At 63.0% G+C, this 57,671-nt stretch carries 48 protein-coding genes (1 of these 48 running past the window's edge); 19 read left to right on the top strand and 29 right to left on the bottom strand.

Translation table 11 applies throughout. The features are described from left to right. On the top strand, positions 1 to 1,064 hold the 3' portion of the coding sequence (gene purF, locus GNZ12_RS00830) for an amidophosphoribosyltransferase (protein ID WP_172308572.1). 484 nt of this gene lie to the left of the window's left edge; 1,064 of the gene's 1,548 nt are visible here — the last part of the coding sequence; the start codon falls outside the window, past its left edge; its stop codon occupies positions 1,062 to 1,064. Positions 1,065 to 1,367: 303 nt separating this feature from the next. Then, positions 1,368 to 2,558 carry an O-succinylhomoserine sulfhydrylase gene (locus GNZ12_RS00825; RefSeq protein ID WP_172308571.1) on the top strand — a complete coding sequence of 397 codons (1,191 nt, stop codon included), beginning with the start codon at positions 1,368 to 1,370 and terminating at the stop codon, positions 2,556 to 2,558. A gap of 71 nt (positions 2,559 to 2,629) precedes the next feature. Here GNZ12_RS00825 and GNZ12_RS00820 read toward each other — a convergent pair whose 3' ends face one another. Together GNZ12_RS00820 and GNZ12_RS00815 are read right to left on the bottom strand one after the other, a co-directional pair. Next, complete coding sequence (locus GNZ12_RS00820; protein ID WP_172308570.1) at positions 2,630 to 3,403, bottom strand: AraC family transcriptional regulator; 774 nt, start codon at positions 3,401 to 3,403, stop codon at positions 2,630 to 2,632. Between the two features lie 44 nt (positions 3,404 to 3,447). Beyond that, positions 3,448 to 3,789: an FKBP-type peptidyl-prolyl cis-trans isomerase gene (locus GNZ12_RS00815; RefSeq protein WP_027803023.1), complete on the bottom strand. Its 342-nt coding sequence runs from the start codon at positions 3,787 to 3,789 to the stop codon at positions 3,448 to 3,450. A gap of 187 nt (positions 3,790 to 3,976) precedes the next feature. On the opposite strand from GNZ12_RS00815, the gene GNZ12_RS00810 reads away from it, so the two are divergent. The 3 genes from GNZ12_RS00810 to GNZ12_RS00800 all read left to right on the top strand — a co-directional run bounded on the left by GNZ12_RS00810 (position 3,977) and on the right by GNZ12_RS00800 (position 7,034). Beyond that, complete coding sequence (locus tag GNZ12_RS00810) at positions 3,977 to 4,783, top strand: sensor histidine kinase (RefSeq protein ID WP_172308569.1); 807 nt, start codon at positions 3,977 to 3,979, stop codon at positions 4,781 to 4,783. Between the two features lie 94 nt (positions 4,784 to 4,877). Next, on the top strand, positions 4,878 to 6,221 hold the full coding sequence (locus GNZ12_RS00805; RefSeq protein WP_172308568.1) for a hemolysin family protein: 1,344 nt from the start codon (positions 4,878 to 4,880) through the stop codon (positions 6,219 to 6,221). Positions 6,222 to 6,311: 90 nt separating this feature from the next. Continuing rightward, the gene (locus GNZ12_RS00800; RefSeq protein WP_172308567.1) at positions 6,312 to 7,034 is read left to right on the top strand and encodes a sulfite exporter TauE/SafE family protein; all 723 of its coding nucleotides are present in this window, start codon (positions 6,312 to 6,314) and stop codon (positions 7,032 to 7,034) included. 27 nt (positions 7,035 to 7,061) lie between these two features. Here GNZ12_RS00800 and GNZ12_RS00795 read toward each other — a convergent pair whose 3' ends face one another. Further along, complete coding sequence (locus GNZ12_RS00795) at positions 7,062 to 8,540, bottom strand: dipeptidase (protein WP_172308566.1); 1,479 nt, start codon at positions 8,538 to 8,540, stop codon at positions 7,062 to 7,064. A gap of 21 nt (positions 8,541 to 8,561) precedes the next feature. Further along, on the bottom strand, positions 8,562 to 9,191 hold the full coding sequence (locus GNZ12_RS00790; protein WP_172308565.1) for a TetR/AcrR family transcriptional regulator: 630 nt from the start codon (positions 9,189 to 9,191) through the stop codon (positions 8,562 to 8,564). Positions 9,192 to 9,351: 160 nt separating this feature from the next. Here GNZ12_RS00790 and GNZ12_RS00785 point away from each other — a divergent pair, with 160 nt between their 5' ends. After that, on the top strand, positions 9,352 to 9,801 hold the full coding sequence (locus tag GNZ12_RS00785; protein WP_172308564.1) for a nuclear transport factor 2 family protein: 450 nt from the start codon (positions 9,352 to 9,354) through the stop codon (positions 9,799 to 9,801). An 82-nt stretch (positions 9,802 to 9,883) separates the two neighbouring features. On the opposite strand, the gene treY is transcribed toward GNZ12_RS00785, so the two are convergent. The 8 genes from treY to GNZ12_RS00745 form a co-directional block, all read right to left on the bottom strand. Beyond that, positions 9,884 to 12,745 (bottom strand): malto-oligosyltrehalose synthase, encoded by a 2,862-nt coding sequence (gene treY / locus GNZ12_RS00780; RefSeq protein ID WP_172308563.1) that lies wholly within the window; start codon positions 12,743 to 12,745, stop codon positions 9,884 to 9,886. Continuing rightward, on the bottom strand, positions 12,742 to 14,943 hold the full coding sequence (gene malQ / locus GNZ12_RS00775) for a 4-alpha-glucanotransferase (protein WP_172308562.1): 2,202 nt from the start codon (positions 14,941 to 14,943) through the stop codon (positions 12,742 to 12,744). Before malQ ends, treY begins: the two co-directional genes overlap by 4 nt. Then, entirely contained in the window at positions 14,940 to 16,859 is a 1,920-nt protein-coding gene (treZ, locus tag GNZ12_RS00770; RefSeq protein WP_172308561.1) for a malto-oligosyltrehalose trehalohydrolase, read from the bottom strand. The genes malQ and treZ overlap by 4 nt, the downstream gene beginning before the upstream one ends. 30 nt (positions 16,860 to 16,889) lie before the next feature. Beyond that, the gene (gene glgX / locus GNZ12_RS00765; RefSeq protein ID WP_172308560.1) at positions 16,890 to 19,109 is read right to left on the bottom strand and encodes a glycogen debranching protein GlgX; all 2,220 of its coding nucleotides are present in this window, start codon (positions 19,107 to 19,109) and stop codon (positions 16,890 to 16,892) included. Positions 19,110 to 19,207: 98 nt separating this feature from the next. Further along, positions 19,208 to 21,418, bottom strand: a complete 2,211-nt coding sequence (gene glgB, locus GNZ12_RS00760) for a 1,4-alpha-glucan branching protein GlgB (protein WP_172308559.1) — start codon at positions 21,416 to 21,418, stop codon at positions 19,208 to 19,210. Next, complete coding sequence (treS, locus tag GNZ12_RS00755; RefSeq protein ID WP_172308558.1) at positions 21,411 to 24,869, bottom strand: maltose alpha-D-glucosyltransferase; 3,459 nt, start codon at positions 24,867 to 24,869, stop codon at positions 21,411 to 21,413. The genes glgB and treS overlap by 8 nt, the downstream gene beginning before the upstream one ends. Continuing rightward, positions 24,866 to 28,309 (bottom strand): alpha-1,4-glucan--maltose-1-phosphate maltosyltransferase, encoded by a 3,444-nt coding sequence (locus tag GNZ12_RS00750; protein ID WP_172308557.1) that lies wholly within the window; start codon positions 28,307 to 28,309, stop codon positions 24,866 to 24,868. Before GNZ12_RS00750 ends, treS begins: the two co-directional genes overlap by 4 nt. Positions 28,310 to 28,776: 467 nt before the next feature. Further along, positions 28,777 to 29,439, bottom strand: coding sequence for a DUF1345 domain-containing protein (locus tag GNZ12_RS00745; protein ID WP_172308556.1), 663 nt, complete (start codon positions 29,437 to 29,439; stop codon positions 28,777 to 28,779). 366 nt (positions 29,440 to 29,805) lie between these two features. Here GNZ12_RS00745 and GNZ12_RS00740 point away from each other — a divergent pair, with 366 nt between their 5' ends. The 4 genes from GNZ12_RS00740 to GNZ12_RS00725 all read left to right on the top strand — a co-directional run bounded on the left by GNZ12_RS00740 (position 29,806) and on the right by GNZ12_RS00725 (position 34,574). Further along, positions 29,806 to 30,453 carry a sugar dehydrogenase complex small subunit gene (locus tag GNZ12_RS00740; protein ID WP_172308555.1) on the top strand — a complete coding sequence of 216 codons (648 nt, stop codon included), beginning with the start codon at positions 29,806 to 29,808 and terminating at the stop codon, positions 30,451 to 30,453. Positions 30,454 to 30,641: 188 nt separating this feature from the next. Next, complete coding sequence (locus GNZ12_RS00735) at positions 30,642 to 32,243, top strand: GMC family oxidoreductase (RefSeq protein ID WP_172308554.1); 1,602 nt, start codon at positions 30,642 to 30,644, stop codon at positions 32,241 to 32,243. A gap of 20 nt (positions 32,244 to 32,263) precedes the next feature. Further along, positions 32,264 to 33,688: a cytochrome c gene (locus GNZ12_RS00730; protein WP_172308553.1), complete on the top strand. Its 1,425-nt coding sequence runs from the start codon at positions 32,264 to 32,266 to the stop codon at positions 33,686 to 33,688. Positions 33,689 to 33,836: 148 nt separating this feature from the next. Further along, entirely contained in the window at positions 33,837 to 34,574 is a 738-nt protein-coding gene (locus GNZ12_RS00725) for a metallophosphoesterase (protein WP_172308552.1), read from the top strand. A gap of 14 nt (positions 34,575 to 34,588) precedes the next feature. Here the strand turns inward: GNZ12_RS00725 and GNZ12_RS00720 are convergent, their stop codons facing one another. Together GNZ12_RS00720 and GNZ12_RS00715 are read right to left on the bottom strand one after the other, a co-directional pair. Then, on the bottom strand, positions 34,589 to 35,290 hold the full coding sequence (locus GNZ12_RS00720) for an RES family NAD+ phosphorylase (RefSeq protein ID WP_172308551.1): 702 nt from the start codon (positions 35,288 to 35,290) through the stop codon (positions 34,589 to 34,591). Beyond that, the gene (locus GNZ12_RS00715) at positions 35,287 to 35,724 is read right to left on the bottom strand and encodes an MbcA/ParS/Xre antitoxin family protein (RefSeq protein WP_172308550.1); all 438 of its coding nucleotides are present in this window, start codon (positions 35,722 to 35,724) and stop codon (positions 35,287 to 35,289) included. Before GNZ12_RS00715 ends, GNZ12_RS00720 begins: the two co-directional genes overlap by 4 nt. 169 nt (positions 35,725 to 35,893) lie before the next feature. Here GNZ12_RS00715 and GNZ12_RS00710 point away from each other — a divergent pair, with 169 nt between their 5' ends. After that, positions 35,894 to 36,445, top strand: a complete 552-nt coding sequence (locus tag GNZ12_RS00710) for a hypothetical protein (protein ID WP_235993500.1) — start codon at positions 35,894 to 35,896, stop codon at positions 36,443 to 36,445. Between the two features lie 8 nt (positions 36,446 to 36,453). Here GNZ12_RS00710 and GNZ12_RS00705 read toward each other — a convergent pair whose 3' ends face one another. Together GNZ12_RS00705 and GNZ12_RS00700 are read right to left on the bottom strand one after the other, a co-directional pair. Continuing rightward, entirely contained in the window at positions 36,454 to 37,377 is a 924-nt protein-coding gene (locus GNZ12_RS00705) for an HTH-type transcriptional regulator ArgP (protein WP_172308548.1), read from the bottom strand. Positions 37,378 to 37,466: 89 nt separating this feature from the next. Then, positions 37,467 to 38,318 (bottom strand): LysR family transcriptional regulator, encoded by an 852-nt coding sequence (locus GNZ12_RS00700; protein WP_172308547.1) that lies wholly within the window; start codon positions 38,316 to 38,318, stop codon positions 37,467 to 37,469. 100 nt (positions 38,319 to 38,418) lie between these two features. Between GNZ12_RS00700 and GNZ12_RS00695 the strand changes: the two genes are divergently transcribed. Together GNZ12_RS00695 and GNZ12_RS00690 are read left to right on the top strand one after the other, a co-directional pair. Next, positions 38,419 to 38,802, top strand: coding sequence for a tautomerase family protein (locus GNZ12_RS00695; RefSeq protein ID WP_074288990.1), 384 nt, complete (start codon positions 38,419 to 38,421; stop codon positions 38,800 to 38,802). Between the two features lie 170 nt (positions 38,803 to 38,972). Next, entirely contained in the window at positions 38,973 to 39,809 is an 837-nt protein-coding gene (locus tag GNZ12_RS00690; RefSeq protein WP_172308546.1) for a TOBE domain-containing protein, read from the top strand. A gap of 116 nt (positions 39,810 to 39,925) precedes the next feature. On the opposite strand, the gene GNZ12_RS00685 is transcribed toward GNZ12_RS00690, so the two are convergent. From GNZ12_RS00685 to GNZ12_RS00670, 4 genes are all read right to left on the bottom strand, one after another. Further along, a complete protein-coding gene (locus tag GNZ12_RS00685; RefSeq protein ID WP_172308545.1) occupies positions 39,926 to 40,627 on the bottom strand; it encodes a sulfate/molybdate ABC transporter ATP-binding protein in 702 nt (233 codons plus the stop codon). A gap of 1 nt (position 40,628) precedes the next feature. Continuing rightward, a complete protein-coding gene (gene modB, locus GNZ12_RS00680; protein WP_172308544.1) occupies positions 40,629 to 41,303 on the bottom strand; it encodes a molybdate ABC transporter permease subunit in 675 nt (224 codons plus the stop codon). Between the two features lie 18 nt (positions 41,304 to 41,321). Further along, a complete protein-coding gene (gene modA / locus GNZ12_RS00675) occupies positions 41,322 to 42,095 on the bottom strand; it encodes a molybdate ABC transporter substrate-binding protein (RefSeq protein WP_172308543.1) in 774 nt (257 codons plus the stop codon). 164 nt (positions 42,096 to 42,259) lie between these two features. After that, positions 42,260 to 42,961, bottom strand: a complete 702-nt coding sequence (locus GNZ12_RS00670) for a phosphatase PAP2 family protein (RefSeq protein WP_172308542.1) — start codon at positions 42,959 to 42,961, stop codon at positions 42,260 to 42,262. Positions 42,962 to 43,317: 356 nt separating this feature from the next. Between GNZ12_RS00670 and GNZ12_RS00665 the strand changes: the two genes are divergently transcribed. Both GNZ12_RS00665 and GNZ12_RS00660 read left to right on the top strand, forming a co-directional pair. Beyond that, the gene (locus GNZ12_RS00665; RefSeq protein ID WP_172308541.1) at positions 43,318 to 44,514 is read left to right on the top strand and encodes an extracellular catalytic domain type 1 short-chain-length polyhydroxyalkanoate depolymerase; all 1,197 of its coding nucleotides are present in this window, start codon (positions 43,318 to 43,320) and stop codon (positions 44,512 to 44,514) included. Positions 44,515 to 44,621: 107 nt separating this feature from the next. After that, positions 44,622 to 44,798, top strand: coding sequence for a DUF3563 family protein (locus GNZ12_RS00660; protein ID WP_120306126.1), 177 nt, complete (start codon positions 44,622 to 44,624; stop codon positions 44,796 to 44,798). A gap of 126 nt (positions 44,799 to 44,924) precedes the next feature. Here GNZ12_RS00660 and GNZ12_RS45460 read toward each other — a convergent pair whose 3' ends face one another. The 6 genes from GNZ12_RS45460 to GNZ12_RS00630 form a co-directional block, all read right to left on the bottom strand. Next, positions 44,925 to 45,020, bottom strand: a complete 96-nt coding sequence (locus tag GNZ12_RS45460; RefSeq protein ID WP_407947671.1) for a TspO/MBR family protein — start codon at positions 45,018 to 45,020, stop codon at positions 44,925 to 44,927. A gap of 416 nt (positions 45,021 to 45,436) precedes the next feature. Beyond that, entirely contained in the window at positions 45,437 to 45,856 is a 420-nt protein-coding gene (locus tag GNZ12_RS00650; protein WP_172308540.1) for an organic hydroperoxide resistance protein, read from the bottom strand. Positions 45,857 to 46,025: 169 nt separating this feature from the next. Continuing rightward, positions 46,026 to 46,478, bottom strand: coding sequence for a MarR family winged helix-turn-helix transcriptional regulator (locus tag GNZ12_RS00645; protein WP_172308539.1), 453 nt, complete (start codon positions 46,476 to 46,478; stop codon positions 46,026 to 46,028). A 228-nt stretch (positions 46,479 to 46,706) separates the two neighbouring features. Beyond that, positions 46,707 to 47,513 carry a BPSS1780 family membrane protein gene (locus GNZ12_RS00640; protein WP_172308538.1) on the bottom strand — a complete coding sequence of 269 codons (807 nt, stop codon included), beginning with the start codon at positions 47,511 to 47,513 and terminating at the stop codon, positions 46,707 to 46,709. Next, positions 47,504 to 48,499, bottom strand: a complete 996-nt coding sequence (locus tag GNZ12_RS00635) for a homoserine kinase (RefSeq protein WP_172308537.1) — start codon at positions 48,497 to 48,499, stop codon at positions 47,504 to 47,506. The genes GNZ12_RS00640 and GNZ12_RS00635 overlap by 10 nt, the downstream gene beginning before the upstream one ends. 278 nt (positions 48,500 to 48,777) lie before the next feature. After that, on the bottom strand, positions 48,778 to 49,173 hold the full coding sequence (locus GNZ12_RS00630) for a hypothetical protein (RefSeq protein ID WP_172308536.1): 396 nt from the start codon (positions 49,171 to 49,173) through the stop codon (positions 48,778 to 48,780). Between the two features lie 200 nt (positions 49,174 to 49,373). Between GNZ12_RS00630 and GNZ12_RS00625 the strand changes: the two genes are divergently transcribed. Next, on the top strand, positions 49,374 to 50,900 hold the full coding sequence (locus GNZ12_RS00625; RefSeq protein WP_074290130.1) for an AMP nucleosidase: 1,527 nt from the start codon (positions 49,374 to 49,376) through the stop codon (positions 50,898 to 50,900). A 57-nt stretch (positions 50,901 to 50,957) separates the two neighbouring features. Here GNZ12_RS00625 and GNZ12_RS00620 read toward each other — a convergent pair whose 3' ends face one another. Both GNZ12_RS00620 and GNZ12_RS00615 read right to left on the bottom strand, forming a co-directional pair. Next, positions 50,958 to 51,488 (bottom strand): chromate transporter, encoded by a 531-nt coding sequence (locus tag GNZ12_RS00620; protein WP_159004483.1) that lies wholly within the window; start codon positions 51,486 to 51,488, stop codon positions 50,958 to 50,960. After that, positions 51,485 to 52,054, bottom strand: a complete 570-nt coding sequence (locus GNZ12_RS00615) for a chromate transporter (protein WP_172308580.1) — start codon at positions 52,052 to 52,054, stop codon at positions 51,485 to 51,487. Before GNZ12_RS00615 ends, GNZ12_RS00620 begins: the two co-directional genes overlap by 4 nt. A gap of 97 nt (positions 52,055 to 52,151) precedes the next feature. Between GNZ12_RS00615 and GNZ12_RS00610 the strand changes: the two genes are divergently transcribed. After that, complete coding sequence (locus GNZ12_RS00610) at positions 52,152 to 53,069, top strand: transcriptional regulator GcvA (RefSeq protein WP_172308535.1); 918 nt, start codon at positions 52,152 to 52,154, stop codon at positions 53,067 to 53,069. An 85-nt stretch (positions 53,070 to 53,154) separates the two neighbouring features. Here GNZ12_RS00610 and GNZ12_RS00605 read toward each other — a convergent pair whose 3' ends face one another. Continuing rightward, complete coding sequence (locus GNZ12_RS00605; RefSeq protein ID WP_074288973.1) at positions 53,155 to 53,898, bottom strand: LOG family protein; 744 nt, start codon at positions 53,896 to 53,898, stop codon at positions 53,155 to 53,157. Position 53,899: 1 nt separating this feature from the next. On the opposite strand from GNZ12_RS00605, the gene polA reads away from it, so the two are divergent. Both polA and GNZ12_RS00595 read left to right on the top strand, forming a co-directional pair. Further along, positions 53,900 to 56,641, top strand: a complete 2,742-nt coding sequence (gene polA, locus GNZ12_RS00600) for a DNA polymerase I (RefSeq protein WP_172308534.1) — start codon at positions 53,900 to 53,902, stop codon at positions 56,639 to 56,641. A gap of 177 nt (positions 56,642 to 56,818) precedes the next feature. After that, a partial coding sequence (locus GNZ12_RS00595) for an NAD(P)/FAD-dependent oxidoreductase (protein WP_172308533.1) occupies positions 56,819 to 57,671 on the top strand: 853 nt, incomplete at its 3' end.

The raw sequence follows: 57,671 nt of genomic DNA, 5'->3' as shown, positions 1-57,671 counted from the left end.
ATCGCCGGGTGCGGGGTTCGTACGCGATCGTTTCGTTGATCGCCGGCTACGGTCTGCTTGCTTTCCGCGACCCGTTCGGCATTCGCCCGTTGTGCCTCGGCAAGCAGGAAACGGCGGAAGGCGTCGAGTGGATCCTGGCATCGGAATCGGTCGCGATCGAAGGTATCGGTTTCGAGTTCGTGCGTGACGTGGCGCCGGGCGAAGCGATTTTCATCGACCTCGAAGGCAATTTGCACGCGCAGCAATGTGCGACGAATCCGAGCCTGAACCCGTGCATTTTCGAACTCGTGTATCTCGCGCGTCCGGACTCGGTGCTCGACGGCGTGCCGGTCTACAACGTGCGTCTGCGCATGGGTGATTACCTCGCTGAGAAGATCAAGCGCGAATTGCCCGACGTTCCGATCGACGTTGTGATGCCGATTCCCGATTCGTCCCGTCCGGCCGCGATGCAGGTCGCGAAGAAGCTGGGCGTTGAGTATCGCGAAGGCTTCTTCAAGAACCGTTACGTAGGCCGCACCTTCATCATGCCGGGCCAGGCGATGCGCAAGAAGTCGGTGCGCCAGAAGCTGAACGCCATGGGCATCGAGTTCAAGGGCAAGAACGTGCTGATCGTCGACGATTCGATCGTGCGCGGCACCACCTCGCACGAAATCGTGCAGATGGCACGCGATGCCGGCGCGAACAAGGTGATCTTCGCTTCGGCGGCGCCGCCGGTGAAGTACCCGAACGTCTACGGTATCGATATGCCCACGCGCGGTGAACTCGTCGCACATGGCCGCACGGACGATGAAGTCGCGCGCATGATCGGCGCGGATTATCTCGTTTATCAGGACGTCGACGCCCTGAAGCAGGCAGTGCGCGATATCAACCCGGCGCTGAAGGAATTCGAAGCCTCGTGCTTCGATGGCAACTACGTCACCGGCGATGTCACCACCGAATACCTCGACCGCATCGAAACCGCGCGTCTCGCACCGTCCTCGCAATCGGACCGCGACGCCGCGAGCGACGCGGCCGAGGGTGGTCCGGCGCGTTCGCAACTGCATCTGCAATTGTCGGTCGGTTGAACGATCCCGCGTGCGGTGTGCCATGTCAGTGGTCCGCTGCACGCCACGCCGCGAGCGTGTTAGCATGATGGCTTGCGTCGATTTGATCTCAGCTTGCGGACGCGGGGCAACCCAAAACAGCTAAAGCGAATGGTGGAAAAGCCGCAGTCATCCGCCTCCGCTCCAGCTTTCCCCGCACATGAAGCCCGCTTATGCCGACGCAAAAGCGGGCTTTTTTGTTACTGCCGTTTGGCCTTATGCGCGCTTTTCACGTGAGCGGTAGATGCCAAACCCAGTCACGGAACATTGGAAACCAGAACTAACATGGACGACTCCCTGAACTTCGATACGCTGGCAGTCCGCTCGGGCACGGTGCGCAGCGACTTCAACGAACATTCGGAAGCGATTTTCCTGACCTCGAGCTTCGTCTTCGCGAGTGCCGCGGACGCCGCCGAAAAATTCAAGAATTCCGAAGACAACTACACTTATTCGCGCTTCACGAACCCGACCGTCTCGATGTTCCAGGACCGTCTGGCCGCGCTCGAAGGCGGCGAAGCGTGCATGGCCACGGCTTCGGGGATGGCCGCGATCATGTCGGTGGTGATGTCCGTGCTGCAGGCCGGCGACCATCTGGTCAGCTCGCAAGCGCTGTTCGGTTCGACGCTCGGCATGTTCTCGCAGATCTTCAGCAAGTTCGGCATCACGACGACCTTCGTCGATCCGACCGACCTGGACGCGTGGAAAAACGCCGTGCGTCCAGAGACGAAGATGTTTTTCCTCGAAACGCCTTCGAACCCGCTGACCGAAGTCGCCGATATCGAAGCGATCAGCAAGATCGCCAAGGCGGCCAATGCGATATTCGTGGTCGACAACTGCTTCTGTAGCCCGGCCCTGCAACAGCCGCTGAAGCTCGGTGCGGACGTCGTGATGCATTCGGCTACCAAGTTCCTCGACGGCCAAGGCCGTGTGCTCGGCGGCGCGCTGGTCGGCTCGAAGAAGTTCATCATGGAAAAGGTGTTCCCGTTCGTGCGTAGCGCCGGGCCGACCTTGTCCGCGTTCAACGCGTGGGTGCTGCTCAAGGGTATGGAAACGCTGTCACTGCGCGTTGAAAAGCAGTCGGCGAACGCACTCGAAATCGCGCGCTGGCTCGAAACGCATCCGGCCGTGAACCGCGTGTTCTACCCGGGGCTCGAATCGCATCCGCAGCACGCGCTGGCCATGCGTCAGCAGAAGGCGGGCGGCGCGATCCTGTCGTTCGAACTGAAGGGCGAAACGCCTGAGCAGATGCGCGCGAACGCCTGGCGTGTGATCGACAGCACGAAGATCTGCTCGATCACCGGTAACCTCGGCGATACGCGTACCACCATCACGCATCCGGCTACGACTACGCATGGTCGCGTGACGCCGGAGGCGCGTGCGGCGGCGGGCATTACGGAAGGGCTGATCCGTCTCGCAGTGGGTCTGGAAAACGCCGGCGATATTCGCGGCGATCTGGAGCGCGGTTTGGCGGGTTAATAACGCCACGCTGTGCACTCGCTGCAGGAAACGCGGGCTGCCTTTTCAGGTGGCTCGCGGATTGCACGAACTCAATGGCGCAACGCGCGCCATTGACCGGGCGCCAGCCCGAAACGCCGCGTGAATGCGTGGGTGTAAGCGCTTTGATCGCCGAAGCCGATTTCCAGAGCGATATCGCTCAGCGACAGGCGCGGATCAGACAATAAGCCAAGAGACGTATCGAGCCGCAGACGCTGTAGATAGCGATGGGGCGTTTCGCCGAAGGCGTCGATAAAAAGCTGATGAAAGCGCCGCATGCCGAAGCCGCAGTGCGTGGCCAAGTCGGTGATGCGCAGTGGCTCAGACAGATGCGCACGCAGCCAACGGTCGATGCGCGCGAAGTCGAGGCCAAGCGCGTGTGCCCCGATCGTTGTGCCGGCGTCCGCCACTAACGCAGCGCCCAATCGTGCGGCTGCGTCCCATTGAAAACGCCGGGTATCCAACTCGTCGGCTTGTGCGCCGCCTGTAGCGTGCGCCGCAATCCGATGCACGAGTTGCGTGAGCGAGGCATCCACCGTCACGGCCCGCGCGCGGTCGAACAGACGTTCCGGCACGGCCAGCGAGGCGGCCGGCAGATCCAGCACCAACTGCCGGTTCTCGCCGATGCCCGCGTAATCGTGCCGCGCTCCGGCTGGAATGAGCCAGGCAGAACCGGCGTCGATCTGTTGGGCGACGCCGTCTACCGCCATCACCATCGCGCCGTCGAACCCGAGCACGACTTGGTGAAAGTCATGCACGTCCGACGCTTCGACCGCGCCGTAACGGCGCAGCGAAACGCTAGGTGCGGTGACGGCGGCGTGACTCATTGGCGAAGCCCGATTACAAAATACGAAACAGCGCAGCGAAAAACTTAGACGCCGAGCAGTTCGACTTCGAACACGAGCGTTGCATTCGGCGGAATCACGCCGCCTGCGCCACGCACGCCGTAGCCGAGTTGCGGCGGAATCGTCAGCTTGCGGGTGCCGCCGACCTTCATGCCTTGCACGCCCTCATCCCAGCCCTTGATGACCATGCCGCCGCCCAGCACGAACGCGAACGGGTCGTTGCGGTCCTTGCTCGAGTCGAACTTCTGGCCGTCGGTCAGCCAGCCCGTGTAGTGCACGCTGACGGTCTTGCCGGCAACCGCTTCGGCGCCGGTGCCTTCAACGATGTCTTCATATTTCAGGCCGGATTCGGTAGTCACAGTCGACATGTGTCGCTCCTTAGTCAAATCGTAAAAACCGACATTGTAGGCGTGTTGGCGTCGCATCGCCGAGGATTGCGGCGTGGCATGCGGTTTGCGTCCACGTTGGCCGTCCGGCCACGCTGGTTGCGCGCGGCGGCATGCCTATAATGGGACTTCTTTTAACATTTCATGTACCGCCTGAGAGGGCTCAATCGTGACAACGTCATCCACCGAGGCCGCCGGTGCCAAGCCGGTTCTGTCCGGCTTCGCCGTCTCCGAACGCACCGCACACCTGCGCGCGGAGACCGCGCTGTTCATGCGCGATCACGTGCTGTCGCTGGTGTCGCACGACTTGCGTGGTCCGCTGAACGCCATCCATAGCTGGGCGTACGTGCTCGAGCGCAAGCTCGATGCGAACGACCCCAACTCGCAGCGCGCCGTCACAGGGATTCGTAGCGGCGTGGACCAGCAGGTGAAGTTGCTGGAGACGATCATCGACGCCACGCGCGCCGGCACCAAATCGCTGGCGCTAGCGTATACGACGTTTCCGCTGCATCCGTTACTCGATGAAACCGTTGCAGAAGTTCGCTCTGGATTGGCGCGCGCGCGTGGCGTCGAGGTTGCTGTCGAGTCGCAACTCACTACCGAGCAGGCCAGCGGCGACCGAGAGCGCCTCGCCGCCGCGCTGTGGGTGATGCTCATGTTTGGCGTCGAGGCGAGCACGGAGGGCGCGGCGGTCACGCTGGCCGCACGCGCGGACGCCACCCGGTGGTACGCCACCGTCACCTTCAAGCCGAGCGCCGCTGCACTGGACGATCCCGTGCTGCCTCATTTGCTGGAAACCTTTGCCCGCAAGCAGGCGCGCGAACCGCGCGAAGCCAAACGCATCGCGTGGGTGTTCGCGCTGTGCAAGCGCGTCGCGGAAGCGCATGGCGGCAGTTTCGAGCAAAGCGACATGCAAGAGAGCGAAACTGCTACGCTCGCGCTGCATGTGCCGCTGAGTGCGACGACCGCAGCGTGAGTGCCGGTTGTCGCCGTGCATTCCTCTGCGTGATTGACTTTCATCCAGCTTTCGCCCTCTATACTGACAACTTTTGTTGCCGGAGCCCTTCGCTTTGATCCAGGTTGTCGCCCTTATCGGTGCTTTGTTTCTCGTTGCCCTTAACGGTTTTTTCGTCGCCGCCGAATTCGGTCTGGTGAAGCTGCGGCAGACCCGTGTGCAGAGCCTTGCCGCCAAACACGGCATGCGTGGGCGTTTGCTGGCGAAGGTGCACGGGCGGCTCGACGCCTATCTGTCCGCCTGTCAGCTCGGCATCACGCTGGCGTCGCTCGGACTCGGCTGGATCGGGGAGCCGGCGTTCGCGCAACTGCTCACGCCTGTCCTCAGTCTGCTTGGTGTGGAATCGGAGAAGCTGATCCACGGCATCTCGCTGTTCTTCGCGTTCTCGTGTATTTCGTTCCTGCACATCGTGGTGGGCGAGCTGGCCCCGAAATCCCTGGCGATTCGCGAGTCGGAGAAGGTTTCGCTGTGGGCCGCCACGCCGCTCTACGGCTTTTACTGGGCGATGTATCCGGCGATCTGGGTGCTCAATTCCAGCGCCAACGCGGTGTTGAAACTCGCGGGCCTGGCTGCGGACCACGGCCACGATTCGCATTACTCGACCGACGAACTCAAGCTGATCCTGCGTGGCCGCCACGCCAACGTCGCGACTGAGCTCGGCTCGCCGGATGGCGCCTATAGCCAGGACGAATGGAACACGATTGCGCATTCGCTGGATTTTTCGCGCATGACCGTTTCGGATCTGATGCGCCCGTCTCATGAAATGGTCGGCCTGCGGCGCGATGTGCCGTTGCGCGACAACATGCAGGTGGTGGCGCGGCACCGCTTCAGCCGCTATCCGCTGTTCGAAGACGCGTTCGGCGAGCGCGTGGCCGGCATGATCCACTTGAAGGATCTGCTGCTCGCACGGCACGCGGGCAGCACGCTCGACGACCTCTCCCAATATGCGCGGCCCGTGCAGTATGTGAAGCCGGACATGCCGGCGCTCGAACTGTTTCGCCGCTTCCGCAAGGGCGCGCCGCACTTCGCGCTGGTTGGCCACAAGAACGCGAAGCCGATCGGTTTTCTGACGCTGGACAATCTGCTCGGCGCACTGGTTGGGCAGATCCACGACGAATTCCGCCAGGGCGACGCCGATTGGACGCGCATGGACGACGGCACGTTGATGGGCAAGGGGAGTTTGCCGGTGGTGTCGCTGGAACGCGCGCTCGGGATCGACATTGACGAGGGCAAGGCCGAATCGGTCGGCGGCCTCGTGATTCAGGCGCTCAACGATCTGCCTACTGAAGGGCAGCGCATTGAGTTCGACCGCTTCGACGTGGTGGTCAAGAAGATGAAGGGGCCGCGGATTGTGCTCGTGCGCGTGTATCCGAAGACCTTCGACGATGAAGGTGGCTAAAGGGCTTTAATCGGCTTCTGTGCTGAGCCCGTCCGAGGTCCACTGAAACATGGCTCGAGTAAAATCGTCGCCCATACCACTGGGGGCGACATGGGATATTTGCTGGTGCTGTGCGTCGGTTTGCTGGCTGGCACGTTGAGTGGCGTGATCGGCACGGGCTCGTCGATGATGCTGATGCCCGTTCTCGTGATGCTGTTCGGTCCGCAGCAGGCCGTGCCGATCATGGCGATCGCCGCGATCATGGGCAACTTCGGCAAGATCCTGGCGTGGTGGCGCGAGATCGACTGGCGGGCCTGCGGTGCCTATTGCGTGACTGCGGTTCCAGGCGCGGCGTTGGGTGTGCGGACGCTTCTTGCGTTGCCACCCCATGCGGTTGAACTCGCACTGGGGCTGTTTTTTGTCGCGATGGTGCCGACGCGGCGCTGGCTGGCGCGGCGAGCGATCAAGTTCTCTTTGTGGCAGCTTTCGCTGATCGGCGGCGTGGTGGGTTTTCTCACCGGCATCGTCGTTTCTACCGGGCCGATCACGGTGCCCGTGTTTATGTCGTATGGCCTTGTTAAAGGCGCTTTTCTTGCGACCGAAGCGGCCGGATCACTGGCTGTCTACGGCACCAAAGTCGCGGTTTTCAAGCATTTCGGCGCATTGCCATTGTATGTGGTGATCGATGGTTTGATTACCGGCACGGCACTCATGATTGGGTCCTTTTCCGCGCGGCTGATTGTGGTCCGAATGAGTCCTGCGGTTTTCAAACTTGTCGTCGATGGGTTGATGTTGTCTTCGGGGGTTTCGTTGCTGTGGGCGGCAGGGCGGTAGGGCCTTTTTGCGAAAAGGCATGGAACATCACCCCACCGACGCCTGAAACACCCTCAGGTAGTTTCCCCCAAGAATCGCCCCGACTTCCGCTTGCGAGAATCCCGCCAGTAACAGCGCACTGGCCAGATCGGGTAACTGCTTGTAGCTCGTGAACACGGGGGGTGAAATAAACCCGAGCATGTCTGTCCCGAGGCCGACATGGTCCACCCCGACGACATCCGCCATGCGCTTGACGCCCTCGGCCATCGCATGCAAATCGCGAAACGTTCCTGAGCTCGGCCAAACGCCAATCACGCCACCCGTACCCGCGATCACTCGCGCATGGTCAGGCGTGATGAGCCGGCTTCGCGCACTCGGATGCGTGGCCAATGCCGAATGCGAGAGCACCAGCGGCTTGGTCGACGTATCGGCCGCGCGCTTCACCAGATCATAGGTGCCGTGTGCAACGTCCACGACGATTCCCAATGCATTGCAGCGCTGCACCACCTGTACGCCGACGTCCGTGAGGCCGCCATGCACCGGCGGCTCGGTCTGAATATCGCCCAGTTCATTCACGCGATAGTGCGTCAGTTGCAGATGCCGCAATTGATGCTTCGTGTACGCCTCATCGACACGATCCACCTGGCCTTCGAGAAAATCCGACCCTTCAGCGGCGATGATTGCGCACTGACCCTGCGGACCAAATTCCATCAGCGAAGCAGTGTTCGTCACCACGCGAATCTGCTCACGTTCGACCAATTGATGTGCGCGCTGGAATTCGGTCTGGCCGAGCGCATACAGTTCGCCCGACTGTGGCTCGCGCCATGCTTCAAACCGCTTGCGGTTATCCGCCACGCGCGTGACGGTCGTATCGGTGACGATCGCAAGGCAGATGACATTCATGCCGCCGGCGCGCATCGGCGCGGCCAGCGGGATAAACGGACGGTTTGCGCCGATCACCGGATTGCGTGACACAATCACGCGACCGCCGTGGCTGTGCATATCGATAGTGAGCGTACCGGGAGGCGCTTGCCAAACCGGTGCGGTTTCGGACTGCGCGGATTGTGCCGGTTGCGCTGCCTGTGTCGTCTGTGTCGTTTCGGCGTGGGCCTCGGTATAACCGGCAAAGCGCCCGGGCGCACAAGCTGTCAACCCAAGCGCGGCGCCCGATGCCAGAAACGCGCGCCGGCTAAATCGACGCTGTGGCGCGCGCGGAGGATCGATCGGTACCGCATCGACTAACCGATACCGCCAGCCCGCGGGATCGTCGATCAGACGAACCAGCCGGCCGCGCAAAGCCAGCACCTCGGCCTGTGGCTCGAGCGGCGCGGCCGCGTGTACCTCGATCGATGTCAGCGGATTGCGCGGCACGCAGCCCCCGCAGCACGGCTCGTCGGCGCTCAGCAGGAAGTAATCGACCGTGTCGGCTTGCGGGTCCAGCGGAATCATCCAGCCGGATATGTCGATGGTCATGCCGTGCAGCCTGTCGGCATCTCCACTTCTGATAGTCGGCCAGTCAATTTGCATCGCTGCTCCTCTCGGGTGCGTTTATTTGCGCGTCGATGTTACCCGGCTTTTATCTGGCGTCAGCGCGCCAACCATGCTTTCAACGAGCTTCAACGCTTCGGCTTTCAGGGCGACGGGGTCGTCTGCTCCATCGAGCAATTGCGCCGCTTCGCACACCATGCTGCCGATCATGCGGGCGGCGAGGTACGCCTTTGCTTTTTCCTTGCCGGTGGTCTGGTTCGTCAGCGCGCCGATGAGCAGACCGTAGACGTGCGCTTCTTCGATCTCGCGGCATCGCGCCGGGCCGAGCACGGCGGGCGCGGTTTCAATGACGAGTTGCCGGTAGGCAGGTTCGGTGCAGACCTCGAGGAATTCGCGAATGCCCGCGCTCATTCGCTTGGCTGCCGGCGCGGCCGCGGCGGCGGAGCTGACTTTAGATGCAGCGTCCGTCTGGAGAGACTCGACCAGGGCGTCGAACAGTTCGGCCTTGTCAGCGAAGTGATGATAGAAGGCGCCGCGGGTCACGCGTGCGTTGCGTGCGATGGCTTCTATCCCGACTTGCTGGTAGCCCTCCGAGGTGAATAACTCTCCCGCCGCGGTGATGAGCGCCTGACGGGTGGCGTCGGCGTATTCCTCGCGACGGGATTTGGGGGTTGGACCTGCGGTCGGCATAGGGTGCGTTTTTATCCCTTGATTTTTCACATTCTGATTGTAGTATACATACACGTTGTATGTGAAAATCGTGTTGTATGTTTAGATTGCCCTTGGCAAGGGGTTGGACGTAGGGGCAAACAACACCGTAGGTAAGCAACCCATTCAGGAGCAAACCCACATGACGTCAGCAGAAAAATACCTTCCCCCGACCGCGGAGCAGTTAGCCAATGCCCGGATAGCCGTGCAACGCTTCGCCTCGGAGTGGCAAAACCCCGTGGCCGATAACCTCGAAGATCTCATGCATGAAGACACACAAAACCTGATCCCACCCATGACGGAACCGGCCAACAGGGCTGGCGTAATCGAACACTTCCGTCAGGTCCTAACCCAACTCCCGGACTTGAAGGTAGATGTCCTTCAATGGGCGCCTACTGGCGACGCCGTCATGATCGAATGGCAGGCATCAGCCACCGTAGCCGGGCAGGCGTTGACGTGGCAGGGTGTCGACCGCTTCAACCTGCGCGGTGACCGGATGTACAAAGGGCAGGTGTATTGGGACACGCGGCGAGTGGCGGAGCAGGTGGCCGAGGCCGTCAAGGGCGCACAGCAAGGCGGTTCAGCGGGATGACGCATCGCCTTGAATGAGCCGACAAAAAAGGCGGCTAAAGCGTGTGTGCTTGAGCCGCCTTCAACCTTCGACAAATCGCCGATCAACTGCGTGGCACACCATCCTCCACCAACACCGCAATGGGCATTGCTCCCAACGCATCGCGCAGATAAAGCAAACCGTTTTCGTCGACCTTAGGCGCCGCCGGACTCAACCAGTCGAACAGCGCCCGCGCCGCCAGATCCGCAGGCATTTCGATCGCCGTATCGCCCCATTTGGCCGGATCGACCATCGGCAAATCGCCGTCTTCGCCGAGCAACCCGGCAGCAAGCCGGCTTGCCACCACCACAGCCCATGCATTCCCATGCCGCCGTGCAAACGCGATGACATTCGACGCATGCGCACCGCGCACTGCAAGCGGCAGATACGCACTTTGACTCAACAACTCCGGCAAGTGCGCGCGCAACGCCAGCACGCGCTGCACGACCGCGAGCTTTACCCGGCCATCGTGCCAGGTCGCCAAAAACTCAGAAGGCGGTGTTTGTGCGAGCCATGCCTCGCGCCTGGCAAAATCGACTGGCCGGCGATTGTCAGGATCGACCAGACTGAAGTCCCACAACTCAGTGCCCTGATAAAGATCGGGAATCCCAGGCGATGTCAGCCGCAACACCGTCTGCTGCAAACTATTGAGCGCACCAGCGCGCCCAATCCGCGCGACGAACGCGGACAACTCGCGCAGGAATCCATCGCGCCGTTGCGGCGCCAGAATATCGAACAGGAAGTCGCGGCAGCCGGCTTCGTACGCTTCGTCGGGTGCGAGCCAGTTGGTCTGCAGCTTCGCTTCCCGCAGCGCCTTCAACTGCCATTGCGCGACGCGCTCGGCCAGTTCCTTGACGCCCGCTTCATCGTCCGGTTTCAAATCAGGTGGCCAGCAGCCCACCAGGGTCTGATACAGCATCGCTTCGGCGGCGGGACCCGGCGCCCAATCGTAGCTTGTGTCGTCGCCGACGCTGCTGATCGCCGCACCGTCGACGCCGCGGCGAAGCGGTGCGTTCAATGTTGACCACGCGTGCAACGTGGCGCTCCATTCATCCGGGATTTCGCTCAACACCGCAAGCCGCGCGCGCACGTCTTCGCCACGCTTGTGGTCGTGCGTCGCCGTGGCGAGCATCGCGTGAGGAAAGCGCTGCGAACGCCCGAGATTTGCCGCATGAAATTGCTCGACCGACACAGCAAACTCGCCGGGATCCGAGCCGACTTCGTTGCGCGACAGCAAACGGCCATAGCGATAGCACGCGGTATCTTCAATCGCCTTCGCGGCGACCGGCGCGGTCAATTGCGAAAACAACGTCTGCGCGGTGCGGCGCGCAGAACCTGCATGACTCGGCGGTGCGCCGTTCGGACCCTGCTGCTGCGATTGCGCATTGCCGCGTGCATTCGGTACTTCTTCGGCGCTGCCGCCGAGCCACGCATTCACGCGGTCGAGCACTCCATAGTCCGCGCGCGAAAGCGTCTGTCTCGCGCCTGCCAGCGCCTGCTCGAAATACACGTTATCGGCGGCGCTGCGCAGTCCGTTCTGTGGAGAGATCCGATACACCGGAAAATGCACGACCAGTTCGGCCAGCACGCGCCGTAACGCCGTGAAGGTGAAATCGCGCGTCGCCAGCGAATCGCGGGCAATGCGATGCAACGCACGCGCAGCGCGATCCAGTTCCGCCGAGAGGTTCTCCGTGAGAATCTTGCGGCGCGCGGCCAAGGCTTCGTCGGCGAATCGCGGGCTACGGCCGGTGAGTTCGGTCCACGTGTGCGCAAGCGGCTCGGCGCCAGCTGGATCGTGCAGTAGCGCGCCCACGTCGTTCATGAAGTCGTAGCCGGTCGTGCCGTCCACGGGCCAATCGTCGCGCAGCGGCTCGCCGCGGCCGAGAATTTTTTCCACGATCACATACGGCGCGGTGTCGCGCAATTCGGTGAGGCGTTGCCGCAGACGCTGACAGTACTCACGCGGTTCAGCAAGACCGTCCACGTGGTCGATCCGCAAACCCTCCACCACGCCTTCCTGATACAGACGGAAAATCAGCGCATGCACGGCCTCGAACACCTCGGGCCGCTCCACGCGCACGCCGGCCAGCGTCGAGATGTCGAAGAAACGCCGCCAGTTCAGGTCGTCCGACGCGGTGCGCCACCACGCGAGGCGGAAGTGCTGCCGTTCGATCAATCGATGCAAACGGTCACGCGTCACCGGATCCGCGGGCGCATACGCTTCCAGCACCAACTCGATCGCCGAGGTGCCGGTTTGCGCGACGAACTCGCGCAGCATGTCACGCCCTTCGGCGGCGCGCGGTTGATCGGCCGGCTGCGTCGTCAGCCCTTGGAAACGTTCGGCGAGTGCGCTGAGATCGGCCCGGTCGGCGCTTTGCAGAATCGTCGCGTAGTCGGCCGGACACACCGGAAACACGTGCGGCCCGTAGCCGATATAAAAGCGCCCACTGTCGGCCGCAAAACGCAGTTCAATCCGGCCAGCCGCGAGTTCCTCGCCGTACGGTGCGCCGAGGGTCGGCGCCAGTACTTTGCCGCGCAAGGCCGGGTCGGGCGAATGCCAGTCGACATCGAAATGGCGTGCGTACGCGCTGTGCCGGCCCCATTCGAGGATGTCGAGCCACCACGCATTGCTCGAACCGCCGACACCCATGTGGTTCGGCACCATGTCGACGATCAGCCCCATGTTGTGCGCGCGCAGCTTGTCGACGAGGCGTTTCAAGCCCGCCTCGCCGCCGCATTCGGCGCTGACCTGGGTGTAGTCGACGGTATCGTAGCCGTGCATCGAGCCCGGCTCGGCGGTGGTGATGGGCGACGCGTACAGGTGGCTGATGCCGAGCGCGGCGAAGTAGTCGACATGCTTCGCGGCATCGTCGAAGGTAAAGCCTCGATGGAACTGGAGGCGAAGCGTGGAGCGCGGGACGGTCATGGCGTATCAGGCTCCGAAGAAGCATTGGAAGAAGCAGGAACCGTTGCGCCGCGGCGCGCGCGGTCGACGGCCAGCAGACGATCGCTGAAGGTGTCGTCCTCGAACAATTCGTCGATGGGCAACGCCACGCGGCGGCGCCAGTTCGGATGCTCGTCGATCGAGCCGGGCAGATTCGGCTGCTCGACCAGTGCGAGCAAATCTTCGAGCGGGAAAGTGACGAGCGGCCCGGGCGTCGCGGCGACGAAGGCGAGCGCTTCATCCACGGGCGCCTTGTCGCGCGGCGGCGCTTGCACGTCCGGGGCGGCGACACCGGCTTGCTGGAACGCGCGCCATAACAGAGCGCGGTCGGCGGCGCGTTCTGCCTGTGCCACTTCTTCCGCGTCGCGCCCATCGGCGCGCGCCATCGTCTGGCCGATCCGGTTGCGCCATGTGATGTCGCTGCCGCGCCACCAGCCCGCCACGGTCGGCAGATCGTGGGTGGTCGTGGTGCCGACAGCGTTGCGGTCCCACGCGTGCGGTGGCTTGAAACCCTTGCCGCCTTCCGCGTTTTCAAACCACAGTACGCGAATGCCGGCGAGACCGTGCTCGTCGAGCCGCTCGCGAAAACCGGGCGGTACGGTGCCGAGATCTTCGCCGATCACGATCGCGCGATGCCGCCACGATTCGAGCGCGATCAGCCGCAGCAGGTCTTCGAGCGGATAGCGCAGATAGGCGCCGTTACGCGCGCTCTCGCCTTCGGGCACGAGCCACAGGCGCCGCAAACCGAGAATGTGGTCGATGCGGATGCCGCCCGCATGCGCGAACGCCGCGCGCAGCATGTCGATGAACGCGGAGAAGCCCTGCGTGCGCATCGCGCGTGGCGAGAAGGTGGTAAGACCCCATGCCTGTCCAGCCTGGTTAAACAGATCGGGCGGCGCGCCCACTGAAATACCTTGCAGCATGTCGTCACGGTACGACCATGCATGGCTGCCGGCACTATCGCATCCTACGGCCAGGTCGGCGATCAGGCCGACGGCCATCCCGGCATCGGTCGCGGCATGCTGCGCGTGCGACAAACCCTTGGCGGCGAGCCATTGCAGAAACAGATGAAAATCGACTTCATGCCGATGCGCTTCGGCAAAGGCCTCAACTTCCGGGCTGCGCGGATCGCGCATTGCCTCAGGCCAGTTGCGCCAGTGACCATCGCCGCCCGCTTGAGCCAACTGCACCGCCTGTAGCGCTTCGAAACGCGCGTGATCTTCCAGCGCGCGGCCGGCACGTTCGCAGAAGCCATGAAATTCGAGCGCGCGCGGCGTGTCGCGCGCGCATTCCTCTTTGCAGAAGTTCTCGTACAGCACGCGTAAAACCTTTAGCTTCAGCACGACCGCGTTGGGCCAATCGATCAGCGGCAAGTCTTCGAGCGCCGACCATGCGCCGGTGCCCTGCGCGGTATCGAGCGCGGCGCGCGCGGCGTCCGCGCCGAACACCGCGGCGGGATCGATATGCGTGACGTTCAGCCACAAACGCGACGACGGCGAATACGGACTGAAGCGATTCGGCTCGGCGCTGAACATCGCATGCGTTGGACTGACGGCGAGCGCATGCGCGCCGCGCTTCGCGCTTTCAATCGCCATTTGCGCGAGAGCCGTATAGTCGCCGATGCCGCCATCGCCCTTGCGGCGCAAACCGTACAACTGCGCGGCAATGCCCCACAGCGGCGGCGTTTGCGCCGTGGCGCCATCGTGCAGCGTGCGCCATGCGTCGGCGACGGTATAGCAGCGTGACGGCGCCACGGCCAATGTCACGTGTTGCTCGTTGATTACCAGCGTGTGATAGCCGGGTTCGTCGATCGGTGCGAGCAGCGCTTCCTCGCCTTTGGGCGCCGTGAAGCGGCCGTCGATGATCGAGCCGCTTTCGAGTTCGATCCGGTAGTGACTGCCGGATTTGATCGCCGCGGCAGGCAGCGCGATGCCGCGGTCGACCTCGGCGGTCATCAACGGCGGCAGTTTGCGGCCGGACAGTTCGCCTTCGAGCGCAGCGGCGCTGTGCCGGATTTGCGTGGCATTGCCGCATGGCAAGCCCATCCGTTCAAGCAGCACGGCGAGCGTGCTCTCGGGCACGTGCTGCGTCGTATGGTGCGCATCCCGCCACTCGACCTCGAAGCCGGCGCGTTTGGCAAGGGTCACGATCGTATCGTTTGGACGTCGGGTAGCACTCACGCGTGGCGCTCCTGTTGGCCCACGATGCGAGCATCGTGGCCGATGGCATAGTCGCTGACGTCACCGGTCATCCACGCGACAAACGCGGACGACGGCAACGCCTTGGCGTCGACTTGCTCGCGCACGCGCGGCGGCGTTTCGAAAATCACTTTGCCGGCAGGCAGATCGGGGAACGCAACGTTCTCCTCCGAGAGATTCAACGCGATCGACAAGGTCTCGCCGTCGCCGAGTTTCCAGCGGGCGATCAGCGCATTGGCGTCGCCGCCGTTTGCGGCGGTGAGCACGGTCGAGCCGAGCGCTTTGGCATGTTTCAGGCGCGGCGTAATCAACTTCGCCCGCACGGCGAGCGCGGATTTGTAAAAGTGCATCCAGTCGAGGCGGTCTTTCGCGTCGTCATCCGCAGCGGGGCCTTGAACCGGCTCAGGCGGTGACGATGCGGCAAAGGTCTTCACGTCGTTCGGATCGGGAATCTGCGCGCGACGCTTTTCGTCGCTGAACGCTGAAAAGCGTGCGAATTCACGACGCCGTCCTTCGCGCACGGCGTCGGCGAGCTCGCCGGTGTAGTCGGTGAAAAACAGGAACGGCTGGGTTGAACCGTATTCCTCGTCCATGAACAACAAGGGGATTTGCGGCGACAGCAACAGCAAACCGGTGGCGGCGCGCAAGGCATCGTCCGACGTCAGCTTGCGCAGGCGCTCGCCCAATGCGCGATTGCCGATCTGATCGTGATTCTGCAAGAACATCACGAACGAGGTGGGCGGCAGATGTCCGCTCGATTCGCCACGTGGCGCGCCGTCGTGAATTGGCGATGGGTCGCCCTGATACGCGAAGCCTTCCGACAACACGCGCGCGAGCCGGCGGATCGGCTGCTCTTCGTATGCGTGGTAATAGCCTTCGGTTTCGCCCGTCAGCAGGACGTGCAGCGTGTTGTGCGCGTCGTCGTTCCACTGCGCGTCGAAATGCGTTTCGAGCAGGTTCGCGCTGTTGTGTTCGTTTTCCAGCACCAGATGCACGTGCCGCCCGTGCTGCACTTTCGCGCGGATATGGTCGGACAATTCGCGCAGCCACGCATGATTGCCGATGGCATGCACCGCATCGAAACGCAGGCCGTCTAGGCGATATTCGTTGATCCAGTACACGGCGTTGTCGATGAAAAAGTCGCTCACTTCACTGCGGTCGAAATCGATCGCGGGGCCCCACGGCGTGTGCGTGTCCTCGTGAAAAAACGAGCGGGCGTATTCGTGCAGATAATTGCCGTCCGGGCCGAAGTGGTTGTAGACCACGTCGAGAAACACCATCAGGCCGAGGCCGTGCGCGGTGTCGATCAGCGCTTTCAGTTCTTCGGGGCGGCCGTACGCGGAATCGGGCGCATACGGCAGCACGCCGTCGTAGCCCCAATTGTGCTTGCCGGGAAAGTCATTTACCGGCATCAATTCGATGGCCGTCACGCCGAGCGCGGCAAGTACGGGCAACCGTTTCTGCACCCCCGCATAGCCGCCCATTGCGCCGACGTGCAACTCGTACAACACCGTTTCTTCCCACGGGCGGCCGTGCCAGTTGGTGTGTTCCCAGCGATACGCGCGCGGGTCGATCACTTCGCTCGGGCCGTGCACGTCCTGCGGCTGGAAGCGCGACGCAGGGTCGGGTACCGCATGCTCGCCATCGAGCCGGAAGCGATACAGCGTGCCCGCGCCGCCGTCGACGGTCGCTTCGAACCAGCCGTTGCCGGCGGGTGTCATGTCATGCGCGCCTTGCGCGGGTCCGTTTTCGATTTCCACCTGGGCGGTTTTGCACGAAGGCGCCCAGAAACGAAACCGCGTGCGCGGGTTCGCGCCCGTAGCGCCAAGCAACTGTGCGCTGAACGGCAGGCAATGCGCATGATGATGCGCGTGAGGATCAATCGGACTTTCGGACATGATTCATCACCATTCGGTTCTGCTTCTCACCTACGTGGTCGGCGACGTATCGCTGCTCGGCGGGTGCGCACCTGGGTCGGGCGGCAGGGCGGTCAACAGCCGCGGCCCGTGCTGCGCACCGGCCTTCCAGCCCGCCTGCCAATCCGTTTCGCCGACGGGTTGCGCCGCCAGCATCACGAGGCTATGCGCGGCCACTTCGACCTCTGGCACCGCCAACCGGTGCGGCGCGCTTTCCGGCTCCGCCGTATCTAGCAGCACTTGCCATTCCAGGTGTGGCGCGGGTGGCGTAAAACGCAGCGTTTCCTCCGCCGCGTTGAGCATCATCAACAATACTTCCGTTTCGCCATTCAAACTTGGACCCGCGCGCCGAAGCGTGAACGCGCGGCCCTCGGGGTCCTGCCAGGCTTCGATGGTGAGTGGGTCGCCGTGTTCATCGAACCAGCCGACATCGAACAAACCCGGCAACACTTCGCGGTCGCCGAACAGAAAGCGCGTTTCGCGAAGCAGCGGATGCTGTTTGCGCAGTGCGATCACGCGCGCGACGAACGCGGTCATCTCGCGTCCGTCGGGCGACTCCGCGCGCTCCCAGTCAAGCCATGATAGTTCGTTATCCTGGCAGTACGCATTGTTGTTGCCGTTCTGCGTACGCAGCGATTCATCGCCTGCCAGCATCATGGGCGTGCCGAGCGCCATCAGCAGCGTGGCGATCAGCGAGCGGGCCACGCGCTTGCGGGTTTCGAGAATGGCCGGATCGTCGGTCGGGCCTTCTACGCCCCAATTTCGACTGCAGTTTTCATTGTGGCCGTCGTTGTTGTCTTCGCCATTCGCCTCGTTGTGTTTGTGCTCGTACGCGGTGACATCGGCGAGCGTAAAACCGTCATGCGACGTGACGAAGTTGACTGACGCCCACGGTTTCCGGAAACGCCGGTTGAACAGATCGGCGGAACCGGTTAGACGCGCGGCGAGATCGGGGCGCAGGCCCGCGTCACCGCGCCAGAAGCGGCGCACCGTGTCGCGGAAACGGTCGTTCCATTCGGCGAACCCCGGTGGGTGATTGCCGAGTTGATAACCGCCTGGGCCGATGTCCCATGGCTCGGAAATCAGTTTGCGTTGCGACAGGATCGGGTCTTGGCGCAATGCGTCGAAGAAGCCGGAGCCGGGATCGAAGCCATGCTGTTCGCGGCCGAGCGTCACGCCGAGATCGAAACGGAAGCCGTCGATATTGAACTTGGTCGACCAGTAGCGCAGCGAATCCATCACCATCTGCAGTACACGCGGATGCGGGAGGTTCACGGTATTGCCGCAGCCGGTGTCGTTGATATTGTGGCGTTCGTCGCCGGGAATCAGGCGGTAGTAGCTGGCGTTGTCGAGACCGCGCCATGAGACGGTCGGCCCCATCTCGTTGCCTTCGCAGGTGTGGTTGTAGACCACGTCGAGAATCACTTCGATGCCGGCCGCATGCAACTGACGCACGGCGATGCGCATTTCATCGAGACGGTGCGTACTCAGATACGACGGCTCCGGTGCAAAAAACGCCGCGGTGTTGTAACCCCAGTAGTTGCGCAGGCCGCGCTCCACCAGAAAGCGGTCGTTCAGGAACGCATGCACGGGCAGCAATTCGACGGCGGTCACGCCGAGCTTCAGCAAATGCTCGATGAACTCCGGCGAAGCCAGCGCGGCGAATGTGCCGCGTTCGTGCTGCCGCAAATCGGGCCGCAACATCGACACGCCGCGCACGTGCGCCTCGTAGACGATGGTTTCACCCCACGGCACATTCGGACGCTTGTCGTGCGACCAGTCGAAGGCTTCGTCGATGACGACGCACTTCGGCATGGCCGGCGCCGAATCGCGCCGGTCGATGGAAAGATCGGCGCGATTCGAATGCACGCGATACCCGAACAGCGCATCGGACCAGCGAAACTGCCCGACCAGTTTGCGCGCATACGGATCGAGCAATAGCTTGTGCGGATTGAAGCGATGCCCATGCTGCGGCTGATACGGCCCGTGCGCGCGAAAGCCGTACGCCGTGCCGGGGTGCGCGTTGGGCAAATAGCCGTGCCAGACTTCGTCGGTGCATTCGGGCAGCGTGAAGCGCCTCATTTCCTTGCGACCGGTGGGATCGAACAGGCAAAGCTCGATTTTCTGCGCATTCGCCGAGAACACCGCAAAGTTGACGCCGAGGCCATCCCAGCTAGCGCCGAGCGGATAGGGCGAGCCGGGCAGAAGCCGGTCGGGCAGTGCATGCGACATGATTCCCCTTCCTTGTTCTGTTTTATGAACGCTATCGTGGGACTTCATGCAACGAGCGCGCGGCCTGGCCGCCGCGCGCTCGCCTTACAACCTATCCATCAATCCGCGCGCAAAACGATCGTCGCCAAAGGCGGCAGCGTCAGCGCAGCGGAATGCGGCCAGCCGTGGCTCGAGAGGTTGTCGGTATGGATCAGCCCACCGTTGCCCATGTTCGAGCCACCGTACACGCTGGCATCCGTATTCAGCACTTCCACCCAGCGGCCGCCGCGCGGCATGCCGATCCGGTATCCGACCCGCGGCACCGGCGTCATATTGCACACGACGACGAGTTCGCGCCCCTCGCCATCGGTGCGGCGGTAGGCGTACACGCTGTTGCCGCTGTCGTCGCCGACCAGCCATTGGAAGCCGCCCGGCTCGCTGTCGAGCCGGTGTAGCGCAGGTTCCTCGCTGTACAGATGGTTCAGGTCGCGCACGAGCTTCTGCACGCCGTGATGGTTCGGATCGTCAAGCAGATGCCAGTGTGGCGACGTGTCGTGGTCGAATTCCGCCATCTGGCCGAATTCGCCGCCCATGAACAGCAGCTTCTTGCCTGGATGCGTCCACATGAAGCCGAAGTACGCGCGCAGGTTGGCGAACTTCTGCCATCTGTCGCCGGGCATCTTGCCGAGCAGCGAGCCTTTGCCGTGCACCACTTCGTCGTGCGAAAGCGGCAGCACGAAACGCTCGGAATACGCGTACACCATGCCGAACGTCATCATGTGGTGATGGTATTGGCGGTAGACCGGATCTTCTTCCATGTAGTGCAACGTGTCGTGCATCCAGCCCATATTCCACTTGAACTGGAAGCCGAGGCCGCCGTCTTCGACGCGCGCCGTGACGCCTGGCCACGCGGTCGATTCTTCGGCGATCGTGATCGCGCCCGGCACACCCGGCACATAGCCGACTTCATGATTCAGCCGCTTCAGAAACGCGATCGATTCGAGGTTTTCGCGTCCGCCGTAGATATTCGGCACCCACTCACCGGGCTCGCGCGAATAGTCGCGATACAGCATCGAGGCGACCGCGTCCACGCGCAGGGCATCGACGTGATAGCGCTTCAACCACGCGAGGCCCGATGCCACCAGGAACGCGCTCACCTCGTTGCGGCCGAGGTTGTAGATCATCGTATTCCAGTCCTGGTGAAAGCCTTCGCGCGGATCGGCGTGCTCGTAGAGCGGCGTGCCGTCGAAGTCGAGCAGGCCATGCGCGTCGTTCGGAAAGTGCGCCGGCACCCAGTCGAGAATCACGCCGAGACCGGCCTCGTGCGCCTTGTCGACGAACCGGGCGAACTGCTCGGGTTTGCCGAAGCGCGCCGACGGCGCGAACTGTCCGAGCGGCTGATAGCCCCACGACCCGCCGAACGGATGCTCGGCAATCGGCATGAATTCAACGTGCGTGAAGCCCATGCTTTTCACGTAAGGAATCAGCCGCTCGGCGAGTTCTTCCCAGGTGAGGCCACGCTGACCTTCTTCGGCGACGCGCAGCCACGATTCGGCATGCACTTCGTAGATCGAGATCGGCGCGCGCGGGGTTTGTTTGGCGGCGCGCGACTGAATCCAGTCGTGATCGGTCCATTCAAACTGTTCGATCTCGTCGACATGCGCGACCACCGACGCGGTGCCCGGCGGCTTTTCCGTTTGCATCGCGCATGGATCGGCCTTCAGCGGCAGCGGATGACCGTCGCGCGATAGCAGCTCGTATTTGTAGCGCGTGCCCGGGCCGACGCGCGGCACGAACAATTCCCATACACCGGCCTGATGACGCAACCGCATCGGATGACGGCGGCCATCCCACGAATTGAAATCGCCAACCACCGACACGCGCCGCGCGTTCGGCGCCCATACGGCAAAGCGCACGCCTGGCACGCCGTCGACCTCCATCGGGCGCGCGCCGAGGCATTCGAGCACCGCGTACGGGTCGCCGCCGGCAAGACGGCCCAGCGGCTCGTCGCCGAGAACGGGGCCAAACGAATACGTATCCTCGATGTCCTGCACGGTGCCGTGCCAGTCGATGCGCAAGCGGTACGGCGCGGCAGAGGTGACCCGACCTGCGAACAGCCCCGGTCTGAGTGGCTCCAGCTCGCCGAGCGTTGCTCCATCGGCGCGCGAAATCACGGTGACGTGCGTGGCGTTCGGCAACAGCGCGCGCACCACCGGACCCACGTCGGTCTGATGCATGCCGAGCTGCGAGAATGGATCAGGATGACGCGCTTCAACGAGCGCGTCGATATCGAGCGGTTGCAGGCCTGCGGCCGGATCATGCTCACTCATAGTCGCCCTCGGCCGGATTAGGCGGTGTGGCGGCGCCTGGCGCCTGGGTTGATGGATCGTGCGGGTGGCCGGTGTCGCCGAGCAACCGGCTGGTCAGCGCGGCAAGGCCGCGTACCGGCAAACTGAGCCACGTCGGACGGTTGGCCGCTTCGTAACGGATTTCGTACGCGGCTTTTTCGATCAGGAATAGATCGAGCAACGCCTGTTCGGCTTCGGGCGCCACCAGCGGCGTCGGCGAATCTGCGACGGCAGCGCGGTATGCCTTCAGGAACGCTTCGGTAGCGTGCGCGCGGAAACGCTCGAAGAGCGTGCGCTTGCGATCGGCGGTTTGCGGCGGCGCGCTTTCCATCGTGGACTGCGCCGCGGCGCTCGCATAGGACAGTGAGCGCATCAAACCGGCCACGTCGCGCAGCGGGCTCGACTTCTGGCGCCGTTCCTCTAACGTACGTGCGGGCTCGCCTTCGAAGTCGATCAGATACGCGTCGCCCTGCGCGACCAGCACTTGACCCAGATGGAAGTCACCGTGAATGCGCGTGCGCAATGCACCCGCATTGCCTGAGACTAATTTGTTGACGGCGTCGACCAGCGCGGCGCGGCGGTCGATCAGGCTTTGCGCCAATGCCTGGGTGTCGGGATCGCTCATCTGTCCGATGCGTGGCGCGAGCAGATCGAGCGCGCTGGCGAGCATGGACTGCGTGCCGTCGACCCACGCCTTCACCTGTTCGGCGCTGGCGTGCTCCGGCGCGAACGCCGGGTCGTCGGAAGGCGACGCGAGCGCGACGTGCAATTCGCCCAGCCGCTTGCCGATGATGCCGGCGAGCTGGCTGTAGCCTTCCATGAGAATCGCTTCGTTGTCGCGGTCCGGCGATTGCCCGTCCGTATCGACGGCGATGGCGAGTTCGTCCACCGAGCGGCGCAGGTAGTCGAGCGACCAGTTCCAGGCGTCGCCCTGATTGTCGATATAGCCTTGCACGATAGCGAGTGTATGCGGCACGCCTTCGGGATCGACGCGCACGACTTCACCATACAGCGGCGCGGTGTTCGCGTAGCCGAGCTGGGTCAAATAGCGGCTGATTTCCGCTTCCGGATGAATGCCGCTCACCAGACGCCGCACCAGTTTCAACACCGCGGCATCGGCGATGATCAGCGAGCTGTTGCTTTGCTCGGCCGCCAGCCAGCGGATCTCGGGCCGTTCACCGAGATCATCGAGTTCGGCGAAACGCTCGGTTGGAATGAACTTGATCTCGCTCTTCTGTACGGTCGGCACGACCGCGTGTTCGCGCAGCTTGCGCATCACGCCATGAGCGAAGATGGGCAGCGCGAACGCGTCTGTCAGATGGCCGACGTTACGGCCGCGGCGCACGCGCGCGAGTGCCAGTTGCATGAACAGCGGCGTGGTGGTTTCACCGCCCCACGTGATGGCGATCGGCACGACGTAGCGCTCAGTGTGATTGCCCACGTCCGCTTCGATTTCGGTGAAGGCGAAGCCGCCGTTGGGGATCGTCGTCAGCGCGGCGAGGTGCACGGCATGCATCTTCTGATCCTTCGAGGCAAACCAGCGGCGCCGGCTCAGCCACGACGGCAGCACTTCGGATTCGAGCAGGCGCACGTTTTCCGGCGTCGGGCCGACCTGGCCCTCGCGGATCACGATGGTGACGAATTCCGGCAGCGGCTCCGAATGCGCCTGCGCCCACGTCGGACGCTGGCTACCCGAGCACAGCATGAACCACAGGAAGCCGTACGGCGGGAAGGTCAGCAGATAGGTGAGCTGGCCGATGGCCGGAAACACGGAATCAGCGGTCATTTCTATCGGTACCGAGCCGTTGAATTCGGACAGATCGAGTTCGACAGCTTGCGGTGCGCGCGACAGATTCGCCACGCACAGGATCGGCGGTTCGCCCGGCAACTCGCGCAGATACGCGAGAATCTTGCGGTTTTCCGGCTTCAGGAAGCGGATCGTGCCGCGTCCGAAGGTCTGTTTCGCGCGGCGCGTGGCGAGCATGCGCCGGGTCCAGTTCAGCAGCGAATGCGGATCGCGGCTTTGCGCTTCGACATTGACGGCGTCGAAGCCGTACAACGCACCCATCACCGGCGGCAGGACCAGTTGTTCAGGATCGGCGCGCGAGAAGCCACCGTTGCGATCCGACGACCATTGCATCGGTGTGCGCACGCCGTCACGGTCGCCGAGGTGAATGTTGTCGCCCATGCCGAGCTCGTCGCCGTAATAGATCACGGGCGTGCCGGGCATCGACAGCAGCAGCGAATTGATCAGCTCGATGCGGCGGCGGTCGCGCTCCATGAGCGGCGCGAGGCGGCGCCGAATGCCGAGGTTCAGGCGCGCGCGGCGATCGCTCGCGTAGGTGTTCCACAGGTAATCGCGCTCGGAATCCGTCACCATTTCGAGCGTCAGTTCATCGTGATTGCGCAGGAAAATCGCCCACTGGTTCGTTTCCGCGAGATCCGGCGTCTGCCGCATGATGTCGGTGATCGGGAAGCGGTCTTCGCTCGCAATCGACATATAGATGCGCGGCATCAGCGGAAAGTGGAACGCCATGTGGCATTCGTCTTCGTCGCCGAAATATTCCTTCACGTCTTCCGGCCACTGGTTCGCTTCGGCGAGCAGCATGCGGTTCGGATACTCGGCGTCGATGGTCGCACGGATCTTCTTCAGCACCGCGTGCGTTTCCGGCAGGTTCTCGTTGTTGGTGCCTTCGCGTTCGACCAGATACGGCACCGCGTCGAGCCGCAGCCCGTCGATGCCCATGTCGAGCCAGAAGCGCATGACCTGCAGCACTTCCTTCAGCACGGCCGGATTGTCGAAGTTCAGATCGGGCTGGTGCGAATAGAAACGGTGCCAGAAGTAAGCGCCTGCGACCGGATCATGCGTCCAGTTCGACGGCTCCGAATCGATGAAGATGATCCGCGTTTCCTGATACTTCTGATCGGTATCGGACCACACATAGTAGTTGCGATGATTCGACCCCGGCTTCGCGCGCCGGGCGCGCTGAAACCATGGGTGCTGATCGGATGTGTGGTTGATCACCAGCTCCGTAATCACGCGGATGCCGCGTGCGTGCGCTTCCTGAATGAAGCGCTTCACGTCCGATAGCTGGCCGTAATCGGGATGCACGTTGCGGTAATCGGCGATGTCGTAGCCGTCGTCGCGGCGCGGCGACGGATAGAACGGCAGCAACCAGATCGCATTCACACCAAGCTCGGCAATGTAATCGAGCTTCGCGATCAGGCCCGGAAAATCGCCGACGCCGTCGTTGTTCGCGTCGAAAAACGACTTGATGTGCACCTGATAGATGATCGCGTCTTTGTACCAGAGCGGATCGTCGCTGAGCGCGGCGGGTTTGCCGCGCCGCGCCGTCCGCGCTTTCGCCGCGCCCCCGGCGTCTGTGCTCGCATGGTCCTGCGACGTGCTTTGGGCTGGATCGTCACGCTTCATGTCGCACCTTCCGTAAAGGTTGGGTTGCCAGCGTCGTCTGCGTGATAGTCGCTGTCGGCGCCATCTGGGCGTTCAGCGGGCAAGCCGCCGAGCGGCGCGATGCGCCAGATCGAAAATGGCTGGCTCGAACCGAGCCGGATATGCTGCCAGCGGCCGTGCCATTCGAAACGCGCACCGGTCATCTGATCAGTCACTTCCAGCGCGCCATGGTCGTGCAGATTCCAGTGCTGGAAAGTGTCCCACGACAATTCGATATCCGCGCCCTGTTCGTTGAACGGGTCGAGATTGATCGCCACGAGGATGACGTTGTCGCGTGCTTCGGTCGCTTTTTCGAAGAACAGCACGCGGTCATTGTGCGCCGGCAGGAACGTTAAGCCGAGATGTGTTTGCAATGCCGGGTTCGCACGGCGAATCCGGTTCAACGCACTGATCTCGCCGACGATGTTGCCGGGCCGGTTCCAGTCCCACGCGCGCAGTTGATATTTCTCGGAGTCGAGATATTCCTCGCTGTTCGGCAGCGCGGCGGCCTCGCACAATTCGAAACCACTGTATACGCCCCACAAGCCGGCGAGTGTGGAGGCCAACGCGGCCCGAATCAGGAAACCCGAACGTCCGGACGACTGCAAATGCCGCGGGTTGATATCCGGCGTATTGACGAAGAAATTCGGCCGGTAGAAATCACGCGCGCTGGTTTGCGTGAGTTCGGTCAGGTACTCGATGAAGTCGCGCTTCGACTCACGCCACGTGAAATACGTGTACGACTGCGAGAAGCCGATCTTGCCGAGGCGGTTCATCATGCGCGGCCGCGTGAAGGCTTCGGCGAGGAAGATCGTGTCGGGATAGCGCGAGCGCACATCGTCGATCACCCATTCCCAGAACGGCAGCGGCTTGGTGTGCGGATTGTCGACGCGGAAAATATACACACCCGCTTCGATCCAGAAAAGGAATACGTCGCGTAGCGCAAGCCACAAATCAGGCTTGGCGTCGTGCGCATAGAAGTCGGGATTGACGATGTCCTGATACTTCTTTGGCGGATTCTCCGCGTATCGCAGCGTGCCGTCGGGGCGCCAGGCGAACCACGTCGGATGCGCCTTCAGCCACGGATGATCCGGCGAGCACTGGATCGCGAAGTCGAGCGCGATTTCGAGGCCGTGCGTGTGGGCAGCGGCCAGCATCTGCTTGAAGTCGTCGAGCGTGCCGAGTTCGGGATGCACGGCGGTGTGGCCGCCTTCGGCCGCGCCGATCGCATACGGGCTGCCGACATCCCCCGGTTGCGCGCTGAGCGTGTTGTTGCGGCCTTTGCGGTTGGCGATACCGATTGGGTGGATCGGCGGGAAGTACAGCACGTCGAAACCCATGTCGCGGATGCGCGGCAGTTTCGTGACGACGTCAGCGAAGGTGCCGTGACGTGATTCGTCGTCGCTCATCGAGCGCGGGAAGATCTCGTACCAACTTGCGAAACGCGCGGCGGTCCGCTCGGCATCGATCTTGTAGACGATCGGATCGCGGCTCAGGAACGGGCGGTGGCGCGCGGCGGTCATCGCTTCCGCAGTGGCCGGCGCGAGGATCAACGCAAGCTTCGCTTCGGCGTCGGCCTTGGCGAAGACCTTGACGATATGGTCGAGCGGCTCGGTCACCGCACCTTCCGCCGTTTCCACTTCGGCGAGCACCAGCGCGAACAGATGCGTGGCTTCTTCGAGTTCCAGCTCGACAGTTTGGCCTGCCTTCAGCTTCTTCTGGATATGCTCGACTAGCGACGCAAAGTCGTCGCGCCATGCGATGACCGTGAATTCGTGCCGGCCGAGGCGCTCCAGCGGGATGCGTGCTTGCCAGATATCGAGGCCGGCCGGTGGTGCCGGACGCATCGGTACCTCGTGCCAGGCGGTTTCGTCGGCGGCGCGCCAGACGACGGCGGCGGCGATCTTGTCGTGACCTTCGGCGAAGATCGCGGCGGTGATTTCGGCGCGCTCGCCCACGGTGCGTTTGGCCGGAAAGCGTCCGTTATCGACCGAGGGTGTCACGCTTTCAATCGCCACGCGCGGCGCGCTGATCGCTTCGAGCACGGTCTTGTGGCCGCTGCGCTTACTGGTCGCCTTGTCGATCGGCGGCGCGAGACGGATCGGTTCATCGGCGACCCCGCGGAACAGGTGGACTGCGCCGGGCGCGAGCGTGAACGGCGCCAATGTGGCGGGCGGGGCATGCCCGGGTGCGTCGAGCGGGACGAAGCGCGTGAAGTTGCCCGGTACGCCCGCGAGGAAGCGGGCCGGATCGACGCGCACAGGCGCACTGAGTTCAGGATTGATGGCGATCAGGATCGCTTCTCCGGCGTCACGCAGATCGGGTGTGTCGCCGCGCAGCAACACCGCCGCGGGCGCGGCGGGCCCGCTTAGCGGGCGCAATTCGCCGTTGGTGTGCAGCGTCTTCGTCGTGCGCACCACCTCGTTCGCATGGCTGATTCGCTCCGAGAGATCGAATGGCCTTGACCGGCAGGCGAGGGCGAACTGCGCAGCGTCGCCGCGTGTCTGCGACATCGGCTCGTTGATGCCGTATTCGAAGCCCATCGGCATCATCCAGCCGGTGCCGGTCGAAGCCGACGCGAACAGCGCGCGCCGGTAGGCCCGCTCGACGATGGCGGCGTCGTGCGCATCGCTGAGATCGGCGGCGAGGCGGGTGCCGTAAGGCGCTTCGGGAAAGGCGATGGGGGCGGCGATGCGGGCGAGCGCGGCATGCTCTTCCACCATCCAGCTGGCGCGGAAGTCCCACCAGCGCACCGACGAGAACACGCTGTCGAAGCCTGCGCCTTCGAGGCCGAGCAGATCGCTGCGAGCAAGACCCGGCGTCGCGGCGAGGAAACGCACCTCGGGATGCTTCGCGCGCACCGCGTCGCCGAGTTGCCGCCAAACCGCGGCCGGCACGCGATGCGGCGAATCGAACCGGAAGCCGCCGACCCCGGCATCGGCCAGTGCCAGCAATTGCTGCGTCCACCAGCCGACTAGCGCGGCACGGCTGGCGGCGTCGTTGAAGTTGGCATACGCGACGTTGTCTTCGTGATGCACGTGGCGCGGATCGAGCCGCGCCTCGTCAGACTCGAATGAGTGGAACCAGCCGGCATGTTCGGCGTACAGCGCACCATCAGCGGCCATCCGATCGATCACCAGATCGATCTGCAAAGCCAAACCGTCCTGGCGGGCGGCGTGCGCGAGCGTGCGGATCGCCTCCGTGGCCGGTTGCTGAGTCTCGAACACCGGATGCAGGCGGCCGTGGTTGCCCACCACCTGTCCGTGGCCCGCCCGGCCCGGCTCGAAGAGGCCGCCGATCAGCGCGTGATCGAAGCCCAGTCCGGCTGCGTGAGCGAACTGCGCAGGCCATGCATCGAGCGGCCCGACGAGAAGTGAATGGAAAAAGTAGATCCGTGGCGCGTACCCGTTTGGAGATTCCATCGGTCGTTTCCAGATTCGTCCTGCTGCGGTGTGGATGCAATTGGCATGCGATCACAACGCTCATTGGGCTTCCAGAGCCGGATGCCGCGCGATGCGTGAAGCGAGGGCGCGTACTGGTCAATGTAGTGCAAAGATCGTCACGCCGCTGGCCAGTAGCGGGTGCTTTGACGCCAGGCGTCGGTGGCACGGGGCCGGCCAGCATTATTCGTAAGACGCAGCAAACGGTGTGCCAGTGCGTTCTGAACGGAAGCGAAGGGGTGGGCAAGCGCGCGCCCTAAGGGAAGGCGCGACGGGCGGCCAGAAGAGGCGGGGGTGCGCCGGTGGACGCCCCGCGTGTAAAAGGGACGGGCGTCGCCCGCGTTTTACACGGGTGGAGCAAGGTGAGTGCCGGGGTCGCAAAAAGCGATGTGGCGCCCGGCGGGGGCAAGCGTTGTGAGGGCAAAAAGCGTTCAGAGAAGCTCGGCGGGTCAAGAACCGACCAGGCCTGCGGCAATGTTCACGCACAAGCCGAGCACGGCGACGTTGAAGTAGAACGACAGGATCGATTGCGCGAGCGTGGCGCGGCGAATCGAACGCGATCTCAGCACCACGTCCGAGGTTTGCGAGGCCACGGCAATGGTGAACGAGAAATACATGAAGTCCCAGTAGTCCGGCTGTAGCTTGTGGTCGGGAAACAGCAGCGGGGTCTCGGTTGCATCGGTGTCGTAGTAAAGCCGCGCGTAGTGCATGGTGAAAATGGTCGGGATCAGGAACCATGCGCCGATCATCGTCAAGCCGGTCAACAGGTAGTGCCACGCGGTCGAGGCGCCGCCCGTGCCCTTCGCCGAGGCCAGTTCGAGCACGATCGCGGCAATGCTGGCGATCGTCGCGACGCAGATCACTAGCAGCACGATGCCCGCGTTTTCATCATCGCGTCTCGCGAATTCCCGGACGCGGCCTTCGTCGGCGGCAGCCATATGCACCCAGATCAGCAGGAGATAGCTCCATATTGCGGCGTCCCAACCCGCCAGCATGCGCATCAATGGACGCGTGTGCTCAGGCACGGCCAGCGCAGCCACGACGCCGAGGGCAAGACCGATCAGCATGCGCGGTCGATTGCGAAGAACCTGCGGATAATATTTTGTGAGCATGGGGGGCAAGAGTGGAGGGTCGTCTGTGTCGCGGATTCTACCCGTGCCTCGGGCACCATTTGTCGAATCGGTGAATCACAGGCTATAGTCTTTTGCAGCGGCCCTGCGCGCCGCCTTCAGTTGAAAGGCGATTGGCAGGCGGCACGCTTTCGCCGTGCGTGCCGCGCCGTGAAGCTGTTTCACAAGGCTGTCATCGGCACGACGCAATGCGGCTCGCATCCGCATTGTGCGGCCACACAAGATCGCTTAAGCTGCGCTGGACCAGGTTTGGGGTAGAGAAATCGACGCAACGTGCGAGCGGCATCACGCGATCGCCGCGTTGCCGGTTGAGAATGACTCACGATCGACTCACCATCTGGAGTCCCCATGACAGATGTTCCTGAGAACAACGATGCGCACCACCAAGTGACGCGGTCGGCCAGGTTTTCGTCGTCAACTCCGTCTTCGCTGAGATCTTTGCAGTCGCCCTCGCTTCAAGCCTCGCGTTCGTTTTCGTTTTCGGCCTCGCGCAGAGCATGGGTGCTGGGCGCATGCGCCACGGCTGTCGCGCTTACGTTTGCCGGCGCGGGCCGCTCGCTCTCGTGGATCGCTCCGGCGTTCGCCGATGCGCCCGCCGGCGGCGGACTCGATGCCTTCCTTGCGCTCTCGCAACGTCTCACTGGCCACACGGGTTTCGACGCCGTGCTCGGCAAACGTGTCTACGACGCCCTCGCCAAATCCGACAGCCAATTCTCCCAGAACGTCGCCGCGCTCAACACGTGGCTGCAAGGCCATGGCGGCGTGCCGTCCGATACCGTCACGCAGGCATTGGAGGCCGATCAGCCGGCGCTAGCGAAATCCGTGAGCGCGATCATGCGCGCGTGGTATCTCGGTCTCGTGGGCGACATGCCGCATGTGGACGTGGTCGCTTACGAAAAAGCGCTGATGTTCGAGCCGGTCAATGACGTGCTGACGATTCCGTCTTATTGCCGCGACGTGCCGTTCTACTGGACGCAGAAGCCGGTGAGCGCCTGAACGACGTTCCTCTCGCGCGTGCCGTCGCGTCGTATCGCCTGATTGAGTCGTTCGATGAAACGCCGGCGCGCGAAACCAGCAAGCAACGATAAGCCGGCACAACGTGCATGGGACCAGAGTAAGTGCTTTGCATGGGACCAGAGTAAGCGCTAAAGCGCCAACTCTGGTCGACATCGAAGAGGGTAACAATGGCAATCTCAAATTCAGCCGACATCGTCGTGGTCGGGTCGGGCGTGGCAGGTGGGCTGGTTGCGCATCAGATGGCGTTGGCCGGTGCATCGGTGATTCTGCTCGAAGCCGGGCCGCGCATTCCGCGCTGGCAGATCGTCGAGAACTTCCGCAATTCGCCGGTCAAGTCCGACTTCGCGACGCCGTATCCCTCCACGCCATACGCGCCGCATCCCGAGTACGCGCCCGCCAACAATTATCTGATCCAGAAGGGCGACTATCCGTACAACTCACAATATGTGCGGCTGGTCGGCGGCACGACGTGGCACTGGGCGGCCGCTGCGTGGCGGCTATTGCCGTCGGACTTCCAGTTGCACAAGCTGTATGGCGTGGGACGTGATTGGCCCTATCCGTACGAAACACTGGAGCCGTGGTATCTGGCGGCTGAAGTGCAATTGGGCGTTTCCGGGCCGGACAGCACGATCGATCTCGGTTCACCGCGCTCGAAGCCGTATCCAATGAGCGCGTTGCCACTGTCGTACATGGATCAGCGCTTTAGCGACGTGCTCAACGCGCAGGGCTTCAAGGTGGTGCCCGAGCCGGTCGCGCGTAACAGCCGTCCGTACGATGCGCGGCCCACCTGCTGCGGCAACAACAACTGCATGCCGATCTGCCCGATCGCAGCAATGTACAACGGCGTGGTGCATGCGGAGAAGGCCGAGCAGGCCGGCGCGAAGCTGATCCCCCAGGCGGTCGTGTACCGCGTCGAAGCGGACAACAAAGGGCACATCACAGCAGTCCACTACAAGGACCCGAACGGCAACAGTACTCGCGTGACCGGCAAGCTGTTCGTGCTCGCCGCGAACGGCATTGAAACGCCGAAGCTGATGCTGATGTCGACCACCGACAAATTCCCGCACGGTATCGGCAACAGCTCCGACCAGGTGGGCCGTAACCTGATGGACCATCCGGGCACGGGTGTCACCTTCCTCGCCAACGAACCGTTGTGGCCCGGACGCGGGCCGATGGAGATGACCTCGATCGTCAACTTCCGCGACGGCGCGTTCCGCTCCGACTACGCGGCGAAAAAGCTGCATCTGTCGAACGGCGTGCCGACCATGAGCGTGACCGCCGATCTGCTGAAAAAAGGCCTCACCGGCGCCGAACTCGACCGGCAGATCCGCGACCGTACGGGACGCACGCTGAACATCAACAGCTTTCACGAGCACCTCCCGGAGCCGCAGAACCGCGTGGTGCCTTCGGCGGATCACAAGGACGCGCTCGGCATTCCGCAGCCCGAGATTTACTACTCGATCAACGACTACGTGAAGAAGAGCGCGGCGAACACGCATGAACTGTATGCGCAGATCGCCTCGCTCTTCGGCGGCGCCGAGGTCTCGTTCGACGATACGTTCGCGCCGAACAATCACATCATGGGTACCACCATCATGGGCAGCGATCCTGGGGATTCGGTCGTCGACGTGGACTGCCGCACGCACGATCACTCGAATCTGTTCATCGCCAGCAGCGGCGTGATGCCGACTGCTGCCTCCGTGAATTGCACGCTGACGATCGCGGCCTTGTCGCTGAAACTGGCCGACAAGCTCAAGCGTGAAATCTGAGCCCTGAACGGAGAGCCACAATGACGAACAACACCTCTCGCGTTCAGCCGGCCGATGCGCTGGTCCAGAGCATGCGTCGCCGCCGCTTCCGGGTGGCAACGCTGGCGGCGGCCTTTTCGCTGTTTGCGCTGTATGTCGCCTGGCACGAAGCGCATGGACCTGGCATGCGACATAGCGACGAACTGCCGATCACGCAAGCCCGCGCGGACGACGCTGCGCAACCCGCTATCGCGGGAGCCACGCCGACGGTGGCCAGCAGCGATCTCGTAAAACGCGGTGAATATCTCGCACGCGCCGGCGACTGCGTTGCTTGCCACACGGCTGACAAAGCACGCCCGTTCGCGGGCGGCCTGCCGATCAACACGCCGTTCGGCACGATCGTGACGCCCAACATCACGCCCGACCCGGACACCGGCATCGGCCAATGGAGCGACGCCGATTTTCTACGCGCGATGCATGAAGGCGTCGGCAAGAGCGGCGAGCGGCTTTATCCGGCCTTCCCCTACGCGGAGTACACCAAGGTCACCGATCAGGATGTGCTGGCCATTCGCGCGTACCTGAACACGCTCACGCCGATCCACTACGCGCCGCCGAGCAATAGCCTGAAGTTTCCGTTCAACCAGCGCTGGCTGATGGTGTTCTGGAATCTGTTCAATTTCGACGAAGGCCGCTTCGTCCCCGATCCGAAGCAAAGCCCCGAGCTGAACCGCGGCGCGTATCTGGTCCAAGGCCTCGCGCATTGCGAGGAATGCCATACGCCGCGCAATTTCATGCAGGGGTTGAAGACGAGTTCGCGCTTCTCCGGCGCGGTGCAGGCCGGCTGGCATGCGTACAACATCACGCCTGACAAAAACAGCGGCGTGGGCAACTGGAGCGATGACGAACTGGCGGCGTATCTGTCGACCGGCGCGGCGCCGGGCCGCGCCAATGCAGCGGGCCCCATGGCCGAAGTGGTGACCGACAGCACGCAATATCTGACGCGGGAGGACGTTGGCTCGATCGTCACGTATCTGCGCTCGGTGCCGCCGATCAACGGCGGAGAATCGCGCCCGCGCGATCAGTGGGGCAATCCCGCCGTCGATGACGTCACCGCGTTGCGCGGTACCACGATCAACACGGTGAACGGTGCGCAACTGTTCATCGCCAATTGTGCGACGTGCCATAACTGGACCGGTCAGGGTGTCGGTGCAAGCGCGCCGGGCGCGTATCCGTCGCTGATCCACAACTCGGCGGTTGGCGCGAGCGACGCCAACAATCTGGCGATGGTGATCCTGCACGGCGTCAGTCGTACGACGAAACAGGCTGATGTGTTGATGCCCGCGTTCGCCACCCAACTCACCGACGATCAGGTGGCCGCCATCACCAACTATGTGACCAAACAGTTCGGTAATCCGCAGTCCACTGTGACGGTAGATCAGGTCGCTACGCTGCGCACGCAGCAATAACGACTGCGCCGACGGCGCGTTTTCCGGTAAGTCCTGCCGGAGACGCGCCGTTTTCGCGTCATTTCTACATCATTCCTTCGATACGGGACGCCAGGAAAAGAGAGGCAACGCGCATACGCACTTGCGGCTGCCGCACTATCATGAGCGAATGGCTTCCGTACTTTTCGACCCCGTCCAGCATCATTCGGCCAATCGGAGCGGCCGCGACTTTGTCGTAGGCGATTTGCATGGCTGTGTCGATGCACTGCGCTATCTGCTGCGCGACATCGCGTTCGACCCGGCGCGCGACCGGCTCTTTTCGGTCGGCGATCTGGTAGACCGCGGTGAACATTCAGAGCAGGCTCTGGCCCTGCTCGACAAACCGTGGTTTCACGCCGTGCTCGGCAATCACGAAGACACCCTGTGCGCCGTCGCCGATGGGCGCATGCGGCGCCAGTGGTGGTATGGAATCGGCGGAACATGGGCGCAGAATGTGTCCGACGAACGCCTGCGGCACTACGCCGAACGTCTGCGGACGCTGCCACTCGTGCGTGTGGTCGGCAGCGGCAAGGAGCGCTTCAATATTCTGCACGCCGAATTTTTCGGCACGGACGCCGAGCTTGACGCCGGGAATTTTTCCGCCGAAACGCGCCAGCAATTGCTGTGGGGGCGCGATCTGGCCTTGGGCAACGGTGATCCGCTGCGGCAGCGCGGCCTTTCGCTGACCTATTGCGGCCATACGCCGATGCGCGACATCCAGCAGATCGGCTCGCAGATTTTCATCGACACCGGCGCATTCGGGCCCGGCGGCAAGTTGACGATCGTCGAGCCTCAGGCGTTGCGGCGCTGGTCGATCTCGGTTGAGGCGGCGCGGGAGAGCGGGGCGGCGGCGTTGGCCTTACCTTGATTGTTTCGAGTCTCTTAGCCCACCTGATTGAGCTCGAACACGATATCGATGCTCGTGCCATTCCAGTTGTATTCCAGATACGCCGCGTGATGGCAGTCGCGCAGCAGCGTGGTGCTGAACGCGGCGAGGCACTCGCCTTCGTCATCCCGCACGGACGGATACACGATGCCCGGCGCGCCGGCCTCGCGCAGGGCACGGCCGAGCGATTGTCCGGCGACATAGTCGTTGGGCGACAGCACCGCGAGATCGAGCGATACGTCGCCGCGGATATCGACCACGTTGCCTTGCGCCACCACGGTGTAGAGCCGCATCTGCTGCCGCATGGGCGGCTCCGCGGTCGCCTCCAGAAATTTCCCGGCGTGGTAGCGCGTCTCCGCGATCGCCGTGGCACGCGAGCGGGCGCAATAGAACACGCCATATGTGCCGTCTGAGAAGCGGCTGCCGAGTGGATTCAGGTGCGTCAACGCGGCCATGATCGGTCCGTATCCCGGGCCGAAACGGCGCTCATCGCGTGGCACGAGATCGAGCTCGCCGACTTCGGTTCGCAAGCGGTCGTTGGTCATTGCTTCGAGTGCGTAGAGGGCGTCGAAATCTTCCGGCGATGCGACCCGGTCGAACAGATTGACGGCCGGAAACCGCGTTGGAATCACGCGATACGCGGGCGACCAGTCGAGCGGCGCGGTGCGCCAGCGGTCCTGCCAATGCGGTTCTGTCACGCCCAGCCGCCTCGCATCGCGTCGAGATACTGGCGCACGGCCACGAGATCGCTGATATTGCCGGCCAGCATGCGGTCCAGCGCGCGGCGGCCGCCGAACGGCGGCGCGCTGTTGGGGCGCTTGATCCAGGTGTCGGCGGCGCTGGGCTGCGGCAGCAGGATTTGCAGCGCCTTATAGATGCCGAGCAGCAGCGAGAGGCGTTCCAGCGTGTCGCGCGCCAGACGTGCTGTCTGCGGTGCGGATTTCCATTTGAAGTAGGTGGAGCGGCCCGGCGAGCCGAGCAACATGATCTGCTCTTCGGTGCTCAAGTCCCAGTCTCGCGCAATGTTGAAGAACGCGCGCAGACCCGCCGCCGACATTTCCGTGAGCGAGGGTTCCGAAACCGGCCGGCGGATCGGCGGTTCGGGCTGGGTGGCACGGGCAGCGTGAGCCATGATTGGGTGAGTCCTTATCTGTACTTTAGATTGATATTAGTCTAAAAATGGATTTTTGCAAGGGAATATAATCCCGGCTCGTTATGAAGCCGAAGATCAGGAGAAGCAGGAGATGTGGGTTCGAGCAGTAGCAACAGCAGTTGCAGTGTGGTGTGTATCCGGTGCGGCAATGGCAGCAGGTTATGCGGAAGTGTGGAACCCGCCCGAGTCGACCGGGCATACGGTGAAGCACGCAAAGAAAACGAAGGGCGCGGGCAAGATCAAGTCTACCGCCGGCGCGAAGGGGCCGTCGAAGCACGCGGCGAAGGGACAACATGGCGCGCAGCGGGTCGCGTCGGCGTCGAAGAGCGGCGCCAAGCCGGCGGCGCATGGCAGCGTGAAGAAGGTCGCAGCTAAGAATGTTAGCCACAGCGGTGTGGTCAAGGGCGCGGGTAAGCCTAAGTCGAAGGCAGCCCTGGTGGTGCAGGGCAAAAAGCCCCACGCACAAATTGCTCAGGCGAAACGGGGTCAAGGCGGGATCATGCGCGCCAACCTGGTTCAAGGCCATACAGCGCCTGCCCACGTGGTCAAGGTGGCGGCGAAAACCGGCCCGGCCAAACCGGCTGTGGTCCACACGAACGCGCCTGCCAAGGCCGCAAACGTAACGGCGAGTCCTGCTGCGGACAGAACCGTTAATCCTGCAACCGCCAGCAGCGGCTCGATGCCGCCGATCCTCCACTGACCTCCGGTTCAGGCGGCGCGTTTGCGTTTGACCTTTGCACCCGGCGGACCCAAGGCAGTGCGGCCGAGTTCGACGATGCGCGCCGAGAGCTTTTCGAGGCGTGGCGACTGGACCTTCCAGGCATGCCAGTACAGTTCGACATCGGTGGGCTGCTTCGGCGCGAGGTCGACCAGTTCGCCGCGCTCGACGGCATCGCCGAATTCCAGTTCGGGCACCATGCCATAAGCTAGGCCCCGCTGGATCGCCATGTAACGTGGCACCGGCGCGGGCACGTAATGGCATGGATAAGCTTCCGGCGGCAGACCGAAGCGCGTATCGAGAAAGCGCGCCTGCAACGCGTCCTTGCGTGAGGAGAGGATCACTGGCGCGCGCCGCGCGCTTTCACGCGTCAATCCGTTCGGAAACCTTCGTTCGACGAACGCGGCCGACGCCACCAGCCGGTAGCGCATTGCGCCCAGCCGTTCGGCGAAACAGCCGCGCATCGGTGCGGGTTCGGTAGTGATGCAGCCGATTGCGAGGCCTGAGGCGAGCAGCGCGTGAGTGTGGTCCTGGTCGTCGACGGTTAGATCGAGCAGCACGTTTTCTTGCAGAAGGATCTCGGAGAGCGCAGGGAAAAACCAGGTGGATAACGTGTCCGCATTCACGGCGGCGGCGACGTTTAGCAACGCTTCATTGGCGCCCGCGAGATCGCTGGCGAAGTCGTCTTCGAGCAGGGCGGCGCGCCGCAGATATTGCAATAGACGCTGGCCCATCTGCGTCGCGCGGCACGGGCGCGTGCGCACGATCAGCGGATTGCCCAGGCGCGTTTCGAGCGCCCGCACTCGCTGCGATACCGCCGACGAGGTGATGTTCAGGCGCACGGCGGCCTGCTCGAAGCTGCCGGTTTCGATGACCGCGCGGACGGCGGCGGTTTGTCGGGGGTCGAGGTCCACTGATCTACTTTTAAATGAAATGGTTAGCTTTCCAGCTTAAGCGAAAGTCGGCGAACTTTATTCATGGTTTAGAGCGAGAAGTCGTTTCGTTATTGCGTTGCCAACCCACTCGTCATCAACCGCAACGTCTCAATCGACCGCTTATCCCTCACCCGCGAGTGCAAGGTCACACGCGATTCCGGCAGCGGCGGCAAACCTAAACGCGCGCCGACATCGACCAATCCACGCGGCGCCACTCTGCGCGCTAGCGGCGACACCGCCAGACCGGCTGCAACCGCGGCGCCGACCGCGGCCACACCGCCGCCAATGAACACTTCCTGCCATGCAACCCCCGCTTCGTTCAGCGTGTGCAGCGCAATCTCGCGCACATTGCACGGCGGACTCAGCAGCGCGAGCGCCAATGGCTCGCTGACGCGCGGCAGCCATTGCGGTGTAGCGAGCCAGCCAAGCGGCTCGCTGAACAGCACCTGCGCGTCGTCACGTGGTGGCTCGTCGGCACCATGGCGAATGATCACCGCGTCGAGGCGCCGTTCGTCGAATTGCGCGAGCAGCGCTGCGGACCTACCCAGATGCAACTCGACCACCAGACCCGGATCGTGTGCGTTAAGCCGCGCGAGTAGCTGCGGCAAGTTCGTTCCCGCAACATGCTCGCTCAACCCCAACGTGAGCCGCCGGCGCTCCAGCGACAGCGAACCCAGCGCCCGCTCATGCGCGCTCAGCAGATCGCGCGCCGCGCCAAGGAACGCGTTGCCGTCCGCTGAAAGACGCACGACGCGCGGCGTGCGCTCCACTAACTGCTTGCCGAGGTGCGCCTCCAGCCGCTTGAGCTTCAGGCTGACGGCCGATTGCGTGGTGTCGAGCGCGTCGGCAGCCCGCGTGAAGCTGTGCAGATCGGCGACCAGCACGAAGGCGCGCACCGCATCGAGATCGAGGACTTTCATTTTGGTTGAATATGGATGAAATAGCCGATGATGGCTGTTCATTATGACTGGGCGCGCCTAAGCTGTGTTTACCCAATCACTGCGACGAAGGAGTTTCACCATGCCGCTCACACGAATTGCATTGCGCGCCGGCAAGCCGGCGGAATACCGGAAGGCGCTGACGGACAGCATTCAGCGTTCGCTGGTTGATACGTGCAACGTGCCGAAAGACGACATCTTCATGCTGATCACCGAGCACGAAGCCGGCAATTTTGTGTATGACAAGCAGTATCTGAACATCGAACGCAGCGACGATCTCGTGGTGATTCAGATCACATTTAACAACACGCGCACGCTCGAGCAAAAGAAGGCGCTGTACAAGCGCATGGCGGATGAACTGGCAGAGTCGCCGGGACTGCGACGAGAGGATGTGTTCATCAATCTCGTCGAGGTGCTGAAGGAGAACTGGTCGTTCGGCAATGGGATCGCGCAGTACGCGGTTTGAGTGACGACGGAACGCGACAGCCCGCGCGCATTCGAGGCCGGCGGGCAAGCGCAGCGCCGCTCGGGCGGTCGCCGAAGCCCACGCCGCGCCACGTGCGCGGCAGTTAAGGGACGCCTGCGTCGCTATAATGGTTCGCTGTCCTTTTCTAACTCACCGACCCTTCTGCCGCCATGACATCCGACCGCACCGATCCGCCCCACGAGGCCCTCGAACTTGGCGGCTCCGTCTGGTTTCAGGCCGGTGCGCAAACGCTCGGCGGCGCGTCGCGAATCGCGCTGCTCGCGGCGATCGGCGAGACCGGCTCGATTACCAGCGCGGCGAAAGCCGTCGGCATGAGCTACAAAGGCGCGTGGGACGCTGTCGACACGATGAACAACCTCGCCGGCGAGCCGCTCGTCGTGCGCTCGACCGGTGGCAAAGGCGGTGGCGGCACGACACTCACGCCGCGGGCGGTGAAGCTGATCGATACGTTTCGGGCGGTCGAGCGCGAGCATCGGCGTTTCCTCGAACGCGCGGGCGCGGCGATCGAAGGCTTTGCGACGGATTGGGATCTGATCGGCCGCATCGGCGTGAAAACGAGCGCGCGCAATCAGCTTTATGGAACGGTGTCGGCGCTCACGCGCGGGACGGTCAACGATGAAGTGTCGCTGGCGCTGGCAGGCGGCCATACGATCGTCGCGGTCGTCACGCATGAAAGTACCGAAACCTTGGGGCTTGCAGTGGGGGCGGCGGCGTTCGCGTTGATCAAGGCGTCGTGGGTGGTGCTGCTCGTCGAGGACGAAAGTGGCGCGCCGCTGAAGCTCTCGGCGCGCAATCAGTTGCGCGGTACGGTGCAGAGCGTCAAGCGCGGGGCGGTCAACGCGGAGGTGTCGTTGGCGCTGGAAGGTGGCGCGGTGATTACCGCGGTCGTCACGAATCAAAGCGTCGATACACTCGGCCTTGTGGAAGGCGGGACCGCGGTCGCGGTATTCAAGGCGTCCAGCGTGATTCTTGGGGTGAAGGACTGAACACTTTACGGCTATCAGGCTGCGAGAGCTGGGGCTGTGAAGGTTCTGGAGGTTCTATGGGTTCTGAGATTCTGACGCTCTGAGAACCCTGAAGGCTCCGAAAGCGCGCGCTGACGTTATGGCACGCTGCGCTCGTACCCAGCAAACGGATGATTCTCGCGCACACACCCATCGCTGACCTGCACGACCTGATCGCCGAAGGCGGCAACATCGTCGGGATCGTGCGTGATCAACACCATCGGAATATCGAGCCGCGTTTGCAGGTCCGACAGCTCGCGCCGCAAGCGCTGACGCAGCGCGCTATCGAGTGCGGAAAACGGCTCGTCCAGCAACAGCAAGCGGGGTTGCGCGACCAGCGCCCGCGCCAGTGCCACGCGCTGCTTCTGTCCACCCGAAAGCTGCGCCGGATGATTACCTGCCACGCCTTTCAACTCGAGCGCATCGAGCCAGTAATCGACTTCCGGGTGCGAGATCCGCGCGCGCGGATTGAGCCAACCTTGCTGCAACCCGAAGCCGATGTTTTGCCGCACGTTCAGATGGGGAAACAGCGCGTAGTCCTGAAACAGATAGGCAATCTTGCGCGCTTGGGGTTTCTGATCGATGCAGCGCGCGCTATCGAATAAAGCATCGCCGTGCAGCGTAATCGCCCCTTCGTCGGGGCGTAGCAAGCCGGCGATGGCCAGTAGCGTCAAACTCTTGCCCGCTCCGGACGGCCCGAACAGCACGACGCGCTGCGTGATCGCCTTGAACGAAACGTCGAGCGTGAAACGGCGCTCAGCGCTCTCGAAGGTCTTGCGGATGTCAACGGCGAGCGGCATATCAGCGGGGCGTCAAAAGCGTGTGCTGCGGCACGAGACGGCCCGCGAGCAACAGGATCACGACACACGTCACCGAGGTCACGAGCACGAGGAAGTTGGCCGTGCTGTCGTCGCCGGCCTGCACGGCTGAATAGACCGCAACCGAAAGTGTCTGCGTGCGTCCCGGCAAGTTGCCCGCGATCATCAGCGTCGCGCCGAACTCACCGAGCGCTCGCGCAAACGCCAGTAATCCGCCGGCGAGAATGCCGCGGGAGGCGAGCGGCAGCGTCACGCGAAAGAAGAGGGCTGTCTCGCTGACGCCCAGCGTGCGTGCGGCCCGTTCGAGCTGCGGATCGACCGCTTCGAAAGCGGCGCGCGCCGACTTCAGCACGAGCGGAAACGCTACCACCGTCGAGGCGATCACCGCGCCCTGCCAAGTGAACACCAACTGGATATCGAAGCGGTCGAGCCACCCGCCGATCACGCCGCGTCGGCCGAGCAGCACGAGCAGGTAGTAGCCGAGCACGGTGGGCGGCATCACGAGGGGCAATGTGAGCAGCGAATCGATCAGATCGCGCGCGCCCGAGCGCCAGCGCGACAAACCGAAACCGGCCGCGACGCCGAACACCAGATTGAGCGCGGTGGCCCAGCCCGCCACCTTCAGTGACAGCAGGAGCGGAATCCAGGCCTGTCGCATGAGCGTGCCGTACCTAAGTTAATGCGCAGGCTTGAAACCGTACTTCGCGAGTACGGCCTGGCCGGCGGGCGAGAGCACGAAGTTCATGAAGGCCTGCGCGTCGGCCGCGTGACGGCTGCCTTCGACCTGCGCGATCGGGTAGGTGATCGGCGTTTGCGTCGGCACGTTCATCGCGACCTTGACCTTGTCCGGCATGACCGCGGCGTCGGTGCTGAACACGAAGCCGGCGTCGACTTCGCCACGCGACACGTAGTCCAGGCTCTGGCGTACGTTCGATGCCAGCACGGCCTTAGCGTTGACTGCGTCCCACACGCCCGCGGCTTGCAGCGCGCCTTGCGCATAGCGGCCAATCGGCACCGAGGCCGGATCACCGTAAGCCACTCGCTTCACATTCGCCGACGTCAGATCGTTCAGCGAGGTCGGCGCGAAATGGCTGTCAGCCGGCACAATCAGCACCAGCGAATTGGCGGCGAAGTCGCGGCGCGTGGCCGGAACGATCACTTTCTCCGCGGCCGCCTTGTCCATTGCTTTCTGATCGGCGGAGGCGAACACGTCGGCCGGCGCGCCTTTGGCGATTTGCTGCATCAGCACGTCGGACGCGCCGAAGTTCAGCAGGACCTTGGTGCCGGGATGCTGCTGTTCGAAGACCTCGCTCACCGCTTTGAACGCGTTGGTCAGGCTGGCGGCGGCGGAAACCACCAGTTCGTCGGCGTGTGCGTTGGCGCTGATGGCAACGGAGACGGCGCTGGCGACGAACAGCGCATGCTTCACAAGGCGGCGGGACAGTGTCATGAAGGTTTGGATGTCCAGCGTGGGCCGGAACAGGCGGGTTAAAACGCTATCGTAATATATGAAAGGTTATAACGGTACCCATGACGATTATTCAGTTGCGCGCATAGAGCGGCGCGCGGCTCGACGGGCTTCGCTTGCCGGATTGGCAACCGGTCGAGTGCGCTTCAGACGTCCGGGGAGTGCGGCGGCGTAAGCGTGTTGAGCGTCTGCGACAGCGGCGCCGTGGCGGGGCGGACGTCACGCACGGCCCTCCACTTGGCGCGGATGAACGGCCGCTCGTGACCGGACACCTTCAGCGCGATATGTGTGACCCAGCGTTGCGTCGGCACGTGCACGCCGTGCATCAGTACCGCGAGGACCATCAGACTCGCAGTGACGGGCCACGCCGACAACCGGCCCGGTTCGAGATTCCACGCCATGCGCACGAAGACCAGCGCCGCCAGCGCGCCGACCAGGCAGCCAGTGACGGCTTCAGACGGCGAATGAGCGCTCAGCACGACGCGCGACAAGCCGACCGCGATGCCCGCGGCCAAGCCCAGCACGACGCCAAGCAGACGAATTGCCGGACGCGCTGGCAGCAACATCAGGAACAGCGCGACCGGATAGACGGCGCTAGACAGCATGGCATGGCCGCTGACGCCGGTGAAATCCAGTTCGCGTATGCCGACGCCCCAGCCAAGGAAGGCCAGCTTGGTGACGGTCACAACGCCGATGGCCGCGCCAAGTAGCAACAACCAGCCCGCTGCCATGCGCCACGTGTAGCCGACCGCCAGCCAAAGCGCGATGGCGAACGCAAGCGGCAGCGTCATGCCGGCGCCGCCGAGGCTGGTGATCGAGTACCACAGATGGACAGGTAAATCGGGCATGGCAAAAACGCGACCCAGGCCGCGTAGAATCGGATTGGTAATGGTTTAACGCGCGAACGGCGTAAATCGCCGACGCCACAAAGGCGGTACCGAAATTATTTACCCGCCAGTATAGACGGGTGCTTCGGACCAGGCTTGCCAGGCGCCAGGCTTTTTGTGACGGGGCGTTGGCTGGCGAACAAGCTTTGCCATAGTTTGACGTTGGTGCTGCTGTAAGGTTCGCCGGGCGGAAAATTCGGTGCTCGACAGGGATTCCGGCCTCCAGCATCGCATGAGGATTGGTGTTATTGTGCATTGCACAACAAAGCGTCGTTCTATCGAGCGGCACCTGTCCCTTTTTGCGAGGTTACCCGCCGATGGCAAAAAGTCTATCGAAAATCTGGCTACGCGGTCTCAAGCGGCTGCTCGCCATTCAAACCGAGCACGCCCACACAACCACCAAGCGCGCCCCCACGCGGCCGGCACGCGTTGCGACCAGCAAGCCTTCGGCCAAGGCTCGTCCTATCAAGCCCGTGGCCGCGCTGCGCGTGCCCGTGAAACGCGAGGCGCCGCGCGCTGCCCCAAGGGAATCGCGGGTTCGTCCGCGTGCCTCGGCATGGGCGAGCGGTTCATGGACGCGCTCGTTCCATTCAGCGCCTGCTTCGCCTGGGCGGCTCGTCAACCACCTTCAGTACGGTTTGTACATCCCGTCCGGCCATGCAGGCGAGCCGATGCCGCTGGTGGTGATGCTGCACGGCTGCACTCAGTCGATTGACGAATTCGCGGAAGGCACGCGGATGAACGTGCTCGCGGACCGGTTCGGCTTCGCCGTGGTTTATCCGGAACAGTCGAAGCACGTGCATTCGCATCGCTGCTGGCATTGGTATGACGCTAGCGACAGCGCCGGTGGCGCTGAGGCGCGTGCGGTCGTCTCGCTGGTGGATTCGCTGGTTGCACAGCACGGCTTCGACAGCGAGCGCGTGTATGTCGCCGGAATCTCCGCGGGGGCCGGCCTGACGGCGCTTCTGGCCGCCAACTATCCGGAACATTTCGCGGCGGTCGCGCTGCACTCCGGCCCCGCTTTCGGCGAGGCCCGTTCCGGCATTACGGCGATGGACGTGATGCGGCGCGGCGCGCGCCGCGAGCCGGCCGAGCTCGTCGACGAGCTCGTCAATGTGGCTGAATACCCCGGCATGCCGGCCATGATCCTCCATGGTGACGCTGACCACGTGGTCGCGCCGGTCAACGCGGACCAGTTGGCGGAGCAGTTTCTCCGTCTGAACCGAATCGTCGACGAGAAAGGCGTGCGCAAATCCGGTGAAGTCAAGGAAGAGCGCAAGGGTGGCGTGGTGATGCGCGACTATTTGCGCGGCGGTCGGCGCGTGGTGCGGCTGTGCCGTGTGCAGGGGCTCGCGCACGCCTGGAGCGGCGGCGACGACGCTGTGCCGTTCCATTCCGCCAAAGGTCCGGACGCAAGCGCCATGGTGTGGGAATTCTTCAAACACCAGCGCCGCACGGGTGTCGGCCGTATCGCTGAAAGCACCGTGGCAGAAGCCTCGGCGGGCGCGCGGTGATTGTGGAGCAACACTTCGAAATGAGTAATGGCGTAATCCTAGGGTTTTCCCTATAATACGGGTTGTCCCTTAGGCATTAACGCCTGAACTCATTGTCGAGGTTGACCATGTATCTGCTTAGCCGCCTGTTTCTGTTCCTGACCAAATCGCCCGATCAACTCGCGAAAGAACGCGCTGACGCCTTCCTCGCAGAAGCAACCGATCTGTACGATCTGGAGTTCCGTATGCGCAAGCTGGACCGTGAGGCGACTACCCGCCAACCGTCGTGGATGAGCCAGCACTAAGCTGCGCGAGTTTGAAGCATCGGCGCGTAGTGAAGAACGCCGGTGTTTTGGGGGGCAGGCGCCCAAGTTGTGCAGGCCGAAAAGCAGCGACATCCAGGCTGCGTTGAACCCCAGTTGAACTGCCCATCAGATGATCGAGGCACTCAGACCGTCGCGTTCCCATACGTGACATGCGGCAATCGCCATCAATACATAAAGCACCGACCACGCCGGCGGAAGCACTCAGTTCGGTGAATTGAACGCGGGCCTTTGCAGCGCCACGTACCGGGCATCGGGCAGAAACCGGCCAGTCAGCGTTAAAGAAAGAAACACGAGCAGCGACGGCAAACGGCGCATCATTCAGTCTCCTCCAGACGTTCCTGATCAACATAACGTGAGTGGGCGCTTACTTGTCGAAACGCACAAGCGTACGCTGCCGCGCTTCGCGTATGGTCGACGGTCGGTGCGGGATAATCCTTGTCCAACTTCAAGCCGAATTCCGCGAGCCGTTCCGCATCCCGTCGATGCCACCTATCGCGTGCCGCGTCCGCAAAACAACACAGCACCCGCCCCTGTTTTGCAGGGTGCGGGCAGTGCTTGATGGCGCGGTTTTGCCGCGCGGCGCCAACTATTTATCAGCCAGCCGTTGAGATCGCGACTTACGCGACTTGCAAACGCACCGCGACGTTGTTGCGCGTGGCGTTCGAGTACGGGCAGACCTGGTGCGCTGCGTCGACCAGTTCCTTGGCGGCGTCTGCAGCGAGACCCGGCAACGAGACGCGCAGATCGATGTCCAGCGCGAAGCCACCGTTGTCGTTCGGGCCAATCCCCACTTCTGCCGTGACTTGCGTGTCAGCCGGCAAAGTCTGCTTGCTCTGGCCGGCGACGAACTTCATCGCGCTCAGGAAACACGCCGAGTAGCCGGCTGCAAACAGTTGCTCCGGGTTGGTGCCCGCTGCGCCGTTGCCGCCCAGTTCACGCGGTGCTGCCAGCTTCACGTCCAACGCATTGTCCGACGATACTGCACGGCCGTCACGGCCGCCGGTGCTGGTTGCGCTTGCCTTGTAGAGGATGTTCATTGTGCTGCTCCTATATCTGGGTTATCAGGATTTGCCTGCTTGCCGCTGCTTGCCCGCCTTTCTGGCGGAGCCCTATCGAAGCGGCATGTGACAAAGATAGTGTACAAATCATTTGTGTGCAAATGAAATTTTGTATCGTATCGATAGCGTGCTTTTTGAAGCAGGCCGGCTAGTGGTCCATGTAATCGTTGAGCGTGGTCCGCAGGCGCGTCAGATCGTCGCGCAGACGGAGCAGGAATTCCGGCGACTGCTGGGTCGCGCAGAAGATCTCTGCCGGCACTTCGCGTGCCTGGCGCTTCAGTGCGGTGCCCGCTTTGGTCAGCCGGATATAGACGAGCCGCTCATCTTCGACGCCGCGTACCCGTTCCAGGTAGCCCTGCGCTTCGAGACGTTTGAGCAGCGGCGTGACCGTTGCCGAGTCGAGATTCAGGCGCGCCGCCATATCTTTCACCGTGACGTCGTCGGCCTCCCAGAGCACCAGCATTGCCAGATATTGCGGATACGTGAGGCCGAGCTTGTCGAGCAAAGGCTTGTACGCTTTCGTCATCGCAAGCGAGGTCGAATAGAGTGCAAAGCAGAGTTGCTCGTCGAGCGTGAAGGGCAAAGTGGGGCGCTGGGTCATGATGCATCTCGTCTAAAAGGAGCGTGCAAATCGATTGCGCGCAAACCATTGTGCCCCAAGTCGACGCACATTGACGAGTGTGACGGAGGATTCGACGACGCGGTGAAGGCGGGCGGTGCGCTGAGGCGGGAGTGCGGAGGGCACTGAGGCGGGGAGGCGGAGGCCACCGGGGGGAACCGCGCGAGCGTCTAAAAAGCGCCCGCGCGTGAGCAGTAGTCTAGCCGGTGCTCAAGCCGCCGGCGTGGTCGGCAAATCCGGCGTTTCGGGCGTTTGCACGCCGAAGCAGCCGCGATAGGTCGCGTAGAACGAGCAATACAGCATGGTCGTGACGATCATCGTGGCGGGCATCAGGACCGCGAACGCAAAGTCGCCCGCGCCCAGCGCCTGCATCAGCGCGGTCAGGCCGAACGAGACCGTCGTCGCCACCGCGAACCACAAAGCGCCGAACACGATGAACGCACCGCGGTTGCGCCAGCAACTGACGACGCTGAAGAACATCGCCTTGACGGGCGGCACGTCGTGCCACGCGGTAAGAATCGGCGAGAACCAGAAAATCATCGCAACCGGAATGTAGAACGCGAACGCGGCGATCACCGCCAGCGGGATATTGCTGTTGGCGATCGCGTCCTGGTCCATCGTGGCCATGCCGAGCATGACCTTCAGCAGCATGCCGCCGTCGGCGAGTGCCGAGCCGGCCAGCACGAGCGCCATCGCGACCACGTACAGCACGCCCAGCACCAGCAGACGTTTGGCGACCCCGCGGCCGTACGAGTGAAAGCCGTCCACCAGAATGGTCGGGAACACCGGCTTGCCCGCGATCGTGTTGCGGCACGCCGCCATGAAACCCACCGCGACCCCCGGAATGAAGATCAGCGGCAGCACGCCGCCGATGACCGGAATCTGCGACGCCAGCGTCATGACCAGCAGATAGGTGAAGAACAGCGTCAGAAACGCGAGCGGGTTCTTGCGGAACAGCCAGATACCCTGCCGGAACCAGACATAGCCGGTTTTCGCGGGGACTTCGATCAGTTGCATGAGATATGAATGCCTGGAAGTGCAACGCCGGACAGGCGTTCGCGCAGAATGCGCTCGAAATGCCCGGGGTCGTGCGGTTTGAGCAGCTCGGCCGCGCGCGGCAAATGAAAATCATACAGGCGCGAGACCCAGAAGCGGTAAGCGCCCGCGCGCAGCATATCGCCCCAGTGGCGGTTTTTTTCTTCGGGGGACGGGCGCACGGGCTGGGAGGCGCGCAGCATGGCTTCGGTGCGCGCGTCGTCGAGCTTGCCGGTGGCGAGGTCGACGCACCAGTCGTTGACCGTGACCGCGACGTCGAACAGCCACTTGTCGCAGCCGGCGAAGTAGAAGTCGAAGAAACCACCCAGGCGCACCTCGTGGCCGGTTTCCGGCGCGGCATGCGCAAACAGCGCATTGTCGCGGAACAGGTCGGCGTGGCAGGGGCCCGCGGGCAGCGCGGCGTAATCCGCCGAAGCGAAGAAAGCCTCTTGATGCGCCAGTTCGGACGACAGCAAGTCGCGCTGCGCACCCGTGAGGAATGGCAGGATGGTCGGCACGGTTTCCTGCCACCACGGCAGGCTGCGCAGATTCGGCTGATAGCGCGGGTAATCGCGCCCCGCCAGATGCATGCGCGCGAGCATGTGCCCGACTTCGGCGCAATGTTCGACTTGCGGCGCTAGCTCCGGCGCGCCTTCGAGCTTGGTCACGATGGCGGTGGGCTTGCCATGCAGCGTGCCAAACAGCGCGCCGTCTTCGCGCGGCATGGGATCCGGCACCGGCACGCGGTGCGCGGCCAGATGCTGCATCAGATCGAGATAGAACGGCAGTTGTTCGGCCGTCAGCTTTTCGAAAATCGTGAGGACGTATTCGCCGCGCGTCGTCGTCAGAAAGAAGTTGCTGTTCTCAATACCGGACGGGATGCCGCGAAACTCGACGACTTCGCCGAGATCGTAATGACGCATCCATTCTGCTAGTTGGGGTTCGGTGACAGCGGTGAAGACAGCCATGCGGGAAACGTCGGATCAGGTTAGTCGGGCTGGGCGCGATGCGGCCAGTGCGAGGTATGGCAAATGCGTTGCAGAAAGCGCGATCAAGGTCAATCAGGGCAGCAAATCCGGGCCGCCAGTCCTGGCCACCCGTCAGGGCCGCAAAACGCTGCGACAATTCAACGCGGGATCGCCATGTTGCAGGCGGTGCTTAAAACGACCACGCAGGCTGAAAGCCCGAGGCGACGTCCGCGGGCCGCGTAGATCCAGGGGAGCGGCTCACGCCGCCCCGGTATGCATCAATAAGTCAGATTCACCGACGGCAAACGCGTGCTTGCGCGGCCGTTGTCGCGCACGGTGGGCGACGTGTCGAGCGGCGCGCTCATCTGATAGCGCGTGCCGAGATTCGAATGCACGTTGATTTCAACGGGCTTGCCTTTATCGCGATATTCGGTGATTTCGGTGCCGTTAGCGCTGCGTTCGTAGAAGCTTGGCGTGCGCGGGACGTTGATTTCGACCTTCGAGCTGACCTCGGCGGCCGGACGATTGATCTTCGCCAGGTCAGGCAGGCCGGCCCGTTCATTGGCAGACTGGGGCGCGTCGGCTGGCGGAGTCTCATCGACAGGCTGGGCAGCCAGCGCGGCGTTGCCAAAGGCGAGGGCCAGTGCAACGGCGACGGGAAGGAGCTGCTTCATGGTGATTCTCCAATATGGTGCCCCGATTCTAGCAAATCCAGCCTTGCCTACGGGCGCAGTCGCCTTATTTTGCGCCGCTTTCGCGCGACGTGCGCGCAATCTTGCGACCGCAATTGCGGCGGTTGTGGTAGGCGCCGCGCGGTCATTTGGCGATCACGGGTTCCGTGGTAATGTCATCTCATCAATCGAGGTGAATGAAGATGAACAACGATACCAATCAACGCGCGGTGCAGACTCCCGCCAACAGCTTCCCAACCGAATCCTTCGACGACGCGACCGAGGCCGTCACGCGTTTGTCGGCGATCTACGAAGCGAACACCTCGTTCCTGCGCGACGCCTTCGCGCGCTACCGCCGCAACGAATTGTTCGAGCGCCGGGTGCGCGCCTGTTACCCGTTCGTCCGGGTGCGCACCGAAGTCAACACGCATATCGATTCGCGCCGCTCGTACGGCTTTGTCGCGGGTCCGGGCGTGTTCGAAACCACGGTCACGCGGCCGGATCTGTTTGGCGACTACTATCGCGAGCAGTTGCGCCTGCTGGCCAAGAACCATCACGTGCAGATCGAAGTCGGGGTGTCCGATCAGCCGATTCCGATTCACTTCGCATTTGCTGAGGGCATTCACCTCGAGGGCGATCTGGATCGCGAGCGCCTGTTTCTGATGCGCGACGTGTTCGACACGCCGGACCTCGCGTTGCTCGACGACCGCATCGTCAACGGCACGTATGAACCGCCGCCGGGCGAGCCGCATCCGTTGGCGCTGTTCACGGCGGCGCGGGTGGATTTTTCGCTGCATCGGCTGAAGCACTACACGGCGACCTCGCCCACGCATTGCCAGAACTACGTCCTGTACACGAACTACCAGTTCTATATCGACGAGTTCGTCAAACTCGGCCGCACGATGATGGCCCGTACCGACGACGAAGAACTGCGCGCCTATCGCAGCGAATACACGTCGTTCGTCGAACCGGGCGACGTGATCACGTACAACGAAAATCTCGGTGAGCAGGCGCAGGAAGGCACGGCGCCGCCGCGTCTGCCGCAGATGCCTGCGTATCACCTGAAGCGGGCCGACGGCAGCGGCATCACGATGGTCAACATCGGTGTCGGGCCGTCGAACGCGAAGACGATTACCGATCACATCGCCGTGCTGCGTCCGCATGCGTGGATCATGCTGGGCCACTGCGCGGGGCTGCGTAACACGCAGCGCCTGGGCGATTACGTGCTGGCGCACGGCTATGTGCGCGAAGATCACGTGCTCGACGACGACTTGCCGCTGTGGGTGCCGATTCCAGCACTTGCCGAAGTACAGGTGGCGTTGGAACGCGCGGTCGCGCAGGTCACGCAACTGGATGGCGTCGAGTTGAAGCGCGTGATGCGCACGGGCACGGTGGCGAGTGTGGATAACCGCAACTGGGAGCTGCGCGATCATCGTGAGCCGGTGCAGCGGTTGTCGCAAAGCCGCGCGGTCGCGCTCGACATGGAAAGCGCGACGATCGCTGCTAACGGGTTCCGCTTCCGTGTGCCTTACGGTACCTTGCTATGCGTGTCGGACAAGCCCTTGCATGGCGAATTGAAACTGCCTGGCATGGCGGATCAGTTCTATCGCGCGCAAGTCGATCAGCATCTGCAGATCGGCGTGAAGGCGATGGAGTTGTTGCGGATGAACGGGCTGCATCGTTTGCATAGCCGCAAGTTGCGCAGCTTTGCGGAAGTGGCGTTTCAGTAAGCGCTTATGGTTGCGGGCGAGCGTTGTTTGCGCTCGCCCGCAAGCCTGACCTCTGGTTTAGAACTGCCCAAACCCCGTCAGCCCGATCAAGCTTCCAGCCGCGAGTAGCCACAGCGGATGAATTCTTGTCTTCAACGCCAGCACGGCGGTAAAGGCGCAGATTGCCCATGCAATCGCGGTCGGGTTCGACGCTTCGGCGATCAGGGCCGCGCTTGCCGCGACGATGCCGGCGGTCACCGGCACCAACCCCATTTGCGCGTAACGCCGCCACGGACGGTCCTTGAACCGGTCCCACGCATGCAGCGCAAGAATCGTCACGAGCGAAGACGGTCCGAACTTCGCAACTGAAGTCACCAGCATCCCCGCCCAACCCGCCACGTGCCAGCCGACCAGCGTCACGATCATCAGGTTCGGCCCCGGCGCCGCTTGCGCGAGCGCGAACAGCGCGCTGAATTCGCTGGCCGGCATCCAGTGGTGCACATCCACCACCTGACGCTGCATCTCGGGAAGAATCGTATTGCCGCCACCGAACGCCAGCAGCGAAAGCTGACTGAAAATAATGGCAAGAGAAATGAGCGTGTCGTTCATCGTGTGGCCCTCGACGCGATGTAGATACTGAGCGGCGTGAGCACCAGCATCGTAGGCAGAAGCGGCAGGCGCATGATCGCGATCGCGATGAAGCCGAGCGCCGCGATGAGTGCAGCCATGGGTTTATTCCGCAATGGCAGCAGGATTTTCACGGCCATCGAGATCAGCAGGCCGGACGCCGCGGCCGCGAGACCGGCAAACAGATGGCGAACGTGCGGGTTGTTTTGCGTGTGTTCGTACAGCACGCCAAGGCCGATCACGACCAGCGAAGGCCCCGCGATCAGCCCGAGCAAACCGGCTAGCGCACCCGGCACGCCGCGAAAGCGCATCCCGATCGCCACCGAAAGATTGATCACGTTGCCGCCCGGCAAGAATTGGCACAAGCCCAGCAAGTCGGTGAATTCCGCGCCGGTCAGCCAGCGCCTTTGGTCGACCACGGCGCGCCGCGCCAGCGGCAGTGCGCCGCCGAACGAGATCAGCCCGAGGCCGAGAAAGCCGCCAAAAATTTCCCGCAATGTGGGTACGGGCGTCAGTGCGGCGTCGGTTGAGGTGAGATTGTGATCCATATCGCCAAGCTTCCAGTTCAAGCTCTGGAGGTTAGCGCCGATCCGGCTCTGGGCAAAACGATTTTTGAGCGCGCCTTTGTGATCTAGAATCACAAGCATGGCTCGTAATCTTCCTCCTTTTCCGGCGCTGCGTGCCTTCGAAGCCGCCGCACGGCATGAAAGCTTCACCGCCGCGGCGAACGAATTGCATGTGACGCACGGTGCAATTAGCCGGCAAGTCGCGGCTTTTGAGACGTGGCTCGGCGTGCAGGTGTTCCATCGCCGCGGCAAGCGCGTGCGTCTGACCGACGACGGGCGCCGCTATCTGGCCACCGTGCAGGCCGCGTTCGACAGCATCGCGCTGGCCACGGACCAACTGCGCGATACCGGCGTCGTTCATGTGCTGCGGGTGAATGCGCTGCCGACCTTTGCGATGAAATGGCTGCTGCCGCGGCTTCATCAGTTCCAGCGCAAGGTGCCGAATGTGGAGCTGCGCTTATCGACTTCAAACGCACCGGTCGAAACACTGGACAGCTTCGACGTCGCGGTGCGGCGCGGGCCGGCGCATTGGCCGAACTGCGTGAGCGGCCATTTTCTTGGCGAAAGCGAGATTCCGGTCTGCAGTCCCGCGCTCCTGCAACGCTCGCCGATCAAGGTGGCCGACGATCTCTCCAAGCACGTGCTGCTGCATTCGGACACGCGGCCCGATGCGTGGGGCAACTGGTTATCGGCCGCAGGCGTCACGGCGAAATGCCGGAAGAAGCAGTCGTTCGATCACTTCTATCTGGCCTTGCAGGCTGCGGTGGATGGCCTCGGCGTCGCGCTCGGTCCGTTGCCCTTGCTGGCGGACGAGCTGGCATCGGGACGGCTCATCGTGCCGTTGGCCGGCCCGCGCATTGATGCGCGCGGCTATTGGTGGGTAGCGAGGCGGGAGGTCGCGCAGGCGCCGCTCGTGGCGCAATTCTGCGAATGGCTGCAAGCGCAGGGTGATCAGACTGATGTTGTGGAAGCGAGCGACCTGGAGGCCGCCCGCTAGAACTCGCGCGCGTTGCTCAATGCATATGGAAATCGCACGCTTATTTGGCGCACTTACTTCGCGCACGGGGCGCGAAGTTCCAGCATCACAGATAGAACATCCGGTCGTCATCCGATTTGGCCGGATGCGGCTCAACTTCTTCACGGTCTTCGTAGAACTTCAGCACCGCTTCGAGCACCTGATCCGGGTCGTCGATCACCTGCATCAAGTCCATATCCGTCGGATTGATCAGGCCCATCGGCGTGAGCGAGTTCTTGAACCACGCAAGCAGGCCTTCCCAGAACTCGCCGCCCACCAGAATGATCGGCACGTGGCGCGACTTCTTGGTCTGAATCAGCGTGAGGACTTCGGCGAGTTCATCCAGCGTGCCGAAGCCGCCCGGCATGACGATCACCGCATCCGAGTTCTTCACGAACGTGACCTTGCGCGTGAAGAAATGGCGGAAGCGCAGCGAGATGTCCTGCCATTGATTGCCTGATTGCTCGTGAGGCAGTTCGATGTTCAGGCCGACCGAAGGGGCCTTGCCCGCATGAGCGCCCTTATTGGCCGCTTCCATGATGCCGGGGCCGCCGCCCGAGATGACCGCGAAGCCTGCGTCCGACAGCTTGCGTGCGATCTGCGTGGCGAGTTTGTAATACGGCGAGTTCGGTTTCAGGCGCGCTGAGCCATAGATGCTGACAGCCGGACGAATCTCCGAGAGGTACTCGGTCGCCTCGATAAACTCTGCCATAATCGTGAACATCTGCCACGATGCGCGGGCCTTCTTAGCCGTTGCGCGCTCTTGATCTGCGAGTGATCGCAGACTCGGAATCACTTTTCTCTTAGTCATAATGCCTGAAGAACGAAGCCTTGAAGGTAAGACCCTGCTATTGGTCGACGGTTCGAGTTATCTGTACCGGGCCTACCATGCGATGCCTGATCTGCGCGGGCCCGAAGGTGGTCCAACGGGTGCGCTCTACGGAATGATCAACATGCTGCGGCGCATGCGCAAGGAAGTCACAGCAGAGTATAGCGCCTGCGTGTTCGACGCCAAGGGCAAAACGTTCCGCGACGACTGGTATGCTGACTATAAGGCGAATCGCCCGTCGATGCCGGACGATCTCTCGCGTCAGATCGAGCCGATTCACGTCGCCGTGCGCGCGCTCGGCTGGCCGCTCTTGATGATCGAAGGCGTCGAAGCTGACGACGTGATCGGCACGCTCAGCACCGAAGCGGAAAAGCGCGGCATGAATGTGATCGTGTCGACTGGGGACAAGGATCTGGCGCAGCTCGTGTCGGATCATGTCACCCTCATCAATACGATGACTAACGAGAAGCTCGACCGCGCCGGCGTGATCGCCAAATTCGGCGTGCCACCGGAGCGCATCATCGACTACCTGTCGTTGATCGGCGATACCGTCGACAACGTGCCCGGCGTCGAAAAATGCGGGCCGAAAACGGCGATCAAATGGCTGACGCAGTACGAAACCCTCGATGGCATCGTCGCACATGCAGATGAGATCAAAGGTGCGGTAGGAGACAATCTGCGACGTGCGCTCGATTTTCTGCCGACGGCGAAGAAACTCGTCACCGTCGAGCGCCAATGCGATCTGACTGGCCATATCGTCTCGATCGAAGAAAGCCTGCAAAGCCGGCCCGAATCGCGCGAGGAACTGCGCGACGTGTTCACGCGCAACGGTTTCAAGACCTGGCTGCGCGAAGTGGAAAGCGCGGAAGCGGTGGAGGGGCCGGAGACCGATGTGCCGCCGGCGCTCACCGTGGATCACGAACGTCACTACGACACCGTGCAGAGCTGGGAACAGTTCGACACCTGGCTTGAGAAAATCAACGCCGCCGAGTTGACTGCGTTCGATACCGAAACCACCTCACTCGACCCGATGACCGCGCAAATCGTGGGCCTGTCGTTGTCGGTCGAACCCGGCTATGCCGCTTATGTGCCGCTCGCGCATCGCGGTCCGGACGCACCCGTGCAACTGCCGCGCGACGAAGTCCTCGCGAAGCTCAAGCCTTGGCTGGAGAGCGCTGAGCATAAGAAGGTCGGCCAGCACATGAAGTACGACGAACAGGTGCTGGCGAACTACGGCATCGAAATGCGCGGCGTCGAACACGACACGTTGCTGGAATCGTACGTGCTCGAATCGCACCGTACGCACGACATGGACAGCCTCGCGCTGCGCCATCTCGGCATCAAGACGATCAAGTACGAAGAGGTCGCGGGCAAGGGCGCGTCGCAAATCGGCTTCGACGAAGTCGCGCTGGAAACGGCCGCGGAATACGCGGCGGAAGACGCCGACATCACCTTGCGTCTGCATCAGGCCTTGTATCCGCAAGTGGCCGCGGAGAAGACGCTCGACTACGTGTATCGCGACATCGAAGTGCCGACCTCGCGCGTCTTGCGCAAGATGGAGCGCACCGGCGTGCTGATCGACGCGGAAAAGCTGCGCGCGCAAAGCAGCGAAATCGCCACGCGTCTGATTCAACTGGAAAGCGAAGCGTACGTGCTGGCCGGTGGTGAATTCAATCTCGGTTCGCCGAAGCAGATTGGTCAGATCTTCTTTGAGAAGCTCGAATTGCCGGTGGTCAAGAAGACCCCGAGCGGCGCGCCGTCCACTGACGAAGAAGTGCTGCAAAAGCTTGCCGAAGACTATCCGCTGCCGAAAATCCTGCTCGAACACCGTGGCTTGTCGAAGCTGAAATCGACCTATACGGACAAGCTGCCGCGCATGGTCAACGCTCAAACCGGCCGTGTGCATACGAACTATGCCCAGGCGGTGGCGGTCACGGGGCGCCTCGCGTCGAACGATCCGAACCTGCAGAACATTCCCGTGCGCACCACCGAAGGCCGCCGCATTCGCGAGGCGTTTATCGCCCCGCCGGGCCACAAGCTTGTCTCTGCCGACTACTCGCAGATCGAGCTGCGCATCATGGCGCACATTTCCGGCGACGAATCCCTGCTGCGTGCGTTTTCGCAAGGCGAAGACATTCACCGTGCCACGGCCGCGGAAATTTTCAGCGTGACGCCGCTCGAAGTGTCAAACGATCAGCGGCGCGTAGCGAAGGTCATCAACTTTGGCCTGATCTACGGCATGAGCGCATTCGGTCTTGCCGCGAACCTCGGCATTACGCGCGACGCGGCCAAGCTGTATATCGACCGCTATTTCGCGCGCTATCCGGGCGTCGCGCGATATATGGACGAAACGCGTCTGAGCGCGAAGGCCAAGGGCTACGTGGAAACGGCGTTCGGCCGCCGCCTGTGGCTGCCGGAGATCAACGGTGGCAATGGTCCGCGCCGTCAGGCAGCCGAGCGCGCGGCCATTAACGCGCCGATGCAAGGCACGGCGGCCGACCTGATCAAGCTGTCGATGATCGCGGTGCAGAAGTGGATCGAAGAGTCGAAGGTCGGTACGCGCATGATCATGCAGGTGCACGACGAACTGATTCTCGAAGTGCCGGACGCAGAATTGTCCGAGGTACGTAAGCGCTTGCCGGAACTGATGTGCGGTGTCGCCGCGCTGAAAGTGCCGCTGGTCGCTGAAGTGGGCGCCGGCCTGAACTGGGAAGAAGCGCATTGACGTGCATGTGACGGAGCGTTTGATAGTCGATAACGTCGTGCGCATGTCACATATGCGTATTGATAGCTTGTGACAACCCGTGCCGCTCGCGGACAATCGCCAGAACAGACGGCGCGCGTTTGATGTTTCACGCGCGCCGTCGCGACGCATAACCCATCGGCAAACACGGAGAGTTCAATGCATCGTTTTATCGTCGTTGGCGGGGGCGCGGGGGGGCTGGAACTGGCGACACGCTTAGGCGACCGCTATTCGCCCCACAAGAACAAAGGCGGTGTGCACGCGCAAGTGACGCTTGTCGACCGTAATCCAACCCATATCTGGAAGCCGCTGCTGCATGAAGTGGCCGCCGGCAGCATGGACCCGTTCACCCAGGAACTCGAATACGCGGCGCAAGCGCGCTGGCACGGCTTTGAGTTTCAGCAGGGCGATCTGACCGGTCTGGACCGGGCGAACAAGCGTCTCACGCTCGGTAAGGTACTCGACGACGATGGCGCAGAACTGTTGCCCGAACGCCAACTCGAATACGACACGCTGATCATCGCGATCGGCAGCACCACGGCGTTCTTCGGCGTGAAGGGCGCGTCTGAGTTTTCTCTCGCGCTCGATACGGTCAGCCAGGCGGAGCGTTTCCGCAAACGGCTGATCGCGGCGTGTATGCGCGCGGAGCATCAGGTGCATGAGCCTGTCGAATCGGCCTCGAGCACGTCGCCTTCCTCTGAGCCGCGCATCCAGGTGGCGATCGTCGGCGGCGGCGCGACGGGCGTCGAACTCTCGGCTGAGTTGCGCAATACGGCCCAGGTGCTGTCCGCGTATGGCTTGCATAAGCTCGATCCGCGGCACGACGTCGGCATCGTGCTGATCGAGGCGGGGCCGCGCATTTTGCCGGCCTTGCAGGAGCGCGTGTCGACGGCCACCGCCGAATTGCTCACCAAGCTCGGCGTGAAGCTGATGATCGGCGAGACAGTGGCCGAGGTCGCGCCCGGCATGATCCGCACGGCCAGCGGTAAAACCGTGCGCGCCGATCTGACGG

Origin of the sequence: Paraburkholderia solitsugae, assembly GCF_013177695.1 — a bacterium.
Lineage (GTDB): Bacteria > Pseudomonadota > Gammaproteobacteria > Burkholderiales > Burkholderiaceae > Paraburkholderia > Paraburkholderia solitsugae.
Note: the sequence above shows the minus strand (reverse complement) of the source record. Positions and strands in the feature narration are given on the sequence as shown.

Excerpts from the sequence above, each read along its gene's own strand:
- GNZ12_RS00825 (WP_172308571.1), top strand. The coding sequence starts at position 1,368 with ATGGACGACTCCCTGAACTTCGATACGCTGGCAGTCCGCTCGGGCACG.
- GNZ12_RS00820 (WP_172308570.1), bottom strand. The coding sequence starts at position 3,403 with ATGAGTCACGCCGCCGTCACCGCACCTAGCGTTTCGCTGCGCCGTTAC.
- GNZ12_RS00815 (WP_027803023.1), bottom strand. The coding sequence starts at position 3,789 with ATGTCGACTGTGACTACCGAATCCGGCCTGAAATATGAAGACATCGTT.
- GNZ12_RS00800 (WP_172308567.1), top strand. The coding sequence starts at position 6,312 with ATGGGATATTTGCTGGTGCTGTGCGTCGGTTTGCTGGCTGGCACGTTG.
- GNZ12_RS00795 (WP_172308566.1), bottom strand. The coding sequence starts at position 8,540 with ATGCAAATTGACTGGCCGACTATCAGAAGTGGAGATGCCGACAGGCTG.
- GNZ12_RS00790 (WP_172308565.1), bottom strand. The coding sequence starts at position 9,191 with ATGCCGACCGCAGGTCCAACCCCCAAATCCCGTCGCGAGGAATACGCC.
- GNZ12_RS00785 (WP_172308564.1), top strand. The coding sequence starts at position 9,352 with ATGACGTCAGCAGAAAAATACCTTCCCCCGACCGCGGAGCAGTTAGCC.
- treY (WP_172308563.1), bottom strand. The coding sequence starts at position 12,745 with ATGACCGTCCCGCGCTCCACGCTTCGCCTCCAGTTCCATCGAGGCTTT.
- treZ (WP_172308561.1), bottom strand. The coding sequence starts at position 16,859 with ATGTCCGAAAGTCCGATTGATCCTCACGCGCATCATCATGCGCATTGC.
- glgX (WP_172308560.1), bottom strand. The coding sequence starts at position 19,109 with ATGTCGCATGCACTGCCCGACCGGCTTCTGCCCGGCTCGCCCTATCCG.
- glgB (WP_172308559.1), bottom strand. The coding sequence starts at position 21,418 with ATGAGTGAGCATGATCCGGCCGCAGGCCTGCAACCGCTCGATATCGAC.
- treS (WP_172308558.1), bottom strand. The coding sequence starts at position 24,869 with ATGAAGCGTGACGATCCAGCCCAAAGCACGTCGCAGGACCATGCGAGC.
- GNZ12_RS00750 (WP_172308557.1), bottom strand. The coding sequence starts at position 28,309 with ATGGAATCTCCAAACGGGTACGCGCCACGGATCTACTTTTTCCATTCA.
- GNZ12_RS00745 (WP_172308556.1), bottom strand. The coding sequence starts at position 29,439 with ATGCTCACAAAATATTATCCGCAGGTTCTTCGCAATCGACCGCGCATG.
- GNZ12_RS00740 (WP_172308555.1), top strand. The coding sequence starts at position 29,806 with ATGACAGATGTTCCTGAGAACAACGATGCGCACCACCAAGTGACGCGG.
- GNZ12_RS00735 (WP_172308554.1), top strand. The coding sequence starts at position 30,642 with ATGGCAATCTCAAATTCAGCCGACATCGTCGTGGTCGGGTCGGGCGTG.
- GNZ12_RS00730 (WP_172308553.1), top strand. The coding sequence starts at position 32,264 with ATGACGAACAACACCTCTCGCGTTCAGCCGGCCGATGCGCTGGTCCAG.
- GNZ12_RS00725 (WP_172308552.1), top strand. The coding sequence starts at position 33,837 with ATGGCTTCCGTACTTTTCGACCCCGTCCAGCATCATTCGGCCAATCGG.
- GNZ12_RS00715 (WP_172308550.1), bottom strand. The coding sequence starts at position 35,724 with ATGGCTCACGCTGCCCGTGCCACCCAGCCCGAACCGCCGATCCGCCGG.
- GNZ12_RS00710 (WP_235993500.1), top strand. The coding sequence starts at position 35,894 with ATGGCAGCAGGTTATGCGGAAGTGTGGAACCCGCCCGAGTCGACCGGG.
- GNZ12_RS00700 (WP_172308547.1), bottom strand. The coding sequence starts at position 38,318 with ATGAAAGTCCTCGATCTCGATGCGGTGCGCGCCTTCGTGCTGGTCGCC.
- GNZ12_RS00695 (WP_074288990.1), top strand. The coding sequence starts at position 38,419 with ATGCCGCTCACACGAATTGCATTGCGCGCCGGCAAGCCGGCGGAATAC.
- GNZ12_RS00690 (WP_172308546.1), top strand. The coding sequence starts at position 38,973 with ATGACATCCGACCGCACCGATCCGCCCCACGAGGCCCTCGAACTTGGC.
- GNZ12_RS00685 (WP_172308545.1), bottom strand. The coding sequence starts at position 40,627 with ATGCCGCTCGCCGTTGACATCCGCAAGACCTTCGAGAGCGCTGAGCGC.
- modB (WP_172308544.1), bottom strand. The coding sequence starts at position 41,303 with ATGCGACAGGCCTGGATTCCGCTCCTGCTGTCACTGAAGGTGGCGGGC.
- modA (WP_172308543.1), bottom strand. The coding sequence starts at position 42,095 with ATGACACTGTCCCGCCGCCTTGTGAAGCATGCGCTGTTCGTCGCCAGC.
- GNZ12_RS00670 (WP_172308542.1), bottom strand. The coding sequence starts at position 42,961 with ATGCCCGATTTACCTGTCCATCTGTGGTACTCGATCACCAGCCTCGGC.
- GNZ12_RS00665 (WP_172308541.1), top strand. The coding sequence starts at position 43,318 with ATGGCAAAAAGTCTATCGAAAATCTGGCTACGCGGTCTCAAGCGGCTG.
- GNZ12_RS00660 (WP_120306126.1), top strand. The coding sequence starts at position 44,622 with ATGTATCTGCTTAGCCGCCTGTTTCTGTTCCTGACCAAATCGCCCGAT.
- GNZ12_RS00650 (WP_172308540.1), bottom strand. The coding sequence starts at position 45,856 with ATGAACATCCTCTACAAGGCAAGCGCAACCAGCACCGGCGGCCGTGAC.
- GNZ12_RS00645 (WP_172308539.1), bottom strand. The coding sequence starts at position 46,478 with ATGACCCAGCGCCCCACTTTGCCCTTCACGCTCGACGAGCAACTCTGC.
- GNZ12_RS00640 (WP_172308538.1), bottom strand. The coding sequence starts at position 47,513 with ATGCAACTGATCGAAGTCCCCGCGAAAACCGGCTATGTCTGGTTCCGG.
- GNZ12_RS00635 (WP_172308537.1), bottom strand. The coding sequence starts at position 48,499 with ATGGCTGTCTTCACCGCTGTCACCGAACCCCAACTAGCAGAATGGATG.
- GNZ12_RS00630 (WP_172308536.1), bottom strand. The coding sequence starts at position 49,173 with ATGAAGCAGCTCCTTCCCGTCGCCGTTGCACTGGCCCTCGCCTTTGGC.
- GNZ12_RS00625 (WP_074290130.1), top strand. The coding sequence starts at position 49,374 with ATGAACAACGATACCAATCAACGCGCGGTGCAGACTCCCGCCAACAGC.
- GNZ12_RS00620 (WP_159004483.1), bottom strand. The coding sequence starts at position 51,488 with ATGAACGACACGCTCATTTCTCTTGCCATTATTTTCAGTCAGCTTTCG.
- GNZ12_RS00615 (WP_172308580.1), bottom strand. The coding sequence starts at position 52,054 with ATGGATCACAATCTCACCTCAACCGACGCCGCACTGACGCCCGTACCC.
- GNZ12_RS00610 (WP_172308535.1), top strand. The coding sequence starts at position 52,152 with ATGGCTCGTAATCTTCCTCCTTTTCCGGCGCTGCGTGCCTTCGAAGCC.
- GNZ12_RS00605 (WP_074288973.1), bottom strand. The coding sequence starts at position 53,898 with ATGACTAAGAGAAAAGTGATTCCGAGTCTGCGATCACTCGCAGATCAA.
- polA (WP_172308534.1), top strand. The coding sequence starts at position 53,900 with ATGCCTGAAGAACGAAGCCTTGAAGGTAAGACCCTGCTATTGGTCGAC.